Raw genomic sequence first — 56,794 nt, forward strand, 5'->3', positions numbered from 1 at the left:
GCACTGGTGATTTGCGGGATTATTACTTCCCTGCTCGCCCCGTTCCTGTTCCCGGTACTGTTAGCGTTGTTTGGATGAGCTGACCAGAAGCACGACGAGGAAAAAGAGTATGTCACTTCAACCTTAGAAAAAGTGACATACAAAACTGAAAGTACCCGGTTTAAGTACAGTCAGAAAAGAGCCTGCCTGCCCGCGTTAAAACGGGCAGGCAGTCGATAACGAAGAGGAGATATCTTGCGCGAAGCCGCGCAGGAGGGATTACGAATTCATCTGAAACAGTGACATGCCCTGCATGGTGCTGTACGTCTTATAAGACGCCTGAAGCGCAACCTGCTGCAGCGTATAAGTCGAAATTGCTGACGTCCAGTCAGTGTCCACCAAATCACTCAGCTTGCTGGCGTTGGTCACTTCACGGTTATCACCGAGCGTATCCAGCGTGTCCAGCTCACTCATCTGCGTACCCAGCTCTGAACGCACAGACAACACGTTGTTCAGCGAGTTGCTCAGGCCACGGTTGGCTTTACCAATCGCGTCCGTGTACTCGGTGTCGGTGGTGTAATCCGCAGACGGCGTTTTCAGGGCTTTCAGCGCACCATCAATGGTTTTGAAGATATCGGGTTCGCTGGGGTCGCCGTTAGGTTCCGCTTTCGCATCACCGGTCAGGGTCTGGAAAACTTCATTACCGGTGTGGTTGATGGTCATGGTACGGCTGGCATCCACCTGCTGGGTGATGGCCGTTGTGCCGCCCGAATAAGACACTGCACCCGTGGTCGCATCTTGCGTAAACGGCGGTGTATCACTCTTATAACCGGCAAAAATATAGCGGCCATTACCGTCGGTGCTGTTCGACATGTTGAGCAGCTGAGACTTCAGGCTTTCGAGTTTGGTCGCCAGAGAAGAACGGTCATCATCGCTTAACGAGCCGTCACCGGCCTGAACGATCAGCGTCTGTGCGTCCTGAATCGTGCTGGTCACGCTGGAGAGAATCGATTCTTCCTGACTCATGCTCTGATTAGCGAAAGTGCGCGCCACTGAAAACTGTTTGTTTTCAGCAGATGCCTGACGAACCAATACGGCCTGCGATGCCGCCAGCGGATCGTCCGAAGGCTTGCTCACTTTAGAACCGGTAGACAGCTGTAAACCGGTGGCCTGAAAACGGTTCTGACCATCCAGAACCGCATCCATGTTTTGTTGATAAATCATATTGGTACTAAGGCGCATGGCATCAGTTCCTTATCAGTTCAAATAATACGTTCTAAACACCAGCGGCCTGAAGGCGGCGGTATCAGCGAAGGTTGATGATCGCGTCGAAAATCGTCGAAGCCGTCTGCACGACCTGCGCGTTCGCCAGATAATATTGCTGGTAACGTTGCAGATCGCCGTATTCCTCATCGAGGTTAACCCCGGAGATAGACTGCTGCTGTGCGGTCAGCTGGGTCACAATGTTGGCCTGCGCGGTGTTGGTGGTAGTCAGTGTGCTGACCTGGTTACCCACGTTGCTGACCAGGCTGGCATACGCGCCGGACAAAGTTGATTTACCTTCCACCAGTTTGGCGGTTTGCAGATTCAGCATTTTCTGCGCGTTGGTGTTATCGCTGACGCCGGTGTCTGCTGAGCCCGCAGCGGCGATCAGTGAAGAATCGCTGATCGCGACATTCACACTGCCCGCCACATTACTCACCGTTTTGATGGTGAAACTGTCTTTGGTTGACGGGGTGCCGCTGACAGAAACGGACAGGCCGTCGAATTCCATCGTCGGGTTACCGTTGCTGTCATTCGGGCCAGTGGTCGGCGTGATTTTTGCCCCGTCGGAAACGCGGGTCACATCCCAGCTGCTGCCGTTATAAGCCATGGTGTAATCGCTGGCTTTAACCGCTGACGTGTCGGTGTAGGCCACGCTCACATCCGCCGTACCCTGGTTTTTGGTGTTGCCTACCGTGGTCGCGCCGGTGAAGGTGAAGAAATCCGTGCCCTGGGTGCCATTGAGGTCGAAACCGGCTTTGTTGGTGGTGTTGAAGCTGTCAGCCATCGTCAGCGCTAACTGACCTAACTGGTTGATGGCCGGTTCCAGGTTATCTTTGCGGAAAGACAACGCGCCACCGAGAGAACCGGTGGTCATGCGGCTTTCCTGGATCTGTGACACGGAGCCATCCGGCTGCGTCATGCCCACGGTCATTTTGGTCGGATCTGCACTGGAAGCGACGGCCACCACAGTTTTAGCATTTCCACCGCTCACCAGTGGCACGCCGTTGGCAAAGGAGACGTTGTAGGTATCGCCATCCTGCTGCGTGACGGTGACACCGGTAATGTCATTAAGCTTGCTGACCAGTTGATCGCGTTGATCGAGCAGCGCATTAGGCTCCTGCCCGGTGCTGCCGCGCGTGGTGGTGATCTGCGTGTTCAATTTGGCAATCTGCGAGGCGAACGTGTTGATCTGGTCAACGTTCTGCGAGATCTGCTGGTTAACGGCGGTGTTCATATCATTCAGGTATTTTGCTGAACTGTTGAACTGCGCGGTCAGCCCTTGCGCTTCGCCCAACACGGCCTGACGCGCGGAGCTGTCGCTGGCGTTGCTGGTCAGGGTTTGCAGGCCCTTGAAGAAGGTCGCCATGGTGGCATCAATGCCCGTTGAGCTGTCACCCAGCAAGTCATCGATGGAGCTTGCCTGGCCCAGTTGGGTCGATAACGCGCTGCTGGTGGCGCTGGAACCCAGTAACTGCGTCACCACAAAGGCGTTGTACTCGCGGTTGATGCCGGTGACTGTGACGCCGTTACCGATATAGCCTGCGCCCGTCGCGGTGCCGTTGCTTTGATTGATGATCGTTGTCTGGCGGTTATAACCGGCCACACTGACGTTAGCGATGTTATTACCGGTGGTGCTGAGCGCAGCCTGCGCTGCGTTCAGTCCGCTCATTGCGGTATTGATTAAGCTACTGGACATGAGTGACCTTTTGGCTGCCGGTGTAAAATTTTACCGCCGGATAATTAAAGGGTTCGGGTCGGGGGCTGGCCCTTTTCCCATATTGATCTGGTTATCGGCTTCGACTGCGAAAACTTGAGAAAAAAATGGCAACCGCTTTCAAACTTTTTCCAGGTCTGAGAGGAGGTTGCCATTTAGAACGTGCATATCAGAAAATATCTTTGAGATCATGGCTGTAGGCTTTGACTGCCTGCTCGCCCGCGCCTTTGATTTTCTGGATAACACTCACCAGTTTGTCGGCGTAATTCGGGTCTGTGGCATAGCCCGCTTTTTGCAGCGCATGTGCCGCCTGTTCAGGCGTGCTGGCCGAGGCGACCTGCGCATAGCGCGGGTTATTGGTCAGCAATTTAATGTAATCGCTGATGGCTTCCACATAAGAGCCGTAAACGCGGAAACTGGCCTGGACTTTTTTCGCCACACCGTTGGAATATTCGGTGGTGGTGATGTGGGTGGTCGGGCCGTCCCAGCTGCTGCCGGCTTTGATGCCGAACAGGTTAAAGCTGCGTTTGCCGTCGCTGGTGGGAATTTCACGTTGCCCCCAGCCGGACTCCAGCGCGGCCTGCGCCATGATCAGCTGATGCGGGATGCCGCTGTCTTTACTGGCCACCTGCGCCGGAATGCTCAGGTTTGAGACGAACTGGCCGCTGCCCTGAGACAGCGGCGCGCCGCTGGTGGTGCGGTCAGGTGCCGTCGGGATGGCTTTACGCAGGTACTGTTCCATCGCCTGAATCGGCAGGGTTTTCAGCACTTCGTTGTCCAGCGCCATCGGCACGGTGCCCGCCAGCTCTGAGGGTTGCTTGGTGCCGCCGCTCAGCTGTTCCACCATCATGTCTGCCATGCCCAACCCTTTGTTGGACATGTCCTGCGCAATTTGCTGATCGTACATCGATGTATAAAGCTTGGTTTGCTCACTGCTGAGCAATCCGCCTTCGGGCAGGGCCTGACGCATACTTTTCAGCATCATCTGCACGAACACCCCTTCAAACTGTTTCGCCACTTCCCGGATGTGCGCCTGAGGATCCTGCGCCACATCCCGCTTCAGTTTGTTCAGGGACTGCGCGTCATACGCGGCCCCGGACATCGACATCAGATCGCTCATCAGATAATTTCCAAATCAGCGCGCAGGCAACCGGCTGTTTTCATGGCCTGCAAAATAGACATCAGATCGATAGGCGTCGCGCCTAACGCGTTCAGGGTACGCACCACATTATTCAGGCTGGCGCTCGAACGCACCTGCTGGATTGAGCCGCCGGACTGACGCACCGAAATATTGGTGTTTGGCGTCACCACCGTCTGACCGCCACCGAATGGCGTATTCGGCTGGCTGACGTCGTTCTGGCGATCCACCACCACGGAAAGGTTGCCCTGCGCGACGGCACAGCTGTCCAGCGTCACGTCGCGGTTCATCACCACCGAGCCGGTACGGGAGTTGATGATCACTTTCGCATCCATCGGCCCGACGTTGACTTCAATGTTCTGAATCTGCGCCAGAATGCGTACCTGCGAGACATTGCCGCGCGGCACCACAATCTGAATATTGCGGGAATCCAGCGCAGAGGCCACGCCCATTCCCTGACGGTTGATGGCATCGCTGACTTGCTGCGCCAGATTAAAATCTTCGTCATTAAGTTGCAGACTGATCACGCCTTCGGTGCCGAAGGTGCTTGGCAGTTCGCGTTCAATGGTGGCGCCGCCGGTGATACGTCCGCCGGATACCTGGTTAACCGTCACGCTGCTGCCCCCGGCAGAAGCCCCGGCACCGCCGACCAGCACGTTACCCTGCGCCAGCGCGTAAACCTGATTATCCACCCCTTTCATCGGGGTCATCAGCAGGGTGCCGCCGCGAATGCTTTTGGCGTTACCCATGGAGGACACCACCACGTCGATGGCCTGACCGGCGCGGGAGAACGGTGGCATCTTGGCGGTTACCATCACCGCGGCAACGTTTTTCAGCTGCATGTTGGTGCCAGCGGGAACGGTTATCCCCAGCTGCGAGAGCATGTTGGTCAGCGTTTGGGTAGTGAAAGGCGTCTGCGTGGTCTGGTCACCGGTACCGTCGAGGCCGACAACTAAGCCGTAGCCGATCAGGGCGTTATCACGCACGCCCTGTACCGTGGTCAAATCACGAATACGATCGGCTGATGCGGGCAGTATCACCAGGGCGGACATCGCCAGACAGAAGATACCGGAAAGAATTTTTCGCATGATTGCCTCGTTATAACGGCGATAAGTTTAGGAAGAACCGCTGCAACCAGCCCATGTTCTGCGCTTCGTTGATGTAGCCATTGCCCACGTACTCGATACGCGCATCCGCCACCTGTGTGGAGATCACCGCATTCGCGCCGCTGATGGTGCGTGGGTTGACGACACCGGAGAACCGGATGAACTCGGTTCCCTGATTAATTTCGATTTGTTTCTCACCGACCACTTTCAGGTTGCCGTTTGCCAGCACTTCGCTGACGGTCACGGTCAATGTGCCGGTGAAGCTGTTATTGGCCGCTGCACCGCCTTTGCCTGCAAAGGTGTTATCGCCGGAGGTATCCACCGCCGCACGTGCGTTGCCGAACAGGCCTTCCAGATAACGCGGTGTGGTATCAAAGCCAAACTTGGTGGAGCCGTTGCGGCTGGCGTTGGCCGAGGAGCTTTTGCTCGCACTGACGTTTTCCTGCAACACAATGGTCAGGGTATCGCCGATATTGCGCGGACGACGGTCTTCGAACAAAGGCTGATAACCGTAGTTCATCGGCTGAACTGACTGGAAAATCGAACCGTTAGGAACCGGCGGTGCGGCTGGCGCAGGCTGAGCTGTGGTTGTGCCAGGGACCAGCGGGGTATGCGGAAAATACGCGCAACCGTTCGCCAGTAACGTCACTAACAGCGGCAGCGCCAGCTTGCCTGGTCGGTTTACAAGAGAAGTCTTTACCGACGTTATTTTTTTGGTCACCACAGTTATCGCCTTAAAAAAATCGACCTGACAGGAATCAGAAACCGTACAGGACAGGCACGTTTCCGCCCCTGTCCTCTTGTTTTTCCCGCCCTGACCGCAGAGTGCCGGTAAGGGCGGCAAAGATTACAGCTGCGAAAGTTTCTGCAGCATTTCGTCCGATGTGGACACCGCTTTACTGTTGATTTCGTACGCACGTTGCGTCTGGATCATGTTGACCAGTTCTTCCGCCACGTTAACGTTCGAGGTTTCAACATAGCCCTGATACAACAGGCCAGCGCCGTTCAGACCCGGCGTGCTTTCTGTCGGCGCGCCGGAGCTTTGGGTTTCCTGGTACAGGTTTTCACCCATAGATTCCAGGCCGCTGTTGTTGATAAAGGTGCTCAGCGTCAGCTGACCGACCTGCTGGGCCGCCGTCTGCCCCTGCTGGGTGACGCTGACGATCCCGTCACGGCCAACGGTCATGCTGAGCGCGTTGGTCGGGATGGTGATCGCAGGAATGACCTGATAGCCGCTGGATGTCACCAGCTGACCGTTCTGATCCACCTGGAAAGAGCCGTCACGGGTATAGGCGGTGGTGCCGTCAGGCAGCTGGACCTGGAAGAAGCCCTCACCTTTTACGGCGATATCTTTACTGTTGCTGGTCTGCGACAGGTTGCCCTGCGAGAACAGACGTTCAGTAGAGACAGGGCGAACACCGGTACCGATCTGCAAACCGGAAGGCAGGTTCGTCTGTTCAGACGACTGCGCGCCTGGCTGGCGGATTGTCTGGTACAGCAAATCTTCAAAAACCGCACGCTGGCGTTTAAAGCCGTTGGTGCTGACGTTCGCCAGGTTGTTGGCGATGACGTCCATATTGGTCTGCTGTGCATCCAGACCGGTTTTCGCGATATAAAGCGATGGGATCATGTCGTTACTCCTCTGCCATCATCAGGTCAGTGACAGCAGATTATTGGCGCGTTGTTCATTTTCATCGACGCTGTGGATGACTTTCATCTGCATCTCAAAGCGACGGGCGTTGGCGATCATGTCAACCATGGTTTCGACCGGTTTCACGTTGCTGCCTTCAAGGGTTCCCGGCATCACGTGAATGGTCGGGTCGGCGGCAAGCGCATTCCCACGGGCCTGTGCCGTTTCCGGCGTCAGACGGAACATGCCGTCATCGCCTCGCGTCACTTCGCTCCCGGTGGCTTTTACCAGTTTCAGTTTACCGAGCTGCCCCATGGTGTTGGGATCAGCGCCGGCTTCCAGCACGGCAATGGTGCCGTCCGCAGAGATGGTCAGCTGCGAGTTGGGCGGCACTTCAATCGGCCCGTTGTCGCCCATCACCGGATGACCCTGAACGGTCAGCTGGTTAGTGGGAGACACCTGCATGTCACCGTTACGGGTATAGGCTTCAGAGCCGTCAGGCATCTGCACCGCGAGGAAACCGTCCTGCTGTAAGGCAACATCCAGCGGACGGCCCGTGTAGTTAAGTTTCCCCTGCGACATGTCTGCGCCCGGCGTGGACGCGGTGACCAGTGTGCGGGTGTCCAGACTTTGGCCGTCCACCGGAACCGCGCGCATCGCTAAAAGCTGCGCACGAAATCCCGGCGTCGAGGCGTTTGCCAGGTTACTTGACGTGACCGACTGCTGAACCAGCGTCTGGCTGGCTGCGCCCATCGCGGTGTAGATAGCGTGATCCATAGTGCTGCCCTATCGAGTTTTATCGCGCGTTAGCGCAGGTTAACCAGCGTGTTCAGGATGGAGTCCTGAGTTTTGATGGTTTGCGCATTCGACTGATAGTTACGCTGAGCAACGATCATGTTCACCAGTTCGGCACTCAGATCGACGTTGGAAGATTCCAGCGCGCCACTGGTGATGCTGGCGAAACCGCCTTCGCTGGCGATGCCGTTTACGGGCTGACCGGAAGAGGAGGTGGCAGTCCAGACGTTATCGCCTTCAGATTTCAGACCTTCCGGGTTAGAGAAGGAGCTCAGCACGATCTGGCCGAGTAACTGCGTTTTCTGGTTGGAGTAAGTGCCGGTGATGGTGCCGTCGTTATTGATGGTGTAACCGGTCATCTGGCCTGCGGCATAACCATCCTGCGTCAGGGAACCGATGCTGTTGCTGCCGGTGCTCTGCTGGATACTGCCGGTGAAGTCCAGTGCAACGGTCTGCCCGGGGACCGCGCCGTTGGTGGCGGTATTCATCGGTAAGGTCAGGGTCAGACCGGTTTGCGCAGCGCCAGTGGCGGAGCTGGTGCTGGTCAGTGCGCCGCTGGTGGTGAAGTTCAGAGAGCCGATTTTGGCGGCGGTTGAACCGGCCACGCTGCCGTCCTGCGAGTAGACATCCCAGCTGTTCGCCAGGGTGGCCGACTTCACGAAGTAGACGTTATTATCGTGCGCGTTACCCAGTGAGTCATACGTCGTGATGCTGTTGACGTAGTTGTAGCTGGTGTCATCGCTGCTGTTGAATGTGGCGGTTTTCGGCGCGGTATCCGTTGAGTTCAGGTTGGCGACCATCGTGCCACCCACAGTCGATTTGGCGCTCATCATGGTGGTTGGCACGCTCAGGGCAACAGGTTGCGCACCGGCCGCGATAGTCGGCGGTGTGCCGGTGGCCGGATAACCGGTCACGCTCAGACCCTGCATGTTCACCAGATTACGGTTAGCGTCGAGAGACAGCTGGCCGTTACGCGAGTAATACACGGTGCCGCTGCTGTCGGCCAGACGGAAGAACCCGTTTCCGCTCAGTGCAACGTCCAGACCACGGGACGTTGTGGTGGTGGTACCGTCATTGAAATTCTGTGTGACTGCGGCGACTTTAACGCCCATCCCCGTTTGTGAACCGGCGAACATATCGGCAAAAGAAGCGGTCGCGGTTTTGAAACCCACGGTCGCGGAGTTGGCGATGTTGTTACCGATCACGTCCAGGTTGGACGATGCTGCGCTCAGGCCGCTGACTGCTTGTGAAAAGCTCATGTTAGCTCCAGTTTACTGTGTAGTGTTTATGCATCTTTAGCTCCTCCCCTGCGAAGAGGCGTCTTTGGCTCCCTCTCCGGCAACGGTGAGGGTTGGGGGGCGATATCACGGCTGCGCAGGCGCGACCCGTAATACACACTCCCCGCCTCCCCCTTTGCAGAGGGAGGAGCAAAACGATTACAAAATCTGTCTTACCTGATCGACTGTCGTCGTTCCGCGTACACCGAGATCCAGCGAGGTGCCGGTCTTGCTGTTGATCACGCCGTTGACCAGTGCATAGTTCAGCGGTGTTGCCACCATTTGCTGATTGTTATTCAGCGCATTGATGCTGAAGGAATAGCTGCCGTTCGGGGCTTTGGTGCCGTCGTCCTGCGTGCCATCCCAGGTGTAGCTGTGGACACCGGCAGTCTGGGAACCCAGGCTGATGGTCTTCACGGCTTTGCCCGTAGAATCGGTGATGGTAGCGGTCACGTTGTCTGATGCGCTTTCCAGCTCCAGGCCAAATGGCGTGGTGCTGACGGTGCCGTCTGTGTCGCTGCCGACCAAAATAGTGCTGCCGGAAACCATCACTCCGTGGCCGATCAGCGAACTTGCCTGAACTGAGGTGCCGTTGGTGATTTGCCCGGAAATGCTGCCCAGCGTCGTGTTCAGTTTTTCAATGCCGCTCACGGTGCTGATTTGCGCTAACTGGGTGGTCAGCTGGCTGTTATCCATCGGATTGGTAGGATCCTGGTTTTTCAGCTGAGCCACTAACAGGGTCAGAAAACTGCTGGAGAGGTCGTCAGCCGAGCTTCCCGTGGTGGACGTCGCAGCGGTAGCCGCGATGGTGTTATCCGTGGTGTCGTTAATCGACGTGGTAATTGCCATGGTGCGCTCCGCTATTGACCCAGAGTCAGAGTTTTCATCATCAACGACTTGGTGGTATTGAGCACCTCGACGTTGGCCTGATAACTGCGGGAAGCGGAGATGGTGTTGACCATTTCGCTGACCACATCTACGTTTGGCATCTGCACGTAACCCTTGGCATCCGCCATCGGATTACCCGGCTCGTACACCATGCGCATCGGCGCAGGATCATCAACGATCTGCGCCACTTTCACCCCACCGGTTTCCTGTCCAGGTGCAGCATCCACCTGAAAGACCACCTGTTTTGCCTTGTAAGGCTGACCATCAGGGCCGGTGACACTGTCGGCGTTGGCCATGTTACTGGCGCTGACGTTCAGACGCTGAGACTGCGCAGCCAGCGCAGAACCGGCGATATCAAAAATACCAAGCATCGACATGAGCAATTATCCTTGCAGCACCGACATCATTCCTTTGACCTGTCCGCCGAGGACGGTCAAATCGGTCTGATAGCGCACGCTGTTATCGGCGAAGTTGGTACGTTCACGGTCCATATCGACTGTGTTACCGTCCGCTGAAGGTTGATCCGGGATCCGGTACATCAAATCCATATCGGCTGCCTGGACGTTCGATGCCGGAATGTGGCGGTCAGAGGTCAGTGACAAAGACATACCGCTGCCACTGGCGCGGCCCTGCTCCATCACTTTCTGTAACTGACTGGCGAAATCGATATCGCGCGCCTGATAACCTGGGGTATCGGCGTTGGCGATATTGGCTGAAAGTATTTCTTGCCGCTGGGCGCGCAGGTTGAGCGCTTCCTGTTGGAACTGTAGTGCGGCGTTCAATTTGTCGAGCATGCGCCCTCCGCAAATGAGATTTTGGAGCGGACAGCATAATTGCGGGTGTCAATAACCTATCGTCTGAATAAGCATAAAATCGGGCGCTATTTGTCCCTTTAGGAATTGAAAAGTGCGGGTAGACTTGTCGCCAGTAGACTTTTTGCCATCAGGATGAATCGCGAATGAACAGGCTGACATTGCGTCATACGGGTATCACGCTGGGTTGCATCCTTCTCGGGGCACTGTCCGGTGAAATGAGCATTGCCCAGACGGCACCGGTGAGAAGCGCGCCTGTTTCAGCCAACAGCGACACCTTGCTGACGTCGCAAATCCAGCAGTTTTTCCGCCAGCAATACAGTGAAAGCGGAATGCAGGTGACGGTGGTGGTGACAACGCCCGCCGCGCGGCAGCCGCAGTGCCTCGCGCCGCAGTTTATGCTTTCGCCGAACAGCCGCACCTGGGGCAATGTGTCGGTGGCGGTGAACTGCAACGGCAAAAAAAGCTACGTACAGACCAAAGTGCAGGTGAGCGGAACCTATTGGGTGGCGGCCAAAAACGTGCCTGCCGGCGCGCACCTGGCAGAAGCAGATATGCAGCAAAAGACCGGACGACTGGATCTTCTGCCGCCGAAAGCAGTTTTAGACAGCAAACTGGCGCTGAACGGCGTAACCCTGCGTAACATCAACATCGGCCAGCCGCTGACGCTCTCGATGCTGCGCCGTCCGTGGATGGTGCACGCCGGGCAGGAGGTACAGGTTCAGGCAACGGGCAGCGGGTTTAACGTATCCAGCGCCGGTAAAGCGATGAACAATGCCGCAGCGAATGAATCAGTCCGGATCAGAATGCCGTCAGGCGTGATCGTCAATGGTACTGTGGGTTCAGACGGGTCTGTCACCGTGGAGATTTAGTGATAAATTGTCACTTTTTCGGCAATAAGGTTAAAGTTATTGCGCCACATGTCGATAACACACGTATCAGAGTCGTCACACGACGGCATTTTTAGGGTGAGACCCTACTGTTGCCCTGACCGCCTCGTGTTACACACAAGCCTGCCTCATCGGCCTGTGAAGTGAATAAACGTGGCAGAACAGGCAATTACCGGAGAAAAAATTATGGCTATTGATCGTACTCAAGGCGTTTCGCCTCTCAGCCCGATCCAGCAACGCGACCCTTCTGAAAACGCCGTGCAGAATACGCGTAAAGAAGAAACCGTTTCAGGCACCAAAACCAGCGGTACCGCAGTGACCCTCAGCGAAGCACAAACCTCGCTGACGCAGTCAAGCGCGCAAGATATCAATTCAGCCCGTGTAGACGAGCTTAAGCAGGCGATCCGTGATGGTAAACTGACAATGGACACAGGCAAAATTGCCGATGCGCTGTTGCAAGATACACAGGATTATCTCAAAGATTTTTAAGTTGAAAGGTAATTAGGCCCGATGAAGAACTTTATCAAGACCATGACTACCCTGGTTGAAACGTTGCAGGCGCTGGATCAAGTGATTAATCACGAACAAACGATACTGTGCTCAGGCCGCGTTAACGGAGCGGCCCTGCAACACATTACCGAGCAGAAAAGCTCATTACTGGCCACGGTAGACTATCTTGATAAACAACGTCGTCAGCACGACGAACGCCTGAAACAATCCGCCCCCTACTCACGTCAGCCAGAAATCGCTGCAATGTGGAAGCAGGTGGTGCAGATGACCACCAATCTGAGTCAGATCAACCGGCACAATGGATTATTGCTGGGTAAACAGATCGACTACAACACCGAAGCTCTGGCGATCCTCAACGCCAGCCAGTCGCAGAAATTCTACGGTGCAAACGGTTTGGAAACGGTGACAGGACAAAGTGTCCGTAAGATCTCCGTGTAGACCGAAACAGAGTCGGGGGGAACACTTTCCCCTCAACACTCACCCCGCCTTTCACTTCACCACACTCCCTGCCAGACATTGATAGCACGCGAAAAGCGCAACGCAACAACACCGCCCCCTGATGACGTTTAAACCGGCCCTCTGGCTGCGGCATTCTGCCGGTAACACATTTCCCCTAACGATTGACCTGATTTCATCGACGAATGACCTGTGGGCATGTCACAGCCAGCCCCTCCCTCCTCTTATAGTAAATCCCTCCGAAGCCCCGCAACGACGGTGGCTCAGCCTCAACGTCAGATGAATCACAGGAGCAATCAATGAAATTAACGCAAATCCGCAACGCCACTCTGGTACTGGAATATGCCGGTAAAAAATTCCTTATCGACCCGATGCTGGCAGAAAAAGAAGCCTGGGAGGGTTTTGCGGGGAATGCGCGCCCTCACCTGCGTAATCCTATGGTGTCTTTGCCCGTGGCCGTGGAGGATTTGCTGGCCGTTGATGCCGTTATCCTGACCCATACCCATACCGACCATTGGGATGAAGCGGCCCAGCAAGCGGTTCCAAATGACATGCTTATTTACACGCAGGATGAGCGCGACGCGGCGCTGGTCCGTTCTCAGGGCTTTCTTAACATCCGTGTTCTGAATGATGAAAATCATTTCGTTGATGGCCTGACGATTTATAAAACTGACGGTCAGCACGGCAGGAATGAACTGTACGCTGATGCTCAATGGGGTGAGTTTCTGGGGGATGCGTGCGGGTTGGTCTTCACCCACCACAAAGAGAAAACGCTTTATATCGCAGGGGATACCGTCTGGGTAAAACCTTATGCCAAAAGCCTGCAACGCTTCAGGCCGGAGATTGTGGTGCTCAACATCGGCTATGCGGTTAACGATCTATACGGCCCGATTATCATGGGCAAAGAGGATGCGCTGCGCACGCTTAACATGCTGCCGACGGCGACCATCGTCGCGTCTCACATGGAATCGATTAACCATTGTCTTCTGACCCGTGCAGAGCTGAGAGCGTTCTCCCTGGAGCACAATATTGGGGACAAGGTTCTTATTCCTGCTGACGGTGACACACTGGTTTTCTGACAGATCATTGCGCCTGACTGAGGGGAAAAACGCCATGGCGACCGTTCAGCTGTTATCCTTTGGTCAGCCAATATCAGCATTTTCGCCACCGGTCATCCGGTGGTTTTCATTTACGCAAAGGTTAACGCTATGTCTGCACTGACAGTTGCCGTGATTGCCACGGCCGGATTCAGCCCGTTTCACTTTTCAGTGCCCTGCATTATCTTCGGGCAGTCTATGCCGCAGCCGGATCTTTTCTGCCTCGAAATTTGTGCTGAACAACCGGGCATTGTCCTGTCTGATATTGGCCTGTCCATGAATGTAAAACATGGCCTTGAGCTATTGGACGTGGCAGACATTGTTATCGTGCCTTTCTGGCGTCACCCGGAAGAACGTCCTTCTCAGGCATTGCTCGATGCCCTGATAAAGGCATGGCAGCGCGGCGCTGAAGTGGTCGGGCTGTGTCTTGGCGCTTACGTACTGGCTTATTCCGGCCTGCTTGATAAACACCGTGCCGCCACGCACTGGGAGTATGAACAGGATTTCATCGGGCGTTTCCCTGCCGTTCATCTGGACTGCAACTCGCTGTACACCACGGATGATCGTCTTATTACCTCCGCCGGAACCGCCGCCGGTATTGACTGCTGCCTGAACATTATCCGTGAACATTATGGTTCCGCGGTGGCTAACCGGGTGGCACGAAGAATGGTTGTTCCTCCCTATCGCGAAGGCGGTCAGGCGCAGTTTATTGAACGTCCGGTCCCGGTTTCTACGCGGGACGGCAAAATGAACGAGCTGATAGAGTACCTGCGGCGCAATCTGAACAAGCCTCATGATCTCGATTCACTGGCAAGCTTTGTCAGCATGAGCAGGCGGACGCTGACCCGTCATTTTCTCAAAGCAACCGGCACCACGCTGGGAGAATGGCTGAACGCCGAGCGCCTTCAGAGAAGCCAGGAGCTGCTCGAAACCACGAACAGCAGTATTGAAAGCGTGGCCGACATGACCGGTTTTCAGTCGCCTGTCTCCTTCCGCCAGAGTTTCAAGGCCAGATTCGGCATCAGCCCAAGTGAATGGCGCCGGGCATTCCGAGGCCCGGCCCCCGTTGAACAGGAAAAAGCCTGAAAGACGGGCGGTTGAAACGCCGTCTTGCTCAGCACCTTTTCTGAATCGAACCCTCGTCCTCCCCTCAGCCCCCACAGAACCAGACCAGGGATATGTCGGTTTGTGCCGTCAGCCGCATTTCCTTTAACTGTAACGGCTCGGCCAGATGATTTCGGCTTTGACGCCGATGGCTTCCGCAATCAATCTTTCGCCTTTGGGCCACCTGCGCGTCAAAGCATTCGACAGCGTGGTGGAACTCAGCCCGGCGTGGCGGGAAACGGCGGACATGGTTGTGCCCGTCTTTTTAATCGCAGCGATGATGTCTGCCTGATGCCAGTCCTTTTTCATACAGCTCTCTCCTGAAAGTGGTAAAGCGAACCACACTGCACGTCGAAACTCCGTTTGCGGCACACGTTGCCCTTTTAGTTCCTACACTATTAAGAGGAACTCAGGCGGGAGCAGGACGCTTTACGTCTCCTCCGGCAAGCCCGACAGTGGCAACGGTGGCGGGTTTTACCGCCGCGACCAGACGTTAACGGGATATCCCTGCAGAATAAACAGGCAATTAACGAGAATGGGATACTGCTTCCAGAGAGTTTTTAGGGTTTGCAGTCCGTTGCAGCGAGAAGCGTTGACTGACTTGCGGCCCTTAAATCGTGTGTGCTTATGTACCCCAAAAGGGGCAAAACAGGTAATATATCCGCCACATCCTTCCGGGGTTATTTGCACTCACCACCGGCTAAAAATAATCGAAAATACATAAGGATATATGTGGATTCTTTAAGGAATTTACCTGCAGCGCCATCGCTGGTGCCGCTTAAAATCATTTCCTCGGGTGCGGCACTCCCGGCGCATAAAGTGACATCGGCTGAACTGGATGTCCGGCTCGGGAAATCCGCAGGGTATGTGCAACAGCGTTCAGGCGTGGAATACCGTTTCCACGGCGATGACCGCGCCTCGCAGGTTCAGCTTGCGGTGGCCGCCATCACTGATGCGCTTGAGCGCGGAAATATTGCGGCACACTCCGTCGATTTGCTGATTTTCGCTTCCGCGATCCCGGTGCAGGCGCTGCCTTACAGCGCGGCGCACGTCTTGAAAGCCTCGCCGTTGCGTGAAGGCATCAGCACCTTTGATGTCAACGCCAGCTGCGTCAGCTTCATTTCAGCGTTGCAGGTCGCCGCCGGTTTGCTCAATACCGGTGCTTACCAGCGGATAGCGATTGTCAGTGCGGAACTGGCGTCGCGGGGCATCAACTGGGCACATGAAGAATCGTCGATTATTCTGGGCGACGGCGCAGCCTGCGCCATTGTCGAACGGGGCGATGGTCGCAGCGGCATTCTCTCCTGCCTGATGGAAACCTATCCGGCCGGTGTGGATCTGTGCCATATCCGCGCAGGCGGTACCCGACGCAATCCCCGTGCGGGGATCGCCGACAGTGACTTTTTATTTCATATGGACGGCAAGCGCCTGTTCCGCCTCGCCGCTGCACTGATCGAAGAGTATTGGGCGCGGTTATTGTCTGCCGCGCAGTGCGCGCAGGGCGATCTGGCGGCCGTGGTGCCGCATCAGGCCAGCCATGTTTCACTCGAACACATGCGCCGCCGGCTGAACATTCCGGCAGACGTGCTGATTGATATCTACCGTCACCACGGCAATCAGGTGTCGGCGTCTATCCCGACCGCGCTGCATTATGCCCTCACCCACGATCGCTTTTCGCCGGGAAAACCGGTGGCGCTGGTGGGCACCGCGGCCGGTCTGACGCTCGGCGGCATGGTGCTGATCCCATGAAAATTTTAGTGACAGGCTCCACCAGCGGGCTCGGGCGCAATGCCACGGAGTGGTTACTGGCTGCCGGGCATCAGGCGGTGGCGGCGGGCCGTGATCTTGTGGTCGGGAAAATGCTCACCGACGCAGGGGCGGATTTCCGCTTTGTCGATCTCGACTCTGTGACTCCGGCGCAGCTGACCTCGCTGGTGCAGGGCTGTGACGCCGTCTGGCACTGTGCGGCTAAATCGTCGCCTTGGGGCAAAGCGTCTGACTTTATGCGCACCAACATGGATCTCACCGACAGGCTGGCGCTGGCCGCCGGGCAGGCCGGTGTGCCGCGGTTCGTGCATATTTCCACGCCCGCCATCTATTTTGATTTCCGGCACCACGCCGATATCGATGAAAGTTATCGCGCGAAACGCTTCGCTAACCATTACGCCCGCAGCAAATTTCTGGCGGAGGGTTGCATCACGCAGCGCCAGCAGCAATTTCCGGCAACACGTTTTACCGTGCTTCGCCCGCGCGGATTGTTCGGCGCACATGACCGGGTGATCGTTCCGCGCATTCTTGAGCAAATCCGCCTGAATAAAGGCGTGCTGCGCTTGCCGCGCGGCGGTGAAACGCTGCTGGACCTGACTTTTTCGCTCAACGTCGTCGAAGCCATGTGGCAGGCCACTGCTCAGCCACATCTTCCCCCGGCGGCGGTCTATAACATTACCAATCAGCAACCTGAGCGCCTGGGTGACATGTTGCATCAGTTGTTGAATGAACAGCTCGGGATCCGTTTCACCCTCCGGCCTGTGCCTTACCGGCTGCTTTATGGCGTGGCGAGCGGCATGGAGCTGCTGGCTCAGGCGCGCGGGCGTGAACCGCTGCTGACCCGCTACAGCGTCGGCGCAGTGAATTTTGATATGACGCTGAGCCAGGCCCGTGCGATTAGCGAGCTGCACTACCGGCCGGTGTATTCCATGCAACAGGCCATCGGGCTGACGGCGCAGGCGATGCGGGAAAATAAAGGAGTGCACCTTGGCTAATCTCACCGCTTTTGACGTGGGCTATTGCCTGCACCCCGGATGTATGGCCCTCAAAGGCGCGGGCTGGCGGGTGTGTAAATTCCCCGCGCGGGCATGGCTGTTAGAGGCGCAGGGCAAGCGCTGGCTGTGGGATACCGGCTACGCCGACCATTTTGAACATTACACGTCCAAAGGCATTTACCGCCTGTACCGGGCGACCACGCCGGTGCATTTCGACTCACGGGATGCGCTGTTCCGTCAGCTGGCGGATCGGGGAATTTCTCCCGCCGATATCACGACCCTTATCATTTCGCATTTTCACGGTGACCATATCGCCGGGCTGCGGGATTTCAGCGGCGTGCCTGCCATCAGCAGCATGGACGGCTGGATCCGCACCCGTAAACTTCGTGGCCTGGCCGCCCTGAAAAACGCGTTCGTTCCGGGGCTTATCCCGGACGATTTCGAAACCGGGCTGCAATGGATGGAAGCCATGGAGGAAACGCCCCTGCCCGCCGCACTCGCCCCCTTTGAGGGCGGATACAGCCTGCCTGGCAGCGACAATGAAATTATTCTGGTGCCGCTGCCGGGACATGCTGCCGGACATATCGGCGCATTTGTTCTCACTGATTCCGGCTGGGAGTTGCTCGCCAGCGACGCAGCCTGGTCGCCGAAAAGTTACGAAAGCCTGCGCGGGCCGTCGCGTATGGCGCATCTGGTGATGGACAACAGCGCCGCGTATTACGAAACGCTGCGCCGCCTGAACCGGCTTTATCTGAGCGGCAATGTAAAGATCCACTTGTGCCACGAGGGGGATTTATGATCCCGCTGAAAACCCTGTGGCACTACCTGCGCACCCGCCGCCTGGTATTTGACAACCGCGAAGCGTTGCTGGCGTGGCAACAGAAAAAACTGCGTCAGTTTGCCCGCAAAACGCTGGCAAAGAGCCCGTGGTTTAAGGCCTGCGCGACCCTGCCGCAAAATCAGTGGCCGCTGATGGATAAGGCCCTGATGATGGCGAATTTCGATCAGATGAACACGGCCGGTCTGAAGAAAGAGGCGCTGCTGGCCTGTGCGCAGCGTGCGGAACGCGACCGCCATTTCACGCCGCAAATTGAGGGGTTCAGCGTCGGGCTCTCGTCTGGCACCTCCGGTCAGCGCGGGATTTTCGTCGTCAGCCCGCATGAGCAGCAGGTCTGGGCGGGCGGAATGCTGGCAAAAATGCTGCCGCAAGGGTTACGCCGCGGTGAGCGCGTCGCGATGTTTTTGCGGGCAGACAATAACCTCTACCACAGCGTGAATAACCGCTGGCTGACCCTTGAGTTTTTCGATCTGTTCGCGCCTTTTCACCCGCAATTGCTGCGGCTGGAAAATGTCGCGCCGACCATTATTGTCGCACCGGCACAGGTACTGCGGCAGCTGGCGCTGGCGGTGCAGAACCGCGAACTGACGCTCAACGTCAGCAAAGTCATTTCCGTTGCCGAAGTGCTGACCGCTCAGGATCGTCAACTGCTGGAGCAGGTTTTCCCGCAGGTGGGTGAAGTCTATCAGGCAACCGAAGGTTTTCTCGCCGCCACCTGCGAGCGGGGAACGCTGCACCTTAATGAAGAGTTTATTCACGTGGAACCGGAGTGGATAGACGACCGCCGCTTCGTGCCGGTGATTACCGATTTCACCCGCCATACCCAGCCGATTGTGCGTTACCGGCTGGACGATGTGCTGGTGAAAAGTGAGCAGCCGTGCGGCTGCGGGCGCGTGACCCTGTCCATCGAGCGCATCGAAGGCCGCTGCGACGACTGGCTGGCATTGCCGGGCAAAGACAGGCAGCCGCAGGTGATGTTTGCTGATGCCTGCAACCGGGTGATCGCCAACGCCCTGCCGCTGACGGCAGACTACCGGCTGACGCAGCAAAATGACGTCGCGTTGTTGCTGGAAGCCGAATGCAGCGAAAGCGAACTGACCCTGTGTAAAACCCGGCTGGAGCAGCATTTCGCTGTACAGGGCGTGGACCTTTCTCAGTTACAGTGGACGCTGAGGGCGGGAAACATTCCCGCCAACTTCATGCTTAAAAAACGTCGGATCACCCGCTTAAAGGACACCGTTCATGGTTAATCGTTTATGGCAGATGTTGCTGGGCTGGGGCGCAGTCGGCGTGGTTTATCATCTGACGGATACCTTTCAGACCGCGGGCACCGTGCTGAAGCCCTCGGTGATTGACCGGATGATCCCGTTCAGCCCCGGCGGCATCTGGCTGTATCTGTCGTTTTTCATCATCATCCCGCTGGCTTACCTGACCTGCCCGGCACACCGGCTACGCTGGTTGCGTAATGCGATGATGCTCACGGCGCTGCTCTCGGGGATGGTTTATCTCCTCTGGCCGACCACCATGGTGTACCCCGCATTCCCAGAAGACTCACTCAGTGCGCGGATGCTCTCGGCGTTAGCCGCCGTTGACTCGCGCCAGAACTGCCTGCCCTCGCTGCACATGGCGCTGACCGTGCTCTCTGTCTGGGCGCTGAGCAGCCGCCATCTCTGGAAAACCGGCCTGTATATGCTGTGGTGCCTGGCTATCGGATTCTCAATTTTACAGTTACGTCGCCATCTGTTTGTCGATCTGCTAAGCGGTGCCGGTCTGGCACTTGGCGTCGGCGCGCTGCTGTGGCGGTTCATGTTGATTACGCCGTCTGGTCACAAGGAAAGTGCTCATGGTTGATTTAATTATTCCGATCATCTTTATGCTGGTGGTGGTGTTAGGCGAAGCCTGCCTGTTGCAGTATTTGCGCAAAGAGCCGGTTAACTGGCGCGATGTGATGTTTAACCTCAACTCCGGTCATGTGATGTTATGGCTGTTTCGCGGGCTGGAGATTTTCTGTTACGGGCTGGTTGTCACGCATTTCAGCCTGAACTGGGTCAGCGGCTGGCCTGCGCCGCTGATGTGGCTTTTCGCGTTGCTGGCATGGGATTTCGGTTTCTACTGGCTGCACCGGTTGCATCATAAATTCGGCCCGCTGTGGGCGGTGCACGTGGTGCATCATCAGGGGGAGCACTTCAATCTGTCGCTCGGCGTGCGTAATTCCTGGTATTCGTCGCTGACCTCGATCCCGTTCTTTATGCTGCTGGCGATTGCCGGTGTGCCGCTGTCGGTGTTTATCGCCGTGTCGCTGCTGCACTACAGCGTGCAGCTGTTTAATCACAACGCGCTGACGCCCAATCTCGGGTTCCTCGAGAAAATTTTCGTCACGCCTTCCCATCACCGCGTGCATCACGTCAATGACCGTTTCTACGCGGATAAAAACTGCGGCGGCACGTTCATTTTCTGGGACAAAATGTTCGGCACCTACTGGCCGGGTTTGCCGGAGGGCGAATTTACCTACGGTTCAGGTAAACAGCCGCACCCACAAAATCCGTTCTGGGCGAGCAATCAGCCGTTCTTTCAGTATCTGAAACTGCCCCTGCGCTATCGTCATAAACCGCCGCAGTTCCGCTGTACCACGGCCAGCCTGCTTACCGGTGCGCTGTTGCTGTTCTCACTGGTGATTGGCTATGTCTGGCAATACGGTTACGGCTATCAGGGCACCACGCTGGCGCAGGTCACGCTTTTCCTGTTGCTGATGGCCGGTACGCTGGCGCTGGGCGCAATTGCCGAAGGCCGTAAAGGGGGCGTCATCGCGTGGCTGCTGATCACCGTCGCTCTCCCGCTGATTTTCCTCCTCGGTCTGGGCTGGCATGACAGGTTCTGGATCTGGCTGATGCCGTTAATCAGCCTGCACGGCGTCAGTCTGGCGCTGGGCGTGGGCCGACGTCAGACTGAGGTGGCCGCCTGTGAATAAATTACCGGATCTGCCGCTATTTATGCCCGATGGCGAACAGGCGTTTCACCGCGCCCTGAACCAGCAGGCGCTGGCGTATTTGCAGGCGCGGGGCGACCACCGCTACGCCGATGGCGTCAGTTTGCTGAAAGCCGTGGCGCTGACCTTGCTGTGCGTGGCGGGTTATGCGATTTGCCTGACCCAGTACAACGGCTGGGGATTTTTCGGCGGCTACCTGCTGTTTGTGCTGGCGGGCATGTTGCTGAACGTCAACGTCAATCACGACGCGTCGCACAACGTTTTCTTACGCAGCACGCGCGCCAACCGGATCATCAGCCGTCTGGTGACGCTGCCGCTGGGTGTCGACCCTGATTACTGGCGCATCCGCCACGTCGGGTTTCATCACCGCTATGCCAACGTTGAGCATTACGATCTGGACACCCAGGAAAATGGCATCTTCCGCCAAAGTCCGTATCAGAAACATCGCCCGCACATGCGCTATCAGCATCTTTACTGGCCGCTGATCGCCGCGCTGTCCCTGCCCTATATTGCGTGGATTTTTGACTGGTCAGACAGACTGGGCAAGACACCGCTGAAACTGACCGGCGCGCTGCCCGGCAAACGCGGCTGGGCTATTTTCACCGGTTTTAAGCTGCTGCATTTACTGCTGGTGCTGGTGATCCCGTTGTTCATCGCGCATGCCCACCACATCAACGCGGGCGTGGTGATAGCCAGTTACCTGATAAGCCAGATGATCGCATCGACGTTCGTGGTGTTTCTGCTGCTCGGCACCCACTGGGCGCAGGCGGAATTCTATGACGCGCCCTCGCAGGGCAAAATGCCGCAGGGCTGGTATAAACACAATTTTGCCACCGCCTGCGACTGGCACCCGACGCCGCTGTGGCTGGAGAAATGGTTTGGCATGCTCAATCTGCATCTGACCCACCATCTTTTTCCCGGCTGGCATCACCGGCACTACCCGGCACTGGCGAAAATCATTGCCGGACTGGCCGCAGAACACGGGATGCCGTATCGCTGTCTGAGTTACCGGCAGCTGATGCGCGAACAGCAGACGTTTTTGCGCGCAATGGGCAACGGTGACGATCCGCGCACGGCTGAAGGCGGCAACCCCTGGAGCCAGCCATGACGGCGCCAGGGTATCAGCAGCGTGAGGATCTGGCGCTTCACCGCGACCTGACCAAAGCCGCGAACCAGTATCTGTTGCAGCATCAGGATCATCGCTTTGCCGACGGGCGGATGATCGCCAAATTACTGTGCCTGCTTGCCCTGTGCGCGCTGTTTTACACCACGGCGCTGCTCAGTGATAACCGGCTTATATTTGCCTGTGGTTATTTCGCGTTTATTTTTACGGCAATGTTACTGGCGATCAATGCGGTACACGACGCCTCGCACAATGCGTTTTTCCGCCAGGCATGGGCGAACCGTGCGCTGAACCTGGTGATTTGTATTCCGCTCGGGCTGGATGCCGATTGCTGGCGGGTGCGGCATGTGGAATGCCACCACGCCCACCTGAACGTGCAGGGCTATGATCTGGATATTGAGGAAAACGGCGTGCTGCGTCAGACCCCGTTCCAGCGCATCAAAGGCTTTATGCAGATGCAGCATTATTACTGGCCGTTTGTCGCGGCACTGACCTTCCCCTGCATCATCTGGTTTTTCGACTGGATCGACCGCGCGGGCAAAACCCGCGTGCAGCCTAAAATGCGCCATCAGGGCATCCGCGGCTGGGCCGTGTTCCTCACCGCAAAAATGTTGCATCTGCTGCTGGCGCTGGCGCTGCCGTATTGGGTTTTACATCAGCAGGGCATGGGCGGCGGCATTCTGCTGTGGTGCTATTTAGGCGGGCAGATGCTCTCTTCGCTGATTTTTGTGGTGCTGATATTAGGGTCGCACTGGGCGATGGGCACGTTTTATCAGGTGCCGGAAGACGGGCGTTTTAAGCATGGCCGTTATCGCCACGTGTTTGCCACCACCATCGACTGGGTGCCTTATCCGCGCTGGCTCTCTTACTGGCTGGGTGAGCTGAACCGCCATCTGACGCACCACATTTTTCCTGCCTGGAACCACCGCCATTATCCGGCGCTGTCGGCGATCATTGCGCAGGTGACGCAGCGTCACGGCGTGACGTACCACTGTGTTTCACTGAAAGATATTCTGGTGGCCCAGCAGCGTTTTTTGCGGGCCATGGGGAAAGGAGAAACAGCGCAGGGGCTGATGGACAAACCTACTGATAATTCACAATAACCTGATTACTGAGCACGCGTAACGGCGGATTCATCGCCCCTTTACCGGGTACGAAGTACACCAGCCTCATGGGCGAAATGGCCGCCTGACCGTAAAAAGATCGGGTCTGACCGCTGTCTGCATCGAGCGCCACGCAGCGGTTGGTCGTATTGCATAACGACACCTGAAGCCCCGCCGGACGCGGCCCTGTCAGCCGGTAATTCCAGCTGACCGTGGTGATGGTCGCCGACGCCCGCTGCTGCAAAGGGGAACTCTGCGGTGCCGCGAGCGGTGCAGACGAGGCCATCACGCCCCGGTTTTGCAACGTCACGCCGCGCTGGGTGTCCGACCAGGAGCCGGACGTCGCCAGCACCGGCGCGCTGATCAGCATCAGTGACCCCATCGCCACGCGCAACAGCTTGTGCATGTTCTTATTCACCGCCGATAGTCGCGGTCATGCGGATCTGGCGGCTGTCGCTCATTTCCAGATTCGACATCACCACAATCTGCGGCAGGGAACGGCGCAGGAAGCGCGAAAGCAACGGACGCAGCGCGTGGTTCACCAGCAGAACCGGCGGCGCACCGAGCATATCCTGACGCTGCAACGCCGCTTCAGACTGCGTCAGCAGACGGTCAGCCAGACCCGGCTCCAGCCCGCCGCCGCTCTGCAAGGCCTGCAACAGCAGACGCTCCAGCGCGGTATCCAGCCCGATAACCTGCACTTCACCGGTGCCAGGGAACCACTGCTGGGTGATCGCCCTGCCCAGCGCCACGCGCACCACCGAAGTGAGCTCATTTGGATCGGGCTGGGTCGGTGCGTATTCCGCCAGGGTTTCAATAATGGTGCGCATATCGCGGATCGAGACGCGCTCGGACAGCAGGTTTTGCAGCACTTTGTGCATGTTGGTCAGCGAGATGACGCCCGGAATAAAATCTTCGGTCAGCTTCGGCATCTCTTTGCTGACCCTGTCCATCAGTTCCTGCGTTTCCTGGCGGCCAAACAGCTCTCTGGCATGCAGACTGATCAGGTGATTGAGGTGCGTGGCGACCACGGTGCTGGCTTCCACCACCGTAAAGCCCTGAATCTGCGCCTGTTCACGCATCGCCGGTTCAATCCACACTGCCGAGAGCCCGAAGGCCGGATCAACGGTCGCTTCACCCGGCAATTCGCCAATGGCACTGCCCGGATTGATTGCCATCCAGCGGCCAGGATGGGCAGTGCCGGTGCCAATTTCGACGCCTTTCATTAAAATGCGGTAGCCCGCAGGCGGTAATTCGAGGTTATCGCGGATGTGAACAACCGGCGGCAGATAGCCCATTTCCTGCGCGAATTTCTTACGAATACTGCGGATACGCCCCAGCAGTTCGCCATTTTGCGCGAAGTCCACCATCGGTATCAGACGGTAACCGACTTCCATGCCCAGCGGATCTTCCAGCTGAACGTCCTGCCAGCTCGCTTCCACCAGCTGTTTGTTTTCACCTTCGACCGGCGCGGCTTCTTTTACCACCGGGGCTTTTTGCTCCTGACCACGGATCCACCAGGCCAGCGCTAACAGGCCGGTCGTGAACAGCAGGAAGACCAGATTCGGCATGCCCGGCACCATGCCGAGTAAACCCAGCACGCCGGCACTCAGCATCATAACGCGCGGGTTACGGAACAGCTGGGTCACCATCTGCTCGCCGACGTCCTGATTGGTACCGACGCGGGTCACGATGACACCGGCCGCCGTGGAGATCACAAGTGCTGGGATCTGCGCCACCAGACCATCACCGATGGTCAGCAGGGTGTAGCTTTCCGCCGCGTGGCCGAAATCCATATCATGTTGCAGTACGCCGACCAGCAGGCCGCCGACCACGTTAATGATCATGATCATCAGACCGGCAACGGCGTCACCGCGCACGAATTTACTCGCACCGTCCATAGAACCGTAGAAGTCCGCTTCCTGCGTGACGTCGCTGCGGCGCTGTTTGGCTTCATCTTCACCAATCAGACCGGCGTTGAGATCGGCGTCGATAGCCATCTGTTTGCCGGGCATGCCGTCGAGCACGAAACGCGCGCCGACTTCGGCGATACGCCCGGCACCTTTGGTTATGACCATAAAGTTGATCAGCACCAGAATGATAAACACAACGATACCGATGGCGAAGTTACCGCCCACCAGGAAGTGGCCGAAAGCTTCGATCACCCGCCCTGCCGCCGCGCCGCCGGTGTGACCTTCGAGTAAGATCACACGGGTCGAGGCCACGTTGAGCGATAAACGCAGCAAGGTGGAAAACAGCAGAATGGTCGGGAACGCGGCAAAATCCAGCGTGCGCTGGGTGAACATCGCCACCAGCAGCACCATGATGGAAAGCGCGATGTTAAAGGTAAACAGTAAGTCGAGCAGGAACGGCGGCAGCGGCAGCACCATCATCGACAGGATCATCAGAATCAGGATAGGGCCAGCCAGCACCTGCCATTGTCCGGACTTAAAGTTGGCGGGTAAACGCAGCATCGCGGCCAGATTAGCCATGGGTATCACTCTCTCCTGCAAAATCCAATGCGTCAGGCACCGGTAAATGTTGAGGTTTTTTAGGGATCAGTCCGCCTTCACGCTTCCAGCGTTTGAGCTGATAAACCCAGGCCAGAACTTCCGCGACCGCGGCATACAGCGCGGCCGGGATTTGCTGACCAATATCACTGTGCCGGTAAAGCGCACGTGCCAGAGGCGGCGCTTCCAGCATCGGAATTTTGTGTTCGGCACCCAGTTCTTTGATGCGCAGCGCCACGTTGCCCGCACCTTTCGCCAGAACTTTTGGCGCACTCATTTTGTCTTCGCTGTACTGCAACGCCACGGCGTAGTGCGTCGGGTTGGTGACAATCACGTCGGCCTTCGGCACATCGGCCATCATCCGGCGGCGGGCCATCGCACGTTGCTGCTGGCGGATACGCCCTTTGACGTGCGGGTCACCTTCCTGACTTTTATGTTCGTCGCGGATGTCCTGCTTGCTCATGCGCAGTTTCTTCAGGTTGCTCCAGATTTGCCAGAACACATCGAACGCCACCATCGGCGTCAGCCCGAAGACCACCATCAGCCCGCAAAATGCCACCATGCTCAGCGCTTCACCGAGCGCGGGAATGGTCGGCTGGGCGATCAGTCGCAGCATTTCCGGCCACTTATGCCACAGGTATAAACCGGCGACGCTGCCCACCAGCGACGCTTTCAATATCGCTTTCAGCAGTTCCGCCAGCACCTGACCGGAAAACAGCCGCTTGAATCCGGCAATCGGATCCATACGGCTGAACTTAAATTCAAAGGATTTGGCACTGAACAGCAGGCCGCCCAGCAACAAGGGCGCGGCGAGCGCAATCAGGATCAGCCCGCCAATCACCGGCAACAACGCCATCACCGCTCGACCGAGCAGTGAGGCCATTTGCTGCAACATCTCCCGGTCGTTGCCGATGATGTTGTGATCGAAATTCAGCCCCTGGGCGATCATCACGCCAAGCTGGCGCGCCATGGATTCGCCGGACATCCACAACAGCGTTAATCCGCCGCCGAGCATCAGCATCGAGGTCAGTTCACGCGAGCGCGGGATCTGCCCTTCTTCACGGGCTTTTTCCAGCCTGTGGGCTGTGGGGGCCTCACTTTTTTCGAGATCGCTTTCTTCAGCCACCGGCGGTTCCTGTCAGCATTTACCCGCTGCTCAAAGGACAACGGGCACAATTTCACGCATAGCATGACAAAAGCGGCTAAGTCTTATGGATGGAACAAGGGGGATAAATGCGGGTTATTCCACAGATGGCGGCAGAGGGGGAAAATAATTAAAAATTTTGGATAAGAGAAACACCTCTTTGCATAGCACAAAGAGGTGTTCTTTTGAGGCAGGCAGACGCATCAGAAACCTAATGAATCCAGCAGGTCATCGACCTGTTCCTGCGAGGCCACCACGCCGACACCGTTGGTATCGAGCTGCGGGCCGTTGAGCAGGCTGTCATTTTCACGTTTCGCTCTGACCTGTTGCTCAGGAATGTTTTCCATCAGCACCATCAGCAGCTGATTTTCAATTTCCTGCACCACGGTCATCATGCGTTTGATCACCTGACCGGTCAGATCCTGGAAATCCTGCGCCATCATGATTTCCATCAACTGTGCGTTGGTGAAACCGGTGTGCTCAGGCACTTCTTTCAGGTAGCCGCGGGTATCAGAAACCAGTTCGCGGGCGTCAGACAGTTCGATTGGATTCTCAAACCATTCCTCCCAGCGCTTGTCGAGCTTTTTGGCACCGGATTCCAGTTTGTTCTGACGAGGCTGCGCCGCTTCCACGCAGTTCAGGGCGCGTTCTGCGGCCTGCGCCGTCATGGTGACGACGTAGTCGAGACGGTCACGCGCGTCAGGGATCGCTTCCGCGGCCTGAGCAATGGCCTGATCCAGGCCAAGTTCACGCATACTGTCGCGTAACATACGGGTCAGTTGCCCAATGCGGGCGATAATATCGCCCGCGGTTGCTGCATCATTTGCAGGCATTGGTATCTCTGCCATAACTGCTCCTACATGCCCAGTTTTTCGAAGATTTTGCCCAGCTTTTCTTCCAGCGTGGCGGCGGTAAATGGCTTGACGACGTAACCACTGGCACCGGCTTGCGCGGCGGCCACAATGTTCTCTTTTTTCGCTTCGGCGGTGACCATCAGTACCGGCAGTTTTGCCAGTGCGGCATCCGCGCGGATGGTTTTGAGTAAATCCAGACCGTCCATGTTTGGCATGTTCCAGTCAGATACCACGAAGTCAAAACCCCCGGCGCGCAGTTTGTTCAGCGCATCAACGCCATCTTCCGCTTCTTCCACGTTCTGGAAGCCCAGCTCTTTCAGCAGGTTGCGAACAATACGACGCATGGTAGAGAAATCGTCTACTACCAGGAATCTCAGATTTGGATCGGCCATGTTTTATCTACTCCTAAGGTTTGCTACCCAGCGCAAGGCTGAAAAATTAAATACGTAATGCCTGACCGGCTGATATTTGTGCCAGCATGCGCTGGCTGATTTGGCTGAGATCCACCACTTCATTGACGCCACCGGTGGCGATAGCCTCACGAGGCATACCGAAAACCACACAACTGGCTTCGTTTTGTGCCAGGGTATACGCCCCTGCGCGGTGCATCTCCAGCATGCCGGCGGCGCCGTCATTGCCCATTCCCGTCAGGATCACCCCGACGGCATTGCGTCCGGCGAACTGCGCCACCGAACGAAATAACACGTCAACCGACGGACGATGGCGGTTCACCGCCGGGCCGTCGTTCAACTTAACCTGATAGTTGGCCCCGCTGCGTGCCAGTTCCATATGTCTGTCGCCCGGCGCAATGTACGCATGCCCCGGTAAAACGCGCTCGCCGTCTTCGGCCTCTTTTACGGTGATCTGGCACAGTTTGTTCAGACGTTCGGCAAAAGAGCGCGTGAAGCCTGGCGGCATGTGCTGCGTGATCATCAGCGCCGGACAGGTCGGTGGCAGCGGTTGCAGAACGTGGCGAATTGCTTCGGTTCCGCCGGTGGAAGAGCCAATGGCGATCAGCTTTTCACTGCTGAGCAGCGGCGTATGGCTGAGAATGCGCGGCTGTTCCAGATTTACGCTTTTGTTCAGGCGCGCTTTTGACGCGGTGCGGATCTTGTCAGCAATCATTTCGCTGTAAGCCAGCATGCCTTCGCGGATCCCGAGCTGCGGTTTGGTGACAAAATCAATCGCCCCCAGTTCCAGCGCGCGCAGAGTGATTTCCGAGCCTTTACCGGTCAGCGATGACACCATCACCACCGGCATCGGGCGCAGACGCATCAGTTTTTCCAGAAAATCCAGCCCGTCCATGCGCGGCATTTCCACATCCAGCGTCAGCACGTCCGGGTTGAATTTCTTGATCAGATCCCGTGCGACCAGCGGATCGGGCGCGGTCGCCACCATTTCCATGTCGGGATGGCTGTTAATGATTTCAGTCATCAGCTGACGCATTAACGCCGAGTCATCGACGCTCAATACTCTGATTTTATTCATTACCTCTCCTTGGCGAGGCCATAGACGGTCTGGCCGCGCAAATAAAATTCCCGGCTGATCTGGCTGAAGTTTTCGGAGTGGCCGGCAAACATCAGGCCACCCGGCTTAAGTAACGGAACAAATCGGCGTAAAATTTTCTCCTGCGTTTCTTTATCGAAATAAATCATCACATTACGGCAGAAAATTGCATCAAAGGGTCCGTTCAGCTGCCACTGGTTTGCCAGTAAATTCAGTTGCTGGAAGGCCACCATTTGCGTCAGTTCCGGACGGGCGCGCACCAGACCACTGTGCGGGCCGGTGCCCTTGAGGAAGAACTTCTGCAACTGCTGCGGGCTGAGCGTGCGCAACTCTTCCTGGCGATAGACGCCCGCCGTGGCTTTTTCCAGCACCTGAGTATCGATGTCGCTGGCCTGAATACGGCAGTTCGCCATACGCGGCCCCAGCGCTTCGCTCAGGGTCATGGCGATGGAGTACGGCTCTTCGCCCGTTGAGGCGGCGGTGCTCCAGACGCTGTAATTATTCGGCCTTGAACGCGCATGTTCCGCGAGGATCGGGAAGTGATGCGCTTCGCGGAAAAATGCCGTCAGGTTAGTGGTCAGCGCATTAATAAACGCCTGCCATTCCGCGCTGCTGGTGTCACTTTCCAGCATCGCCAGATAACTGCCGAAATCGTTCAGCCCGAGGAGCCGCAACCGCCGTACCAGGCGGTTGTAGACCATCTCCCGTTTGTGATCCGCCAGCACGATACCTGCGCGCTGATAAATCAGCTCACTGATCCGGCGGAAATGGATATCTGACAGCGGTAACCGCTGGATCATCTGTGCCATGATCGAAGTGTTATCAGCACTCAGTGGCGAGCCTGGTTGATTCATGGTGCAGCTCCAGTAACGAACAGGTGGTATTTCTAAACCTTTTTTGACGCTTCATGGCCGTCCGGTCTGTCAGAAGGTTTCCCAGTTATCCGCCGATCCCGCACGCGCGGTCGCAGGGAGTAACGCGGTTGGCGTCAGCGAACGTGGCGCAAAACCAGACGCCGGTGTGTTGCGCGGTGCATGCCCGCTTTCTGACGTCGAGAGACGGAAGACAGAGACAGCACGGGTCAGGTTCTCAGACTCCACTTCCAGCGCATGGGTGGAAGACGCGGCCTGCTGAACCAGCGTGGCGTTTTGCTGCGTCACCTGATCCATCTGCGTCACGGCAATCGATACCTGCTCGATGCCACGGCTTTGCTCATCCGACGCCGAGGCGATTTCGCCCATGATGTCGGTGACGCGGGTCACGGCACGCACAATGTCATCCATGGTGTTGCCGGCAGATTCCACCAGTTCAGAACCCTGACTGACGCGGCTGACGGATTCGTCGATCAGCGCTTTGATCTCTTTTGCGGCCTGCGCACTGCGTTGTGCCAGACTGCGCACCTCGCCGGCCACCACGGCAAACCCGCGCCCTTGCTCGCCCGCACGGGCGGCTTCGACGGCGGCGTTCAGCGCAAGAATGTTGGTCTGGAAAGCAATGCCGTCAATCACGCTGGTGATGGCACTGATTTTCTTCGAGCTGCCTGCAATGTCATTCATGGTTTTCACCACGTTGCCGGTCAGTGCGCCGCCTTTTTCTGCGGTATTTGAAGCATCGCGCGCCAGCTGTGTCGCCTGACGGGCGTTCTCGGCGTTCTGTTTCACCGTCGCGGTGAGCTGCTCCATGCTGGCAGCCGTTTCTTCCAGAGCGGAAGCCTGCTGTTCAGTACGCGCCGATAAATCAGTGTTTCCCGCAGCAATGCCTTTCAGGCCGGAGAACATGGTGTCTGCGCCGTGACGTACGGTGCGCACGGTATTGGCCAGCGACTGCTGCATCTGTTGCAGGCTGTCGAGCATCACTTTAATTTCGTAACGGCCTTCGACGGTGATCGGTGCCGAGATATCTCCCGCACCGATGCGGTCAAAATGACCCCGCATCACGGTCAGCGGCTGGAACAGAATACGGCGGGTGATCACCAGCGCCAGGGCGGTCAGCAGCACCAGCAGAACCACAATCACCGAGGTGTTGATCATCACGTTCTGGTAAGACGCCACGGTCTGCTCTTTAGCCTGGTTAAAACGGCCACCGACATACGCGGTGTAATTCCCCACGTCTTTCTGGAACTGATCCTGGTATTTCTGTGCCGGGCCGTTAAGGAAGCCCTGCATATCACCGGCGGACAGCATGTCGTTCAGTGACTGCAACATATCGTGCAACTGCTGATAGCTGGCCTTGTTCACCGCCGTCAGTTCAGCCGCTTTTTCGGTTCTGCGGGGCAGCGCCAGAAACGCGGCGTAAGCATTTTCGGCATTTTTCAGGCTGGCTTTGGCATCTGCCATCAGCTGCGTGATGTTTTCCTGCGGCTGTTTCAGCGCCAGACGCGTGGCCGCGCGGTTCAGGGTATTACGGGTTTGCAGCAGATAAGACCAGGTCTGGTTGAGCGCATCCCGCTGCTCAGTGGTATTGGCAATCTGCTCGAAATTAGTTTTATCCGTGTGGGCGGCGTACAGCGATAAACCGCTGTTGACCAGTTGCATCACAAAAAACACTAACAACAGTAAAAACATGCAGGTGGACACACGGATGTGCTTAAACATGGATAACCTCTTTATGTGCCGGCCCTGACCGGCACAGTATTTCTTATAATTATTGCGATGTACGTGGCTTAAAAAGTTTCCCAGTTTTCAGACAACTTGCTCTGTGCCGCTCCACCTGTACCGGCCTGAGAACCTGACAGGTTCGGGGTCAACAAAGGCAGTCTCGTCGAAGACGAAGTCACCGGGCGCACGCTGTTATTGACGGATTGACTCAGTGTGAATACCGCCACAGATTGCGTCAGCAGGCTCGCCTGCTCTTCCAGCGCCGCCGAGGCGGACGCGGATTCTTCAACCAGTGAGGCGTTCTGCTGCGTCACCCGATCCATTTCGGTAATCGCCTGCGCGACCTGCTCAATCCCGCGGCTCTGCTCGTCAGAGGCCGAGGTAATTTCGCCCATGATGTCGGTGACGCGGGTGACCGCATTCACCATGTCATTCATGGTTTCACCGGCACTTTCTGCCAGTACCGAGCCGGTATTAATGCGGCTGACAGAATCATCAATCAGCCCTTTAATCTCTTTGGCAGCCTGCGCGCTGCGCTGTGCCAGGCTGCGAACTTCTCCCGCCACCACCGCAAAACCGCGCCCTTGCTCACCGGCACGCGCTGCTTCAACCGCGGCGTTCAGTGCCAGAATGTTGGTCTGGAAGGCAATCCCGTCGATCACACCGGTAATATCAGTGATTTTCTTCGAGCTGCTGGCGATGTCGTTCATGGTATCGACGACGTTGGCCACCACTTTGCCGCCCTTCAGCGCCGTTTCCGATGCGCTCAGCGCCAGCTGGCTGGCCTGACGGGCGTTTTCGGCGTTCTGTTTCACGGTCGCGGTCAACTGCTCCATGCTGGCTGCGGTTTCTTCCAGTGCTGATGCCTGCTCTTCCGTACGGGAAGAGAGATCGCTGTTACCGGCAGAAATTTCGCTCGCGCCGCTGTAAATCGCATCGGCACCGTGGCGCACGCCGGAGACAGTTCGAATCAGTTCTTCCTGCATGTACTTGAGACTATCGGCAAGCTGGCCGATTTCATTACGGCTTTTCACCACTATTTCGTGCGTCAGATCGCCGGTGGCGATTTTACGGATGGTGACGACGATATTTTTCAGCGGATGGATCAGGATGCGCTGAACGCCGACCCAGGCCAGAATGATGAAAATCGCCAGTACAATCAGTACGGTACCCAGCATCCACATCGCATGCGTGAAGGAACTTTCGCTGACGTGAACCGCCTGGTCATACAAATGGTCGTTCTGATCGATATAGGTCACGAACGCTTTTTCGAAATTGTCCTGATACTGCTGCGTCGGCTGTTCGAAGAAATCGTTGATACGGCCAAGGCCGATAAGCTCGATAAGTTCTGAAAGCGCGTCGTGAAGCACCTGATATTGTTTTTTAGCATCTTCAGCAAACGCCGGGTTCTGGCTGGCATCCGCAGGAATTTTTTGATAATTAGCAAAATGCTGATCAGCAATTTTCAGATCTTTGGTCGCCGTGTCGATCAGTTCTTTGACCGTCGCGCCGCTGCCCATCTGGTTCGCATCGAGCATGAAACGGATCCCGGCACGGTTGAGCGTGTTACGGGTTTGCAGAAGGTAAATCCAGCTGGCGTTGAATTCCGCCTGCTGTAAACGAATCTGCTGAGAGGTGGTGAAATTGTCTTTGTCCGTCTTTAAGGATTTAAAGAACAGGCCGCCGGATACCAACTGTAAAGCACCGAAGACCATCAGTAAGATCACGATGCCCGTGACCACTTTCATACGGTTAAACATGTTGTTCCTTTTTAAATGAGAATTATCTGGAAGGGTTATCGGCAGAAATGAGGGGAACTTTATGTGAAGGGGATCAGATTTTTTGGCTAACGCAGGGCACCCTCCCCGGCAGGCTTCAGAGGCCCGGCATCGCGAGCGATAAGATCAGAAAGGACGTCATGGCACAGAGTGTGATTCGGTGGTCTGAGGAAATTACGCCACCGTGGCGACAAAACTTTTTAACAGGGCAATGCGATGCGCATCAGGGCTGACCATCAGGTCATGGTGGATCATCAGCACCACGGCTTTTAATAACTCAGTGGTGGTGTCGATGTGTGACAGCGATTTTAACTTATCGATGTCATTGCCGATTTCACGCCCTTTCAGGGACAGGCGTTTATTGGCCGGACCGCTCGCCAGTTCTGACGTCAGTAAGGTGACCAGCTGCACTGCGGCTTCCGGGTTGGACGCCAGCTGATGAATGTAATATTTCAGCAGTAACGGCACGAAATCGGGGGTGGCCCCTAATTCCGCACTGGCAAGATTTAACAAATCAATCATGTGCGCCGGAACACGGCTTTCCACGGCTTTGCGCTGCAACTGCAGTTGCTTTTTAATAGCAGGCACCGACTGATAAGGGATCACCGCGACGCTGTCGCAGGTCTTACAGACACCCGCGATAATGTTTTTCACGATGCCGCTGCCGTCATCAAACGGCACATCGCGCAACTGATAGCTGACCAGCCTGAAAGCCTCACACACTCCGCATTCGGCTCTTTCTTCATCCCCTACTTTAACAATAATCATATTTTCCCTTAATGATGAACGCTGATGAAAACACTGTTGGGTTCTGCAAAATACCATTTGATGTACCAGTTAACCCCGGCATACCAGAGGGTAATAATGTGGACATCAAGACTGCTGTCCAGATGGTGGCGGCGACTCTGGTAGTGTTGCCCGGTAGCCAGACCGATCACCCTCTCCAGTTCCTGTGACGTCACCTCCCCCGTGCTTAAAAGATTTTTGAGATGAATTTCACGTCTTACCGCAAACCTGACTTGCCCATTCTTTAAACACGCGATCACCTTCCCTTTGATCTCTTTGAAACTCATGCCGCCTCAATGTACGCCACGTGTCGTACTTAATCAAATTATCATTTTGCCCACGTATATTTGCGTGAAGCCCCGTCCCACCGGGCTATCACGCCATAACTCGCAAAAAGATGCTCAGATAAAATGATGAATTTTCAGGCAACTGGAAGGTGTTACGCAAAAACGTGCTGCACGAGATGCAACACGGATGTTTAGGGTCAGTACGGCTCGCAGGATGCGCTTTTGCGCCGCCCCCTGACGTTAAACAGCAAATAACTCGCCACTGCCAGCACCCAGACCCCGGCTGCGCCATAGAGTAGAATGCCTGCAAACCCTTGCGTCAGGGCCTGTTCAACCTGCCCGCGGTGCAGGGTTTCTACGGCAGAACCTCCTGCGATACGCCCGGCCAGTGAAGAGATATCTGTTGCCGCTGGCATGGATCCTTTCAGGCTCGCCGCAATTCCCGCCACCAGCAGGCTGCCCATCAGGGCAATGTTGACGGAAAGCGTGATAAGCCGTGCGCTGATATCAATGCCCGAGGCCATTCCCGCCCGGTTTGCCGCAACGGAACCGGTGGTGGTGTTGGTTACCGGCGTATTAGTCAACCCGAGAGCGATACCTGCCAGCAGCGCACCTGGCATCAAACTCATGTGATGCACCACGGCGATTTGCATCAGAATAAAACCTGCGCCGATGGCGAATAATCCCAGCGGGATCAGACGTGACGCGCCAAAACGGGTGGTCAGCTTTTCACCCAACGGCGGCATCAGCAACGTGGGCAACGTGTAAGCCAGCAGTGCCAGGCCGGTGGCAACGCTGCCATACCCCAGCCCGGCCTGGTAGTACACCGGCAGGTAAATCATCAGCGGCCAGAAGCTGAAGTTCATCCCCACCGATCCCATCAGCGCACCGGAAAATGCCCGCACGCGGAAGACTGAAAAATCGAACATCGGATGCGCATGGCGTTTTTCAATCCAGATGAACAGGGCAGCGCTGACCGCGGTGATCAGCATCACGGCGCGCGCGATGACGCTGTGCCAGCCCAGGCTGCCGCCCTGCGTGATGAGATACGTCGCGCCCATCACCGTCAGCGATAACGTGACAAGCCCGCCGAGATCCAGTTTTTTAGCCTGCGTGTCGCGGGATTCCACCACGTTTTTCAGCGCCAGAATCAGCGTCAGTAATGCGATAAACCCGTGTACCAGAAACACCCATTGCCAGCTCAGCCACGCCACTAACATGCCGCCGACGATCGGCCCGAAGCCCAGCCCTAAACCGAAGGTGATCCCCCAGGCGGCAAAAGCGCGGCTGCGCGCTTTCCCTTGCGGAAACTGGGATGACAGTATCGCAATCAGGCAGGTCAGCATCGCGCCGCCGCTCAGCCCTTGTAAAAACCGCCCGACGATAAGCCACGGCGCAGTGGACGCCAGCCCGCACATCAGAGACGTGACCCCGAAGGCGAAAATGCTGAGGATGAAAACGCGCTTACGCCCGTATTTGTCCGCCAGTGTACCGGTGGCCATCAGCACCGTGGTGCAGGCCAGCGTGTAGGCATTCATGATCCACTGCAACTCCCTGAAGCTCGCGTGCATCTCCTTTTCGAGCACCGGCAAAATCACCGGCACGCTGGAGATTTCCAGCCCTGACATCAGCGCGGCAAGACAAACCGCCATCAGTGCCAACATGTTTTTCATATCTGGTCCCTGCAAAACGTTAAGAGAGTGCCAGCATGGAAGATTGGCGGCGTGCTGGAAATCCATCCGGATGCCATGTATCGTCAAGATCATGCCAAAATCACCGGTAACCCATCATGCGCATTACTTCCCCTTCTCCGCTCCCTGCCCGCTCGCCCGCGCCCCTGAACCGGCGTCTGGTGTTGCTGGCCTATGAGTGCCTGTGTACGTTCGAGTTCGGTATTGCGGTTGAAGCTTTCGGGCGGGCCGACGATGTTTTTGGCGAGCCTTTGTATGACCTGTGTGTCGCTTCGGTGGAAGAAGGCACTTTCGGCGCGCAGGGCGGCGTCCGGCTGGTGGTCGATGGCGGGCTGGAACTGCTGGAGGATGCAGGTACGATCGTGATCCCCGGCTGGCGAAGTGTTCACGAACCGGCGTCAGAGGCGCTCATCATCGCGTTGCAAAAAGCGCACCGCAACGGCACGCGCATTGTCTCGATCTGCGCAGGCAGCTTTGTGCTCGGCGCAGCGGGACTGCTCGATGGCAAACGCGCTACCGCGCACTGGAACAGTACGGAAATTCTGGCGCAGCGCTTTCCTGAGGTGCAGGTCGAACACGGGATGATTTACGTGGATGAAGGCAGCATTATTACGTCTGCCGGCGGCGCGGCGGGTGTCGATTTGTGTCTGCATCTGATCCGTCGTGATTACGGTATTGAAGTTGCCAACCGCACGGCGCGCCGCATGGTGACGCCGCCGCTGCGTGAAGGCAATCAGGCGCAGCTGATTCAGCAACCCGTTCCACGGCGTCAGACCAAAAATCTCGCCCCGCTGCTGGACGATTTACGCAGTCATCTCAATACGCCGCTGGTGATTGAACAGCTCGCCGCACAAGCCGGTATGAGCCGCCGGACTTTCCTGCGGCGTTTTCACGATGCAACAGGCACTACGCCCGGCGAATGGATGCTGAGCGTCCGGCTGGAAAAGGCCTGTGCGCTGCTGGAAAACGGTACATTAAGCATTGATCGCGTCGCCGAACAAGCCGGTTTTGGATCACCGGAAACCCTGCGCCATCACTTCCGCCAGCGTCTCGACACCACCCCGACGAAGTGGCGCAAAGCCTTCATTGAAAGGCGCATGGCGGGCTAACGTGGCAGGCGGTGCGGGAGTTTTTGAGCTGCTTGTGCGGCAGTGAACTGTTCAATTGTGAGGGTTGGGTATTGAACGGCAAAAGATTAACGCTGTTCGGTGGGAAATACCCTCTTTTTTAGGGGTGTTTGTGACACAAAATTTCAATGGGTTAGCGAAGGCACGGAAAAGAAGGTATCGCTGAGAAGCCCTTAATACCCTACCCCAATCCTTCGCAGGAGAGGCAAAAACGGGTGGGATTTTACAAACGGACTGCCATCAATCATCACCTGCATAAATGCACCGCGGTTATTATAAATTTGGGATCGGAATATTATTGATTCTCATTTATCTGAAAAATGCAACCTGCTAATAACCTTTACGCTCCGTTAATACAACATATAAAAATCTCAGTCCTCACATAGTTCAACGCCGGGTAAACCATCTGCTTTAATAACTAATAATAGTAAGTGGTCGGATTTGTAAAAAAACCGATAAGTCAGAAGATGTGATTTCACTTCCTTATTATCAATATGAGTTATTATGAAAAAATTAATTATTGCGGCTGTCGCTGCAACGGTATTATCAGGGTGTGCTCAACAGACATTTAACTTAAGAGATGATATTGCAGAACAACCTGCTCATGTCACCAAGCAAGCTTTCTTCGTCAATGGTATTGGGCAGGAACAGACCATAGATGCAGCGAAGATTTGTGGTGGCGCAAATAAAGTTGTTCGTACAGAAGTTCAGGAATCAGGTATGGATGTATTCCTGCATGTTGTAAGCTTAGGTATATATACACCTCGCGAAGCACGCGTTTATTGCGCGAAATAGTTATTAAAGATAATTTTCATTAAAGCCTGCTGTCATTCACATTGATTACCAGTAGGCTCTTTTTAACAATGCAACGAGATTATTGTAATAACTCCCTATTCTCCTCAAAAATTTCATTAATTCTCTTTTCATCCATTTTTAATTATCCGTTAATCTTCCACTGTCTATGGAATTCAGCAATCTTGCCCGGCGGGTATTGGATCATTCGGTCATTTCTGTGGAATTGTTTTGATTTTTAAATCGCGACTGGCGTACTCAAAAATCTTGCTTAACGGAGTGGCCTGAAGACCAGAGGTTTCAGGGCCGGGAGAAGGAACCGCGAAGCGGCAAGATTTTGCGCCACACGCGGTAGTTGCAGGACATGGCCCTCGTGCCTGCGACAGCGCGAAGAAGAAAAACGCAGGATTGTTAAGGGGCGCGTTTACGCCCCTTAACCCGGTGTGGGCCAGCGCCCACGACCTTGACGTTAATGAACGAAAATCAAATTTTCGTCACGCTATCCACTAACGCCATCTCTTCACTGCTCAGCAGCTTCTCAATATCCACCAGAATCAACATACGGTCACCCAGAGAACCTAACCCGGTCAGGTATTCGGTTGACATGGTCACTGCAAATTCTGGTGCGGGACGGATCTGATCTTGCGTTAACGACAGCACGTCGGATACGCCGTCAACCACAATACCCACCACGCGGTTTTCGAAGTTGAGGACGATCACTACGGTGTTTTCATTGTAGATCACGTCTTCCTGCGCGAACTTCACCCGCAGGTCGAGAATGGGTACGATGACGCCACGCAGGTTGGTGACACCTTTAATGAACGCCGGGGTGTTCGCAATACGGGTGACCTGATCGTAACCGCGGATTTCCTGCACTTTCAGGATATCGATGCCGTATTCTTCGTCGCCCAGGGTAAAGATCAGGAACTCCTGTCCTACCGTTTCGCCCGCAATTTTTGCCACAGTTGCAAGTCCTGCCATGTTGTTCACCTTAAATCAGCCTGAGTTTTTACGCCCGGTGGCCGTCACCTGACGGGCCAGCCACCGGCGGTTTTGCATGCTTTTATTGTTAATCACATCAGGCGGCAGATGCGCCAGTTGCACGCTTGTCACGGTTCAGTGCCTGCAATGCAGACACATCAACAATCAGCGCCACGCTGCCGTCACCCAAAATAGTGGCGGCGGAAATGCCCGGCACTTTGCGATAGTTGCTTTCCAGATTCTTCACCACCACCTGATGCTGACCGATCAGTTGATCAACCAGTAAAGCGTAGCGGCGGCCTGCACTTTGCAGGATCACGACAATGCCCTGAGTGGCTTCAGTTTTCGCGCCTTCAACGTCAAACACGTTGTAGAGCTCAACCAGCGGCAGATATTCTCCGCGCACCTGCAGAACGCGCTCGCCACCGGCCAGCGGGTGCAAATCTTCCGCCAGCGGTTGCAGCGATTCCATCACCGCATTCAGTGGCAGAATGAAGACTTCTTTGCCCACTTTCACCGACATGCCGTCGAGGATCGCCAGCGTCAGTGGCAGCAGGATACGGATGGTGGTGCCTTTGCCTTGCTGGGAATGGATTTCGACGTGACCGCCCATTTCCTGAATGTTTCGCTTCACCACGTCCATGCCTACGCCACGGCCTGAGACGTCGGTGACTTTTTCCGCCGTCGAGAAGCCTGGTGCGAAGATCAGCATGCCGACATCTTCGTCACTCATGCTTTCGCTGACGTTCATGCCTTGCGACAGGGCTTTCGCCAGAATACGTTCGCGGTTCAGACCAGCACCGTCATCCACCACTTCGATGCAGATGTTGCCGCCCTGATGCTCCGCAGACAGCGTCAGGTTGCCGGTTGGCGGTTTGCCGTTGGCAATACGCGTTTCCGGCGTTTCGACACCGTGATCGAGGCTGTTGCGCACCAGGTGCGTCAGCGGATCGATAATGCGTTCGATCAGACTCTTATCCAGTTCGGTAGAGCTGCCGAGCAGGGTCAGTTCGATTTGCTTATTCAGTTTGCTCGCCAGATCACGCACCAGACGCGGGAAGCGGCTAAAAACGTATTCCATCGGCATCATACGAATCGACATCACCGATTCCTGCAAATCACGGGCGTTACGCTCAAGCTGCCCCATGCTGTTGAGCAGGTCGCTGTGCGCCACCGGATCCAGCAGATCGGAACGCTGCGCCAGCATCGACTGGGTGATCACCAGTTCGCCGACCAGGTTGATCAGCTGATCCACTTTCTCGACTGCCACACGGATGCTGGTCGATTCCGGCGCTTTTGGCGCGCGGGCTTTCGGCGGTTCGCTGCTGGGTACCGCCGTCAGGACCGGGGCAGGACGCGCCACAACAGCGGTTGCGGCCGGTTCTGCTACCGCCACCGCTGCCGATGCCGCAACGGCAACCGGTGTGGCCGGAACAGAAGCCTGGGTGAAGCTGATTTGTTCGGGTTCGAGCACGAAACACAGCACCGCGATGATATCGTCTTCGGTCACCGTGGTGACAAGCGTGGCTTCCACGCTGTCTTCGGTCTGTACCGGATCGACGATGTCGCCCAGATTCCCCAGCTCTTCCAGCATCACCGGCACTTCCTGCGGCTTCAGACCGGACAGGCGAACGCGCATCCCGCCTTTGCCCGCCGCGGAGGTCGCAGGGGCTGCCGTTTGTGCAGGTTCGTCAGTGACGACGTGGAGATCCGCTGCCGGCTCCCGCGCTTGCTGGGCGTCGAGCGCCAGTTGTCTCAGGGCCGCACAGATGTATTCAAAACTGTCTGCATCGGGATCCCGGGAAGATTTATAGGCGTCCAGTTGCTCCTGCATAATGTCTTTCGTTTCCAAAAACAGGTTGATGATGTCGGTGCTCAGGCTCATTTCTGCGCGTCGCGCACCGTCGAGCAGGTTTTCCAGTAAATGGGTGGTTTCCTGCAGAACCGTAAAGCCAAAGGTCGCTGCTCCGCCTTTAATTGAGTGCGCTGCGCGGAAAATCGCGTTGAGCTGCTCAACGTCGGGCGCTTGCGGATCAAGCAACAACAGGTGTTGCTCCATATCCGCCAGCAGCTCGTCGGCTTCATCAAAAAACGTCTGATAAAAATCAGTTATATCCATGCTCACGTGATCACCTCTGCTGTGAATCGCGGCTTGTTGATGTGGTCGCAGGTGCCGGACCTGCGGCAGCAGCCGGAGCTGTCGTCGCAGGTTGAGCGTCTGCCGATGTGGTCACAGGCACCTGCGTCTCAATCCTGGTTGCAGGGACTTCTACTACTGTTGGTGCTGATAATTCTGGTGCGGCAACGGCCGGTGCCGGGCTCTGGGTCGGTGCCACGGAAGCTTGCGGTGCCTGAACTTTCGGTGCCAGCGCAGGTGCGGTACTGCGGCCAGGTACTTGTCTTTGCAGCTCGCCCGCGTCACTGATCGTAATCGCTTCGCCCTCGCTGTTTTCCCGCTCAATGGCTTCCTCAGCATGTCTGTTGAGGACCAAAATGCTGATGCGACGGTTGATCGCATCGCCTGCCGGATGATTTTTGAGTTGCATGGTTGACCCCATGCCCATCACCCGCAGAACTTTTCCTTCGCTCAGGCCGCCGACAATCATTTCACGGCGCGACGCGTTGGCGCGGTCGGTGGACAATTCCCAGTTGCTGTAGCCACGTTCACCCTGGGCATACGGCATATCATCGGTATGGCCCGCCAGGCTTATCTTGTTAGGGAAATCATCCAGTACCGGACCAATCGCCCGCAAAATATCGCGCATGTACGGCTCGACGATGGCGCTGCCGAGCTGAAACATCGGGCGATTTTTGCTGTCGATAATCTGAATGCGCAAACCCTGTTCGGTCAGGTTAATCATCAGATGCGGGCGCAAATCTTTTAAACGCGGATCCGATGCCAGCATCGCTTCCAGTTTGTCCTGCAACTTCATCAGATCGCCGGTTTCACGCAGTTCACGGGCATCGCCCTGTGACTGGATCATCTTATGCACTTCGCCGTCCTGCATGGTCGGGTCTGCCCCTCCGCCCGGGATCGGACTGGTGGCATCGCTGCTGCGCGGTCCGCCGGTAATGGCCACCGCCAGCGGCGTACGGAAGTATTCGGCAATCTGTACCAATTCTTTAGGGCTGGAGATCGAAATCAGCCACATCACCAGGAAGAAGGCCATCATCGCTGTCATAAAGTCAGCGTAAGCAATCTTCCATGAACCGCCGTGATGCCCGCCGCCGTGCTTACTCTTTTTCTTACGTACAACAACGATGGGATGGCTCTGATGCTTCATACTTTTTCTTCTTCAGTTTGTTGCTGGTTAGGCGATTTAACCTGACGAACGTGCTCCTCCAGTTCGATAAACGAAGGGCGTTCTGAGGTGTAGAGCGTCTTACGGCCAAACTCGACAGCAATCTGCGGGGCATAACCGTTGAGGCTCGACAGCAATGTCACTTTGATGCACTGCATCATTTTGGTGTTTTCAGCACTTTTCTGACGTAACACGCTGGCCAGTGGTGAAATAAAACCGTACGCCAGCAAGATGCCGAGGAAGGTACCGACCATCGCATGGGCAATCAGCGCCCCCAGCTCTGCGGCCGGACGGTCGGCGGCGGCGAGGGTATGAACAATCCCCATCACCGCAGCAACGATCCCGAATGCCGGAAGTGAATCCCCGACCAGCGCCAGGCTGTTGGCCGGCACTTCGCTTTCGTGTTCATAGGTTTCGATCTCTTCATCCATCAGCGCTTCGATTTCAAACGCATTCATGTTGCCGCTGACCATCAGACGTAAGTAGTCAGTCAGATATTCCACTAAATGTTTATCGGCAAGGATGCGCGGATAATTAGCAAAAATGTCGCTTTCAGCGGGATTGTCGATGTCATTTTCCAGCGACAGCATCCCCTGTTGGCGCGACTTGGCTAACAAGCGGTAAAGCAAGGCCATCAAATCCATATACAACGCTTTGTTGTATTTAGACGCGCGGAACAGCTGCGGCAGCGCGCGCAAGGTGGATTTAATCGCTTTACCGTTGTTACCGACAAAGAAGGCACCGATACCGGCACCGCCGATGATCAGCAATTCTGCTGGTTGGTATAACGCGCCCAGTTCCCCGCCGACGAGCATGAAACCGCCAAACACTGAGCCCAGCACCACGATGTAACCTATTATCACTAGCACGATGAATCCTTAATTCGATGTGGTTTTAGGGCGAGGAAAAGCGCACCGCCATGAGCCTGCCGTTTTCTATGCAACCCGGATGATTTGCATAAAAAAAGTGCCAGACAAAGGCTGAGAGATGAGGGGGAAAATAGGGAGCGGTGTTACCACCGCCCGGGCATTCTTACTGCGACCCTGAAATCTCAGACTGCGCGCTTGACCTTTTCGTCCAGCTCTTGAGATGTTATATCGGCAACCTGCGGGGAAAGTTTACGTTTTTTTACTGCGCGGGATGGGGGTTGGCAGAGACTGCAAACAAACCCGTGACGGGGCTGGTGTGCATGGGTAATAAATGATCCGTCACAGCAGTTACAGGCAGAAAGCTGCAACATACCGCTGTCCACGAACCGGACCAGCGTCCAGGCGCGGGTCAACGCTAAAATCGGCGCTTCTCCCGGCTGTTCAGGACACTGCTCAAGATATAAACGATAGGCGCTGATCACCGCTTCGACACCATTACAATGCCCGCTCTTCATCAGAAAAGAGTACGCGTTGTAAAACATCGAAGAGTGAATGTTTTGTTCCCAGGTCATGAACCAGTCTGTCGAGAATGGCAGCATGCCTTTCGGTGGCGGGCTGCCACGTAATTCTTTGTACAGTTTAATCAGACGGCCACGGCTTAACTGCGTCTCGCTTTCCAGCATCTGCAATCTTGCGCCCAAAGAAATCAGCTCCATGGCGAGCTGAATATCGCGGGCTTCCTGAACAATACTTTTTTCTGCCGGTTTGGCTGGCGTCTCTTTGATTAGCATGTTGCGCCCTTAATAGACATGGCTACGCCCTTTTCTTCATGGCGCCGCTGTCTCTCGCCGCCAGACCTTTAAGCAGGTGGCTCGACAGCAGGATACCGGTGTGGATTTGCTGCAAATCATCTACACGGGATTCCTGGGTCAGGCGTTCGATGGTCTTACTGTCATCAAAGCGGAACTGACAAAGAAGCTGATTCGTTTCAGCTAATTTAACCATTTGTGGCAACGTAAGTTGGCCTAAGGCGTCTGCCATAACGTCGTCAATCCCCAGCCGGAACATCGCGGAGGCTTTCTCGTCATTAATCAAACGCTGTGCCAAAAGTAAATATGACAGGTTGATATCATATATGTGCTTAAGCAATTCGGACATGCTGTTCTACCCCATTACCGATGCCACATTTTTAATGTGGCTGATTGATAGACATATTCCATGCAGCAAGAGTTTTACCCGGCCTGTCAGGGAGTATTTTTTCACTATCAAAACAATTAGTTCATTGGCTGATTAATAAATCTCACGATGACAAATGGATTTATCCCGCGGTATTTACTTCACCGCCAATACAAGTTTGTTCCTGATGTAAACTAAATTAAGTGTGACAATTGCAATGCTAAGTAATCTTCAAACATATCAGTTTTGTTGTACTGGCAGGGTCCGTTGCTGTGATGGCATCTCATTCAGTGAAACGCTTTTACATACATTATTAGGAATAATCTTACTACGACGCAACTCTACCCCTGTTCCCTTTATACATACAATCTAACTGATCACAAATTTTGAATAAAGTGTGACGCACATCACACTTTAGAAATTTATTTTATCCTAAAAAGCGCACTTTATCGTAAAAATTTGCGCAGTTTTAACGCAAAAGTAAAAAAGCATCTAAAAACCCTTCCCCAGACTGCCTTTTTTCGCCTTTTTGAGATCAATTTGTACAAAGACCAGCTAAAGCCAAATGATAAGAACATTCAGTGATTAAGCATAGCTTGCGTAGTGAAATGTGCTGGTAATTTCCGATAGTGTGATCAATGTGCTATCGCGATAAAACCCAGTCATTACGCGGTTTGCAGAGGAAGTGTGTTGCGGGATTTTGGTTAAATTTGATTCAAAAGGTTTTGAAAACGTGAACAACTACACGATTTGAAAAGTAAAAAGACAATGAGTGTAAGGGAATGTGTTCAGGGACGGGGAGTCATCCGGTCAGCAGACCAGATTGATAAGCAGATATGATGAAAAGAGGACAATGTCCCGTGCTTCTCTATCGGCAACTCTTCACGAAAACTTTAGTGATTGGGCTTAAAAAAGTGGTTTATTCCGGACAATCGCAAATAAAAAGAGAGTGATTAGGAATATTATTACCTAATCAGCAGCCTGCTCCTCGTAAACCTGCTAACAGAGCATAAAGAACATCTTTCATTACTCCATGAGCATGGGGATTTAATTAACCAGCGAAATAAAGGGTTATTTGCGGGGTTTTATAAATAAAGAAAGCACTGCTTTAACAAAAAACAGGGTTTTGGAGGCGGGAGACTTTCATTCAAAAGCAAAAACGAGGATGCGGGAGTTAAGGTTCACAAATTAAAACCTGCCGCAAAATCCGGCAGGTCATCACATATTATTATTACCCTCAGGGTAATGAAGGATTATCGATTAAAAAGGCATCGTCCGTGGATCGGGATACTGATACTCGAACCCCAGTTCCTTGCAGATGCGCTCACCGTCGACGATTTTTCCTTTGGTTGCTGAAGTTTCTTCAGCAAACGTCGGCGCCTCAAGCCCCATCTGGCGGGCCAGCGCCGGGTAAAACTCGGCTTTTGCCGGATGTTTAGGGGCGCACAGATTATAGGTGTGCCCACCTTTTGGCAGACTGAGCAATAAGGTGATGGCGGCGACAACGTCATCCTGATGCACCAGGTTGACGCCATTCTGCCCCCCTTTCACGTCCGTTTTTCCTGCCATGAAGCGCCCCGGATGACGATCGCCCCCCACCAGACCGGCCAGCCGTAACACATCCACCGAAGTATGTGGCAGGCTGTGCAACCAGCTTTCTAATTCTTTCAGAACTTTTCCACTGGAGGTCACCGGCTCAAGGGCGGAACCTTCGCGCACGATGTCGTCCCTTTCGCCGTAAACAGACGTGGAACTGGTGAAGATAATGCGTTTTACGTTGTGTGCCAGCGCGCTGTCTGTCAACTGCTGCACGGCCTGGAAGTAAAGCTCGCTGCCTTCGACGGTTCTGCGTGCCGGTAAGGTGATGATCAGCGCATCAACGTTCAGCAGTTTATCCAAATCTTCCGCTTCGCATTCCATCTCCGGGGTAAACACCAACGGATAGCAGTCAATGCCGACCATTCTGGCGGCATCTACACCGTCAGGCGTGGTTTTGCTGCCCACTACGTCGTAGCCTCTGCCCGCCAGCGCCATCGCCAGAGGCATTCCCAGCCAGCCCAATCCAATAATAGAAACCTTTTTCATCTGTTACTCCCTCTGCTCGGTGGCCGATGGTCACCACTGCGCCATCTGCCGTTCGCGTTCTCGCTTCTCTTTATACTAGCCTTTCTCTCCTTATAGATGCGTAAGCTTTTCCAGGAGACTGTGAACAGATCATTCATTTTTTCGATGAAACAGCCCCTGAAGATAAGAAAAACTCATCATCCGAAAAAAAGGTTGCGCACTTGCCGCCCGATAGTTTAGTTTTATTGGCAACCGAATTTGATTTGTGTGGCGCAGACTTCGTTATGAATAACGCCGCACCGAATGAACACTCAGAGAGACTGACATGACAAACGTTCTGATTAACCACCATCATCACCATCACCCTGACTAGTCTTGCAGGCGATTGGTGCTGGAAGACTGTCTAGATCTTCCAGTGGAGCAGAACGCAGAGAAAGCCCCCGGAAGAACACTTCCGGGGGCTTTTTTTTTGGCCTAACGAATTGAAGTAAAAGCATTTGTACAAAACTCTGCACACAACATTTACCAAAACATTAAAACTGAAAACAAAGAAATTGAGGTCATCATGCTGGATAAAACACGTTTACGGATAGCAATGCAGAAATCGGGTCGCCTGAGCGATGAGTCACGCGAATTGCTGGCACGCTGCGGGATTAAAATTAATCTGCAGGAACAACGCCTGATCGCCTTCGCAGAAAACATGCCGATCGACATTCTGCGTGTCCGTGATGACGACATTCCGGGGCTGGTAATGGACGGTGTGGTTGATCTGGGCATCATCGGTGAGAACGTGCTGGAAGAAGAGTTGCTGGCACGCCGCGCTCAGGGCGAGGATCCGCGTTATTTCACGCTGCGTCGCCTGGACTTCGGCGGTTGCCGTCTGTCGCTCGCGACCCCGCTTGACGCAGAATACACCGGCCCGCAAAGCCTGCAAAACTCCCGCATCGCCACCTCGTATCCGCACCTGCTCAAGCAATATCTCGACAAACAGGGCGTCGATTTCAAATCCTGTCTCCTGAACGGTTCTGTTGAAGTCGCGCCACGCGCCGGTCTTTCTGATGCAATTTGCGATCTGGTTTCCACCGGCGCCACGCTTGAAGCCAACGGCCTGCGCGAAGTGGAAGTGATTTACCGCTCTAAAGCCTGTCTGATCCAGCGCGACGGCGAAATGCCGGAAGCCAAGCAGCAACTCATCGACAAAATGATGACCCGTATTCAGGGCGTCATTCAGGCCCGTGAATCCAAGTACATTATGCTGCACGCGCCAAGTGAGCGTCTGGACGAAATCGTTGCCCTGCTGCCAGGCGCTGAACGCCCGACCATTCTGCCGCTGGCCGGCGATCAGCAACGTGTGGCGATGCACATGGTCAGCAGCGAAACGCTGTTCTGGGAAACCATGGAAAAACTGAAAGCGCTGGGCGCCAGCTCAATTCTGGTTCTGCCAATCGAAAAAATGATGGAGTAATGCCATGCAGCCTAACGCGTTCACTACCCCGATTGACTGGCAGCAATGCGACGAACAACAGCGTCGCGATTTACTGACCCGTCCGGCGATTTCGGCATCCGACCGTATTACCGAATCTGTCAGCGAAATCCTGCGCCGCGTGCGCAGTGAAGGCGACAGTGCGCTGCGCGAGTTTTGCGCCCGCTTTGATAAAACTGAAGTGCAAGAGCTGCGCGTCACTGCGGCACAAATCGAGGCAGCATCCGCGCGTTTAGGCGATGACGTTAAACAGGCAATGGCGCACGCCGTTCGCAATATCGATACGTTCCACCAGGCGCAAAAGCTGTCCATTGTGGATATCGAAACTCAGCCGGGCGTGCGTTGCCAGCAGCTGACCCGCCCGATCCAGTCTGTAGGTTTGTACATTCCGGGCGGATCTGCGCCGCTGGTATCCACGGTATTGATGTTAGCGACGCCCGCACGGATTGCCGGATGTCAGAAAGTGGTGTTGTGCTCGCCGCCACCTGTGGCTGACGAAATTCTGTATGCCGCGAAGCTCTGCGGCGTGGAAGAGGTGTATCAGCTCGGCGGCGCGCAGGCGATTGCCGCTCTGGCATTTGGCACAGAAAGCGTGCCACGCGTGGCGAAAATCTTCGGGCCGGGCAATGCCTATGTGACCGAAGCCAAACGTCAGGTCAGTCAGAGTCTGGACGGCGCGGCAATTGATATGCCAGCCGGGCCTTCCGAAGTGCTGGTGATTGCCGACAGCGGCGCGACACCTGACTTTGTCGCCTCTGATTTACTTTCTCAGGCAGAACACGGCCCGGATTCACAGGTCATTTTGCTGACACCGGACGTTAAGATGGCGCAGGCCGTTGGCGAAGCCGTTGAGCGCCAGCTGCAAACGCTGTCCCGCAGCGAGATTGCCCGTCAGGCACTGGCCAGCAGCCGTCTGATTGTCGCGAAAGACATCGCACAGTGTATTGAAATCAGCAACGCCTACGGCCCGGAACACTTGATTCTGCAAACCCGTGAACCGGAACAGCTGGTTGACAGCATCACCAGCGCAGGTTCGGTGTTCCTCGGCGACTGGTCACCGGAATCGGCGGGCGATTACGCTTCCGGCACCAACCACGTTTTGCCAACTTACGGATACACCGCCACCTGTTCCAGCCTCGGTCTGGCGGATTTCCAGAAACGGATGACCGTTCAGCAGTTAACGCCGGAAGGTTTACTCGGTCTGGCGACCACCATCGAAACCCTGGCGCAGGCGGAGCAACTGACTGCACATAAAAATGCTGTGACACTGCGGGTCAATGCCCTGAAGGAGAAAGGATTATGAGCGATGAAAACACGCTGAGCATTCAGTCTCTGGCACGCCAGAACGTGCGCGAACTGACACCCTATCAGTCCGCCCGACGTCTCGGCGGTAACGGCGATGTCTGGCTTAACGCCAACGAATACGCCATTGCACCGCAGTTCGAACTCACCGCGCAGACCTTCAACCGGTATCCGGAGTGTCAGCCTGCGCTGGTGATCAACCGCTATGCGGCTTACGCCGGTGTTGATCCGGAACAGGTGCTGGTCAGCCGTGGCGCTGACGAAGGCATCGAGCTTTTGATCCGCGCATTCTGTGAGCCGGGCAAAGATGCCATCCTTTATTGTCCGCCAACTTATGGCATGTACAGCGTCAGCGCGGAGACGATTGGCGTGGAAGGCCGTACCGTTGCGGCAAAAGCGGACTGGTCTTTGGATCTTCCGGCAATTGAAGCTGCTCTTGGCGGCGTAAAGCTGGTGTATATCTGTAGCCCGAATAACCCGACCGGCAATGTTATCAGCCCGGATGAACTTCGCGCTGTATTAGACATGACCCGTGGCCGCGCCATTGTGGCCATTGACGAAGCCTATATTGAGTTTTGCCCGCAGGCGACAGTCACCGGCTGGTTGCAGGAATATCCGCACCTCGCGGTTTTGCGCACCCTTTCCAAAGCCTTTGCGCTTGCCGGCCTGCGCTGCGGATTTACGATTGCCAACAGCGAACTGATTGCCTTATTAATGAAAGTGATCGCGCCCTATCCTTTATCTACGCCGGTGGCAGATATCGCGGCACAGGCGCTGAGCCCGGAAGGGCTGGCGATTATGCGTCAGCGCGTGACTGAAGTGACCCAAAATCGCGAATGGTTGCTGGCAGAGCTGAGAAAATGCGATTGCGTTGAACAGGTCTTCACCAGTGAGACGAACTATGTTCTCGCGCGTTTTACCGCATCAAGCGCAGTATTTAAAAACCTCTGGGATCAGGGCATTATCTTACGTGACCAGAACAAGCAACCGGGGCTTTCCGGCTGCTTACGTATCACTATCGGTACACGGCAGGAACTGCAGCGCGTCATTGATGCTTTGCAACCGCTACCGGGCGCCAATGCCCCTCTTATTCAACAGAACAGCCCCCGCAAGGAGCACATGTGAGCCAGAGTCCTTTACTACAAAAAACGCTCTTCATCGACCGTGACGGTACCCTGATTTCAGAGCCGCCAGAAGATTTCCAGGTCGATCGTCTGGACAAACTGGCACTGGAAGCGGGTGTGATCCCTGCCCTGCTGGCACTGCAAACCGCGGGATTTAAACTGGTGATGATCACCAATCAGGACGGGCTGGGTACCGACAGTTTCCCGCAGGAAACCTTCGATCCACCCCATGACCTGATGATGCAAATCCTGACCTCTCAGGGCATCGTTTTTGATGAGGTGCTGATTTGCCCTCACCTTCCGGCCGATCACTGCGATTGCCGTAAACCTAAAACCAAACTGGTGCAGGGCTACCTTGAAAGCGGGCTGCTCGATACGGCCAACAGTTATGTGATCGGCGATCGTGACACCGATATTCAGCTGGCGGCCAATATGGGCATCGCCGGGCTGCGTTATCAGCGCGATACGCTGAACTGGGCGGCCATCGCCGATCAGCTCACCAAACGCGACCGCCACGCCAGGGTGAACCGCGTGACCCGCGAAACGGCAATTGATGTGTATGTCTGGCTGGATCGCGAAGGCGAAAGCAAGATCCGCACCGGCGTGGGCTTCTTTGATCACATGTTGGATCAGATCGCCACGCACGGCGGTTTCCGTATGAACATCGAAGTGAAAGGCGATTTGTATATCGACGATCACCACACCGTGGAAGACACCGCTCTGGCGCTGGGCGAGGCCCTGAACAAAGCCCTCGGCGACAAGCGCGGCATTGGACGTTTCGGATTCGTGCTGCCAATGGATGAATGTCTGGCACGCTGCGCGCTGGATATCTCCGGGCGTCCGCACCTCGAATACAAAGCCGAGTTTAACTATCAGCGCGTCGGCGACCTGAGCACCGAAATGGTCGAGCACTTCTTCCGCTCACTGTCCTACGCTATGGCCTGTACCCTGCATCTGCGTACCAAAGGTAAAAACGATCATCACCGCGTCGAGAGTCTGTTCAAAGCCTTTGGCCGCACACTGCGCCAGGCAATTCGCGTTGATGGCAACACCCTGCCGAGTTCCAAAGGAGTGCTGTGATGAATGTCGTTATCCTCGATACCGGCTGTGCCAACCTCTCTTCGGTGAAATATGCGGTTCAGCGGCTGGGCTACGAGCCAACGGTGAGCCGGGAAGCCGAGATCGTGTTGCAGGCTGATAAGCTTTTTTTACCCGGCGTCGGGACTGCGCAGGCCGCGATGCAACAGCTGGAAGAACGTTCGTTAATCGAACTGATCAAAGCCTGTACCCAGCCTGTTCTCGGTATCTGTCTGGGTATGCAGTTGCTGGCATCCTCGAGTGAGGAAAACGGCGGCATTGATACTCTCGGCATCATTGAAACGCCGGTGCAGCGCATGCCAGATCTCGGGCTGCCTCTTCCGCACATGGGCTGGAACCAGGTTATCGCCAACGCCGACAGCCATTTATTCCGCGGCATTGATGAAAATGCTTACTTCTATTTCGTCCACGGATTTGCCATGCCGGTATGCGAAAACACAGTCGCTCAGACACTTTACGGCGAGCCCTTCAGCGCCGCCGTTCAAAAAGACAACTTCTTCGGCGTGCAGTTTCATCCCGAGCGTTCCGGTGCCGCGGGCGCGAAGTTGCTGAAAAACTTTCTGGAGATGTAAACAGCATGATTATTCCCGCTTTGGATTTGATCGAAGGCAGCGTGGTGCGCTTGCATCAGGGCGATTACGGTCAGCAACGTGACTACGGCAACGATCCGCTGCCGCGATTGCAGGATTATCAGCAGCAGGGTGCGCAGGTTTTACACCTTGTCGATTTAACCGGCGCAAAAGACCCGTCGGCACGACAGATCCCGCTACTGACGACATTACTGGCCGGTGTGTCCGTGCCGGTGCAGGTCGGCGGCGGCATCCGCAATGAGCAGGATGTCGAAGCGTTGCTGAATGCCGGTGCCACACGCGTGGTCGTCGGCTCAACGGCGGTCAAAGATCCGGCCACCGTTCAGGGCTGGTTCAGCCGTTTCGGCGCTGATGCGCTGGTGCTGGCGCTGGATGTTCGCATCGACAGCAACGGCACCAAAAACGTCGCCATCAGCGGCTGGCAGGAAAACTCAAACGCCACCCTGGAGCACATCGTCGAACAGTATTTGCCCTTTGGGCTGAAACATGTGCTGTGCACGGATATCTCCCGCGACGGTACACTGGCCGGTTCCAACGTCGAGCTTTATCGCGAAGTGACTGCACGCTATCCGCAGGTTGCATTTCAGGCCTCCGGCGGTATCGGCTCGCTGGATGATATTGCAGCGTTACGTGACAGCGGCGTTGAAGGCGTGATTGTCGGGCGCGCATTGCTCGACGGTAAATTTAATGTGACGGAGGCAATCTCATGCTGGCAAAACGGATAATCCCCTGCCTCGACGTAAAAGACGGTCAGGTAGTGAAAGGCGTGCAGTTCCGTAATCACGAAATCATTGGTGATATCGTGCCACTGGCGCAGCGTTATGCCCAGGAAGGCGCGGACGAGCTGGTGTTCTACGACATCACCGCATCCAGTGACGGGCGCGTCGTGGATAAAAGCTGGGTGTCACGCGTGGCAGAAGTGATCGATATTCCATTCTGCGTGGCTGGCGGCATTAAAAGCCTCGAAGATGCAGGACGTATTTTGCAGTTCGGGGCGGACAAAATCTCCATCAACTCCCCTGCTCTGGCCGACCCGACGTTGATTAGCCGTCTCGCCGACCGTTATGGTGTACAGTGCATCGTGGTGGGCATCGATACCTGGCACGACGCAGCGACCGGAACCTATCAGGTTCATCAGTTCACCGGTGATGAAGCGCGCACCAAAATCACTACCTGGCAAACCATCGACTGGGTGAAGGAAGTTCAGGAGCGCGGTGCGGGTGAAATTGTGCTGAACATGATGAATCAGGACGGCGTGCGTAACGGCTACGATCTGGAGCAGTTGAAGATGATCCGCGAAGTGTGTCACGTTCCGCTGATCGCCTCCGGTGGCGCGGGCACCATGCCGCACTTCCTCGATGCCTTTACAGAAGCACGCGTCGATGGCGCACTGGCAGCCTCAGTGTTCCACAAACAAATCATTAATATTGGCGAGCTGAAAAGCTTCTTGGCCGAAAATGGCGTGGAGATCCGCTTGTGAGTAATCAGGATGTAAAAACCGGTCTGCTGACCGGAGAACAAATCAGCCAGCTCGACTGGGAAAAAGTGGATAACCTGATGCCGGCTATCATCCAGCATGCCGTGTCGGGTGAAGTGCTGATGCTTGGCTATATGAATCAGGAAGCGCTGAGCGTTACACAGTCTTCCGGCAAAGTGACTTTTTATTCCCGCACGAAAGAACGTCTGTGGACCAAAGGGGAGACATCAGAAAACTATCTGAATGTTGTCAGCATCACCCCGGATTGCGACAACGACACCCTGCTGGTTCTGGCAAATCCCGTCGGCCCGACCTGCCACAAAGGCAATAACAGCTGCTTCCATCCGGCAGAAACCGACTGGGCATTCCTCTATCAGCTGGAAGAGTTGCTCGCCTCACGCAAAACAGCCGACCCGGACAGCTCTTACACCGCGAAACTTTACGCCAGCGGCACCAAGCGTATTGCACAGAAAGTCGGTGAAGAAGGCGTCGAAGTTGCGCTGGCGGCAACGGTCAACGATCGCTTTGAACTGAAAAATGAAGCATCGGATCTGGTTTATCATCTGCTGGTCTTACTGCAGGACCAGGATCTGAACCTCAGTGCTGTGATTGAGAATTTACGTCAGCGCCATAAGAAGTAACGCTGGATTTCGGACACAAAAAAGCCGCCTTTGCAGATGCATTGGCGGCTTTATTTTTGTATGGCAAACTGTCAGTTACGGGGGTTGTAACTCTTCACCATGTTTCGCCCCAGCACAATCACAGAACCCAGAATAATACCCAGAACGGCACCAAGCAGTAAAATTAACACTTTCTTAGGGCTGTCTCTATGTATTGGCAGATCAGGTTTCATAACGTAGCGAAGCGAATAAGTTGAATCAGGTTTAGATTTTAACGCAGCGATAGCTAACAATGTTTGACGAGCCTGAAAATAAGAAGCATCTAATGGCAATGGCCGTGTGGCTTCATTTTTAATGGTGGCAGACAATGCATCGCTACCAAGAACAAAAAGAGTGTCTTCGGAGAGTGTTTCAGCCTGCTGAACCAGAGTATCTTTAATATTGGCCTGTTGGGCAACCAGCAATGCCTGATTCAACATTTTCAAACGAAGATCTTTCTTCTCCAGAGCGACCTTTTCCTGAGTTGCTAAATCCTCTTTGAGGTCTTCAACTTTAGAATTGATGCTAATTTGCAAGTCATTATCAAGTTCAGTAACTACCCGCTTGTTAATCTGCTGTATGTAAGTCGTGAGGGTTTTTTGTGCCTCCCCAGCAGTTTTAGCGGTATAACTGATTTTGAGAGGGACAGGTTGATCTTTAACGGCCGGAGTTATTATAAGCTTTTCCGGATCCGCCTGATTATCAAGCTGTTCAGATAAAGCAGAAATTGAAGCATTGAACCGGCTGAAAAAACGTTGTTGAACATCAACTACTGTGGGAGCATTTGAAGGATTCTGGCTGTACAACACACTCATCGCATTGTTGTAGTTAGCTATTTGACCAGAATCTGGATAAGTTATAATTGCATCTGAAGTCCATTTTTGTTTGGCTACCAGCACATAAACTGTCGCTAAAATAATTGCAAGTACCATAACAGAGATTATGACAACTTTCCCACGCCACAACTGCATGAGAACATCGATCAGGTCAATCTCTTCATTTTGCTTCGAAGACAGGTTATTTGTCATTTTATTATCTTGATTCATGATTACCCTACAGAAAACAGTCACATTTGGTCAGTGATATGTGTCCATCGATTATAGACAGATTTATTTCGAAATTTTCCATTAAAAGTAATAATTTTCTTAAGAATCCCCCGAAAAAATAACTTAGGGTATTTATAGAGGGATATGCAAAAAAAACGCCCCTGATCTGGGGCGTAGTAGATTAAACAGCTTATATTAATCCAACCATTCAGTATGGAATACGCCGTCTTTATCAGTACGTTTGTAAGTATGTGCACCGAAGTAATCGCGCTGTGCCTGAATCAGGTTAGCTGGCAGAACCGCTGAACGGTAGCTGTCGTAGTAATTGATCGCAGCAGAGAACGTTGGCGTTGGAATGCCGTTCTGAACAGCATAAGACACCACATCACGCAGCGCTTGCTGGTATTCATCAGCGATATTTTTGAAGTACGGAGCGAGCAGCAGGTTAGCAATGGAAGCATTCTCAGTATACGCATCGGTAATTTTCTGCAGGAACTGGGCGCGGATAATGCAACCGGCACGGAAGATCTTAGCGATTTCGCCGTAGTTCAGATCCCAGTTGTTTTCATCAGAAGAGGCTTTCAACTGTGAGAAGCCCTGAGCGTAGGAAACAATTTTGCCCAGATACAACGCGCGACGCACTTTCTCGATGAACTCAGCTTTGTCACCCTCGAAAGGTTTAACCGCCGGGCCAGACAATACTTTTGACGCAGCTACACGCTGATCTTTCAATGAAGACAGGTAACGGGCAAAGACTGATTCAGTGATCAGAGTCAGTGGCTCGCCGAGATCCAGAGAGCTCTGGCTGGTCCATTTACCAGTGCCTTTGTTGGCCGCTTCATCAAGAATAACGTCAACCAGGTATTTACCTTCTTCATCTTTCTTAGTGAAGATATCTTTGGTGATGTCGATAAGGTAGCTGTTGAGCTCACCTTTATTCCAGTCAGCAAAAGTAGCAGCAAGTTCTTCATTGTTCAGGTTGAGAGACTGTTTCAGCAGAGAATAAGCTTCAGCAATCAGCTGCATGTCACCGTATTCAATCCCGTTGTGAACCATCTTGACGTAGTGGCCTGCACC

At 55.1% G+C, this 56,794-nt stretch carries 57 protein-coding genes and 1 other annotated feature (2 of these 58 only partly in view); of the genes, 24 read left to right on the forward strand and 33 right to left on the reverse strand.

Translation table 11 applies throughout. From position 1 onward, the window contains the following. On the forward strand, window positions 1-78 hold the end of the coding sequence (locus J1779_RS12405; protein ID WP_056769757.1) for a CidB/LrgB family autolysis modulator. It extends 615 nt beyond the left edge of the window; 78 of the gene's 693 nt are visible here — the last part of the coding sequence; its start codon lies beyond the left edge, outside the window; the stop codon is at window positions 76-78. A 180-nt stretch (window positions 79-258) separates the two neighbouring features. On the opposite strand, the gene flgL is transcribed toward J1779_RS12405, so the two are convergent. The 11 genes from flgL to flgB all read right to left on the reverse strand — a co-directional run bounded on the left by flgL (window position 259) and on the right by flgB (window position 10,587). Next, on the reverse strand, window positions 259-1,221 hold the full coding sequence (flgL, locus tag J1779_RS12410; protein ID WP_056769756.1) for a flagellar hook-associated protein FlgL: 963 nt from the start codon (window positions 1,219-1,221) through the stop codon (window positions 259-261). Between the two features lie 64 nt (window positions 1,222-1,285). Next, entirely contained in the window at window positions 1,286-2,941 is a 1,656-nt protein-coding gene (flgK, locus tag J1779_RS12415; RefSeq protein WP_056769754.1) for a flagellar hook-associated protein FlgK, read from the reverse strand. A gap of 187 nt (window positions 2,942-3,128) precedes the next feature. After that, complete coding sequence (flgJ, locus tag J1779_RS12420) at window positions 3,129-4,079, reverse strand: flagellar assembly peptidoglycan hydrolase FlgJ (RefSeq protein WP_056769753.1); 951 nt, start codon at window positions 4,077-4,079, stop codon at window positions 3,129-3,131. Further along, the gene (locus J1779_RS12425) at window positions 4,079-5,185 is read right to left on the reverse strand and encodes a flagellar basal body P-ring protein FlgI (protein WP_056769751.1); all 1,107 of its coding nucleotides are present in this window, start codon (window positions 5,183-5,185) and stop codon (window positions 4,079-4,081) included. Before J1779_RS12425 ends, flgJ begins: the two co-directional genes overlap by 1 nt. Window positions 5,186-5,195: 10 nt before the next feature. Continuing rightward, window positions 5,196-5,912, reverse strand: coding sequence for a flagellar basal body L-ring protein FlgH (locus tag J1779_RS12430; protein ID WP_122095614.1), 717 nt, complete (start codon window positions 5,910-5,912; stop codon window positions 5,196-5,198). Between the two features lie 138 nt (window positions 5,913-6,050). Then, window positions 6,051-6,833, reverse strand: coding sequence for a flagellar basal-body rod protein FlgG (gene flgG, locus J1779_RS12435; protein ID WP_056769747.1), 783 nt, complete (start codon window positions 6,831-6,833; stop codon window positions 6,051-6,053). A gap of 21 nt (window positions 6,834-6,854) precedes the next feature. Further along, the gene (locus J1779_RS12440) at window positions 6,855-7,610 is read right to left on the reverse strand and encodes a flagellar basal body rod protein FlgF (RefSeq protein ID WP_056769745.1); all 756 of its coding nucleotides are present in this window, start codon (window positions 7,608-7,610) and stop codon (window positions 6,855-6,857) included. A gap of 29 nt (window positions 7,611-7,639) precedes the next feature. Next, window positions 7,640-8,887: a flagellar hook protein FlgE gene (flgE, locus tag J1779_RS12445; protein WP_122094997.1), complete on the reverse strand. Its 1,248-nt coding sequence runs from the start codon at window positions 8,885-8,887 to the stop codon at window positions 7,640-7,642. Window positions 8,888-9,064: 177 nt separating this feature from the next. Next, on the reverse strand, window positions 9,065-9,754 hold the full coding sequence (flgD, locus tag J1779_RS12450) for a flagellar hook assembly protein FlgD (protein WP_056769742.1): 690 nt from the start codon (window positions 9,752-9,754) through the stop codon (window positions 9,065-9,067). An 11-nt stretch (window positions 9,755-9,765) separates the two neighbouring features. Then, window positions 9,766-10,170 (reverse strand): flagellar basal body rod protein FlgC, encoded by a 405-nt coding sequence (gene flgC / locus J1779_RS12455; RefSeq protein WP_056769739.1) that lies wholly within the window; start codon window positions 10,168-10,170, stop codon window positions 9,766-9,768. A 6-nt stretch (window positions 10,171-10,176) separates the two neighbouring features. Then, the gene (flgB, locus tag J1779_RS12460; RefSeq protein ID WP_056769737.1) at window positions 10,177-10,587 is read right to left on the reverse strand and encodes a flagellar basal body rod protein FlgB; all 411 of its coding nucleotides are present in this window, start codon (window positions 10,585-10,587) and stop codon (window positions 10,177-10,179) included. A gap of 164 nt (window positions 10,588-10,751) precedes the next feature. Here flgB and flgA point away from each other — a divergent pair, with 164 nt between their 5' ends. From flgA to J1779_RS12485, 5 genes are all read left to right on the forward strand, one after another. Next, on the forward strand, window positions 10,752-11,477 hold the full coding sequence (gene flgA / locus J1779_RS12465) for a flagellar basal body P-ring formation chaperone FlgA (protein WP_217203899.1): 726 nt from the start codon (window positions 10,752-10,754) through the stop codon (window positions 11,475-11,477). 204 nt (window positions 11,478-11,681) lie between these two features. Further along, window positions 11,682-11,984, forward strand: coding sequence for a flagellar biosynthesis anti-sigma factor FlgM (gene flgM / locus J1779_RS12470; protein ID WP_056769736.1), 303 nt, complete (start codon window positions 11,682-11,684; stop codon window positions 11,982-11,984). Between the two features lie 21 nt (window positions 11,985-12,005). Then, the gene (locus J1779_RS12475) at window positions 12,006-12,443 is read left to right on the forward strand and encodes a flagella synthesis protein FlgN (protein ID WP_056769734.1); all 438 of its coding nucleotides are present in this window, start codon (window positions 12,006-12,008) and stop codon (window positions 12,441-12,443) included. A gap of 317 nt (window positions 12,444-12,760) precedes the next feature. Continuing rightward, window positions 12,761-13,540, forward strand: a complete 780-nt coding sequence (locus J1779_RS12480) for an MBL fold metallo-hydrolase (RefSeq protein WP_217203900.1) — start codon at window positions 12,761-12,763, stop codon at window positions 13,538-13,540. 129 nt (window positions 13,541-13,669) lie between these two features. Next, window positions 13,670-14,644 (forward strand): GlxA family transcriptional regulator, encoded by a 975-nt coding sequence (locus J1779_RS12485; RefSeq protein ID WP_217203901.1) that lies wholly within the window; start codon window positions 13,670-13,672, stop codon window positions 14,642-14,644. A gap of 123 nt (window positions 14,645-14,767) precedes the next feature. Here the strand turns inward: J1779_RS12485 and J1779_RS12490 are convergent, their stop codons facing one another. Further along, the gene (locus J1779_RS12490) at window positions 14,768-14,971 is read right to left on the reverse strand and encodes a helix-turn-helix domain-containing protein (RefSeq protein ID WP_056769729.1); all 204 of its coding nucleotides are present in this window, start codon (window positions 14,969-14,971) and stop codon (window positions 14,768-14,770) included. A 423-nt stretch (window positions 14,972-15,394) separates the two neighbouring features. On the opposite strand from J1779_RS12490, the gene J1779_RS12495 reads away from it, so the two are divergent. From J1779_RS12495 to J1779_RS12530, 8 genes are read left to right on the forward strand one after another with little or no spacing between them, the layout of a single operon-like run. Further along, entirely contained in the window at window positions 15,395-16,411 is a 1,017-nt protein-coding gene (locus J1779_RS12495) for a 3-oxoacyl-[acyl-carrier-protein] synthase III C-terminal domain-containing protein (RefSeq protein WP_338019862.1), read from the forward strand. Beyond that, window positions 16,408-17,424 (forward strand): NAD-dependent epimerase/dehydratase family protein, encoded by a 1,017-nt coding sequence (locus tag J1779_RS12500; RefSeq protein WP_217203903.1) that lies wholly within the window; start codon window positions 16,408-16,410, stop codon window positions 17,422-17,424. Before J1779_RS12495 ends, J1779_RS12500 begins: the two co-directional genes overlap by 4 nt. Then, complete coding sequence (locus tag J1779_RS12505; protein WP_217203904.1) at window positions 17,417-18,223, forward strand: MBL fold metallo-hydrolase; 807 nt, start codon at window positions 17,417-17,419, stop codon at window positions 18,221-18,223. Before J1779_RS12500 ends, J1779_RS12505 begins: the two co-directional genes overlap by 8 nt. After that, entirely contained in the window at window positions 18,220-19,512 is a 1,293-nt protein-coding gene (locus tag J1779_RS12510; RefSeq protein ID WP_217203905.1) for a F390 synthetase-related protein, read from the forward strand. Before J1779_RS12505 ends, J1779_RS12510 begins: the two co-directional genes overlap by 4 nt. Beyond that, on the forward strand, window positions 19,505-20,113 hold the full coding sequence (locus tag J1779_RS12515) for a phosphatase PAP2 family protein (RefSeq protein WP_217203906.1): 609 nt from the start codon (window positions 19,505-19,507) through the stop codon (window positions 20,111-20,113). The genes J1779_RS12510 and J1779_RS12515 overlap by 8 nt, the downstream gene beginning before the upstream one ends. After that, window positions 20,106-21,230, forward strand: a complete 1,125-nt coding sequence (locus J1779_RS12520; RefSeq protein WP_056769719.1) for a sterol desaturase family protein — start codon at window positions 20,106-20,108, stop codon at window positions 21,228-21,230. The genes J1779_RS12515 and J1779_RS12520 overlap by 8 nt, the downstream gene beginning before the upstream one ends. Before the next feature lie 22 nt (window positions 21,231-21,252). Beyond that, the gene (locus J1779_RS12525) at window positions 21,253-22,356 is read left to right on the forward strand and encodes a fatty acid desaturase family protein (protein WP_217203961.1); all 1,104 of its coding nucleotides are present in this window, start codon (window positions 21,253-21,255) and stop codon (window positions 22,354-22,356) included. After that, complete coding sequence (locus J1779_RS12530; RefSeq protein ID WP_217203907.1) at window positions 22,353-23,474, forward strand: fatty acid desaturase family protein; 1,122 nt, start codon at window positions 22,353-22,355, stop codon at window positions 23,472-23,474. Before J1779_RS12525 ends, J1779_RS12530 begins: the two co-directional genes overlap by 4 nt. Here J1779_RS12530 and J1779_RS12535 read toward each other — a convergent pair. The 12 genes from J1779_RS12535 to J1779_RS12590 form a co-directional block, all read right to left on the reverse strand. Beyond that, window positions 23,455-23,880, reverse strand: a complete 426-nt coding sequence (locus J1779_RS12535; RefSeq protein WP_217203908.1) for a flagellar protein FlhE — start codon at window positions 23,878-23,880, stop codon at window positions 23,455-23,457. The two genes, J1779_RS12530 and J1779_RS12535, sit on opposite strands and share 20 nt — an antisense overlap. Before the next feature lie 4 nt (window positions 23,881-23,884). Then, the gene (flhA, locus tag J1779_RS12540) at window positions 23,885-25,966 is read right to left on the reverse strand and encodes a flagellar biosynthesis protein FlhA (RefSeq protein ID WP_056769715.1); all 2,082 of its coding nucleotides are present in this window, start codon (window positions 25,964-25,966) and stop codon (window positions 23,885-23,887) included. Then, window positions 25,959-27,110, reverse strand: coding sequence for a flagellar biosynthesis protein FlhB (gene flhB, locus J1779_RS12545; RefSeq protein WP_056769714.1), 1,152 nt, complete (start codon window positions 27,108-27,110; stop codon window positions 25,959-25,961). The genes flhA and flhB overlap by 8 nt, the downstream gene beginning before the upstream one ends. 221 nt (window positions 27,111-27,331) lie before the next feature. After that, window positions 27,332-27,976, reverse strand: coding sequence for a protein phosphatase CheZ (gene cheZ, locus J1779_RS12550; protein WP_056769712.1), 645 nt, complete (start codon window positions 27,974-27,976; stop codon window positions 27,332-27,334). 8 nt (window positions 27,977-27,984) lie between these two features. Then, window positions 27,985-28,374: a chemotaxis response regulator CheY gene (gene cheY, locus J1779_RS12555; RefSeq protein WP_056769710.1), complete on the reverse strand. Its 390-nt coding sequence runs from the start codon at window positions 28,372-28,374 to the stop codon at window positions 27,985-27,987. 46 nt (window positions 28,375-28,420) lie between these two features. Next, window positions 28,421-29,470: a protein-glutamate methylesterase/protein-glutamine glutaminase gene (locus J1779_RS12560; protein WP_056769709.1), complete on the reverse strand. Its 1,050-nt coding sequence runs from the start codon at window positions 29,468-29,470 to the stop codon at window positions 28,421-28,423. Continuing rightward, window positions 29,470-30,342, reverse strand: coding sequence for a protein-glutamate O-methyltransferase CheR (gene cheR, locus J1779_RS12565; protein WP_056769706.1), 873 nt, complete (start codon window positions 30,340-30,342; stop codon window positions 29,470-29,472). The genes J1779_RS12560 and cheR overlap by 1 nt, the downstream gene beginning before the upstream one ends. Before the next feature lie 69 nt (window positions 30,343-30,411). Beyond that, on the reverse strand, window positions 30,412-32,082 hold the full coding sequence (locus J1779_RS12570; RefSeq protein ID WP_217203909.1) for a methyl-accepting chemotaxis protein: 1,671 nt from the start codon (window positions 32,080-32,082) through the stop codon (window positions 30,412-30,414). A gap of 68 nt (window positions 32,083-32,150) precedes the next feature. Beyond that, a complete protein-coding gene (locus J1779_RS12575) occupies window positions 32,151-33,845 on the reverse strand; it encodes a methyl-accepting chemotaxis protein (protein ID WP_056769703.1) in 1,695 nt (564 codons plus the stop codon). A gap of 192 nt (window positions 33,846-34,037) precedes the next feature. After that, the gene (locus tag J1779_RS12580; protein ID WP_217203910.1) at window positions 34,038-34,631 is read right to left on the reverse strand and encodes a hypothetical protein; all 594 of its coding nucleotides are present in this window, start codon (window positions 34,629-34,631) and stop codon (window positions 34,038-34,040) included. 8 nt (window positions 34,632-34,639) lie between these two features. Next, window positions 34,640-34,825 (reverse strand): hypothetical protein, encoded by a 186-nt coding sequence (locus tag J1779_RS25545; RefSeq protein WP_235533366.1) that lies wholly within the window; start codon window positions 34,823-34,825, stop codon window positions 34,640-34,642. Window positions 34,826-35,133: 308 nt separating this feature from the next. Next, complete coding sequence (locus J1779_RS12590; RefSeq protein ID WP_217203911.1) at window positions 35,134-36,609, reverse strand: MFS transporter; 1,476 nt, start codon at window positions 36,607-36,609, stop codon at window positions 35,134-35,136. 116 nt (window positions 36,610-36,725) lie between these two features. Between J1779_RS12590 and ftrA the strand changes: the two genes are divergently transcribed. After that, window positions 36,726-37,736, forward strand: a complete 1,011-nt coding sequence (ftrA, locus tag J1779_RS12595; RefSeq protein ID WP_056769697.1) for a transcriptional regulator FtrA — start codon at window positions 36,726-36,728, stop codon at window positions 37,734-37,736. A 522-nt stretch (window positions 37,737-38,258) separates the two neighbouring features. After that, window positions 38,259-38,549 carry a Bor family protein gene (locus J1779_RS12600; RefSeq protein WP_217203912.1) on the forward strand — a complete coding sequence of 97 codons (291 nt, stop codon included), beginning with the start codon at window positions 38,259-38,261 and terminating at the stop codon, window positions 38,547-38,549. 480 nt (window positions 38,550-39,029) lie between these two features. On the opposite strand, the gene cheW is transcribed toward J1779_RS12600, so the two are convergent. The 7 genes from cheW to J1779_RS12635 form a co-directional block, all read right to left on the reverse strand. Further along, entirely contained in the window at window positions 39,030-39,527 is a 498-nt protein-coding gene (gene cheW, locus J1779_RS12605; RefSeq protein WP_056769601.1) for a chemotaxis protein CheW, read from the reverse strand. A 97-nt stretch (window positions 39,528-39,624) separates the two neighbouring features. Next, a complete protein-coding gene (gene cheA / locus J1779_RS12610) occupies window positions 39,625-41,652 on the reverse strand; it encodes a chemotaxis protein CheA (RefSeq protein WP_217203913.1) in 2,028 nt (675 codons plus the stop codon). Window positions 41,653-41,656: 4 nt separating this feature from the next. Continuing rightward, entirely contained in the window at window positions 41,657-42,811 is a 1,155-nt protein-coding gene (motB, locus tag J1779_RS12615; protein ID WP_122094965.1) for a flagellar motor protein MotB, read from the reverse strand. Then, window positions 42,808-43,698 (reverse strand): flagellar motor stator protein MotA, encoded by an 891-nt coding sequence (gene motA, locus J1779_RS12620; RefSeq protein ID WP_056769595.1) that lies wholly within the window; start codon window positions 43,696-43,698, stop codon window positions 42,808-42,810. Before motA ends, motB begins: the two co-directional genes overlap by 4 nt. A 182-nt stretch (window positions 43,699-43,880) precedes the next feature. Next, window positions 43,881-44,489 (reverse strand): flagellar transcriptional regulator FlhC, encoded by a 609-nt coding sequence (gene flhC / locus J1779_RS12625; protein ID WP_056769593.1) that lies wholly within the window; start codon window positions 44,487-44,489, stop codon window positions 43,881-43,883. 22 nt (window positions 44,490-44,511) lie between these two features. Beyond that, window positions 44,512-44,856, reverse strand: coding sequence for a flagellar transcriptional regulator FlhD (flhD, locus tag J1779_RS12630; RefSeq protein ID WP_056769592.1), 345 nt, complete (start codon window positions 44,854-44,856; stop codon window positions 44,512-44,514). A gap of 1,278 nt (window positions 44,857-46,134) precedes the next feature. Beyond that, window positions 46,135-46,959, reverse strand: coding sequence for an SDR family oxidoreductase (locus J1779_RS12635; RefSeq protein ID WP_136377239.1), 825 nt, complete (start codon window positions 46,957-46,959; stop codon window positions 46,135-46,137). A 327-nt stretch (window positions 46,960-47,286) separates the two neighbouring features. Beyond that, window positions 47,287-47,408 (forward strand) — a sequence feature (His leader region). Window positions 47,409-47,503: 95 nt separating this feature from the next. On the opposite strand from J1779_RS12635, the gene hisG reads away from it, so the two are divergent. The 8 genes from hisG to hisIE are packed head-to-tail and all read left to right on the forward strand — an operon-like array spanning window position 47,504 to window position 54,653. Continuing rightward, a complete protein-coding gene (hisG, locus tag J1779_RS12640) occupies window positions 47,504-48,403 on the forward strand; it encodes an ATP phosphoribosyltransferase (protein WP_056769589.1) in 900 nt (299 codons plus the stop codon). 4 nt (window positions 48,404-48,407) lie between these two features. After that, window positions 48,408-49,724 (forward strand): histidinol dehydrogenase, encoded by a 1,317-nt coding sequence (gene hisD / locus J1779_RS12645; RefSeq protein ID WP_217203914.1) that lies wholly within the window; start codon window positions 48,408-48,410, stop codon window positions 49,722-49,724. Beyond that, window positions 49,721-50,848, forward strand: coding sequence for a histidinol-phosphate transaminase (gene hisC, locus J1779_RS12650; protein ID WP_217203915.1), 1,128 nt, complete (start codon window positions 49,721-49,723; stop codon window positions 50,846-50,848). Before hisD ends, hisC begins: the two co-directional genes overlap by 4 nt. Then, window positions 50,845-51,927 (forward strand): bifunctional histidinol-phosphatase/imidazoleglycerol-phosphate dehydratase HisB, encoded by a 1,083-nt coding sequence (gene hisB / locus J1779_RS12655; protein ID WP_217203916.1) that lies wholly within the window; start codon window positions 50,845-50,847, stop codon window positions 51,925-51,927. Before hisC ends, hisB begins: the two co-directional genes overlap by 4 nt. Next, window positions 51,927-52,517, forward strand: coding sequence for an imidazole glycerol phosphate synthase subunit HisH (gene hisH, locus J1779_RS12660; RefSeq protein ID WP_056769583.1), 591 nt, complete (start codon window positions 51,927-51,929; stop codon window positions 52,515-52,517). Before hisB ends, hisH begins: the two co-directional genes overlap by 1 nt. A gap of 5 nt (window positions 52,518-52,522) precedes the next feature. After that, window positions 52,523-53,260, forward strand: a complete 738-nt coding sequence (gene hisA, locus J1779_RS12665; RefSeq protein WP_122094958.1) for a 1-(5-phosphoribosyl)-5-[(5-phosphoribosylamino)methylideneamino]imidazole-4-carboxamide isomerase — start codon at window positions 52,523-52,525, stop codon at window positions 53,258-53,260. After that, window positions 53,242-54,015, forward strand: coding sequence for an imidazole glycerol phosphate synthase subunit HisF (gene hisF, locus J1779_RS12670; protein WP_056769579.1), 774 nt, complete (start codon window positions 53,242-53,244; stop codon window positions 54,013-54,015). Before hisA ends, hisF begins: the two co-directional genes overlap by 19 nt. A gap of 23 nt (window positions 54,016-54,038) precedes the next feature. Then, the gene (gene hisIE, locus J1779_RS12675) at window positions 54,039-54,653 is read left to right on the forward strand and encodes a bifunctional phosphoribosyl-AMP cyclohydrolase/phosphoribosyl-ATP diphosphatase HisIE (protein WP_122095611.1); all 615 of its coding nucleotides are present in this window, start codon (window positions 54,039-54,041) and stop codon (window positions 54,651-54,653) included. 71 nt (window positions 54,654-54,724) lie between these two features. Here hisIE and wzzB read toward each other — a convergent pair whose 3' ends face one another. Both wzzB and gndA read right to left on the reverse strand, forming a co-directional pair. Then, window positions 54,725-55,717 carry an LPS O-antigen chain length determinant protein WzzB gene (wzzB, locus tag J1779_RS12680; RefSeq protein ID WP_217203917.1) on the reverse strand — a complete coding sequence of 331 codons (993 nt, stop codon included), beginning with the start codon at window positions 55,715-55,717 and terminating at the stop codon, window positions 54,725-54,727. 195 nt (window positions 55,718-55,912) lie between these two features. Continuing rightward, window positions 55,913-56,794, reverse strand: partial view of an NADP-dependent phosphogluconate dehydrogenase gene (gene gndA, locus J1779_RS12685; RefSeq protein ID WP_217203918.1) — the 3' portion only. Its footprint extends 528 nt past the window's final position; only the last 882 of its 1,410 coding nucleotides appear in the window; the start codon falls outside the window, past its right edge — the gene reads right to left on this strand; it ends in the stop codon at window positions 55,913-55,915.

It is taken from the genome of Rahnella rivi, assembly GCF_019049655.1.
GTDB lineage: Bacteria > Pseudomonadota > Gammaproteobacteria > Enterobacterales > Enterobacteriaceae > Rahnella > Rahnella rivi.

What these genes read in the sequence shown, in the direction of transcription:
- J1779_RS12580 (WP_217203910.1), bottom strand. Translation starts at nt 34,631, where the DNA reads ATGATTATTGTTAAAGTAGGGGATGAAGAAAGAGCCGAATGCGGAGTG.
- cheW (WP_056769601.1), bottom strand. Translation starts at nt 39,527, where the DNA reads ATGGCAGGACTTGCAACTGTGGCAAAAATTGCGGGCGAAACGGTAGGA.
- J1779_RS12575 (WP_056769703.1), bottom strand. Translation starts at nt 33,845, where the DNA reads ATGTTTAACCGTATGAAAGTGGTCACGGGCATCGTGATCTTACTGATG.
- flgD (WP_056769742.1), bottom strand. Translation starts at nt 9,754, where the DNA reads ATGGCAATTACCACGTCGATTAACGACACCACGGATAACACCATCGCG.
- J1779_RS12530 (WP_217203907.1), top strand. Translation starts at nt 22,353, where the DNA reads ATGACGGCGCCAGGGTATCAGCAGCGTGAGGATCTGGCGCTTCACCGC.
- hisH (WP_056769583.1), top strand. Translation starts at nt 51,927, where the DNA reads ATGAATGTCGTTATCCTCGATACCGGCTGTGCCAACCTCTCTTCGGTG.
- J1779_RS12515 (WP_217203906.1), top strand. Translation starts at nt 19,505, where the DNA reads ATGGTTAATCGTTTATGGCAGATGTTGCTGGGCTGGGGCGCAGTCGGC.
- flgG (WP_056769747.1), bottom strand. Translation starts at nt 6,833, where the DNA reads ATGATCCCATCGCTTTATATCGCGAAAACCGGTCTGGATGCACAGCAG.
- cheR (WP_056769706.1), bottom strand. Translation starts at nt 30,342, where the DNA reads ATGAATCAACCAGGCTCGCCACTGAGTGCTGATAACACTTCGATCATG.
- ftrA (WP_056769697.1), top strand. Translation starts at nt 36,726, where the DNA reads ATGCGCATTACTTCCCCTTCTCCGCTCCCTGCCCGCTCGCCCGCGCCC.
- hisG (WP_056769589.1), top strand. Translation starts at nt 47,504, where the DNA reads ATGCTGGATAAAACACGTTTACGGATAGCAATGCAGAAATCGGGTCGC.
- J1779_RS12600 (WP_217203912.1), top strand. Translation starts at nt 38,259, where the DNA reads ATGAAAAAATTAATTATTGCGGCTGTCGCTGCAACGGTATTATCAGGG.
- flhA (WP_056769715.1), bottom strand. Translation starts at nt 25,966, where the DNA reads ATGGCTAATCTGGCCGCGATGCTGCGTTTACCCGCCAACTTTAAGTCC.
- flgJ (WP_056769753.1), bottom strand. Translation starts at nt 4,079, where the DNA reads ATGAGCGATCTGATGTCGATGTCCGGGGCCGCGTATGACGCGCAGTCC.
- wzzB (WP_217203917.1), bottom strand. Translation starts at nt 55,717, where the DNA reads ATGAATCAAGATAATAAAATGACAAATAACCTGTCTTCGAAGCAAAAT.
- flgM (WP_056769736.1), top strand. Translation starts at nt 11,682, where the DNA reads ATGGCTATTGATCGTACTCAAGGCGTTTCGCCTCTCAGCCCGATCCAG.
- J1779_RS12590 (WP_217203911.1), bottom strand. Translation starts at nt 36,609, where the DNA reads ATGAAAAACATGTTGGCACTGATGGCGGTTTGTCTTGCCGCGCTGATG.
- flgK (WP_056769754.1), bottom strand. Translation starts at nt 2,941, where the DNA reads ATGTCCAGTAGCTTAATCAATACCGCAATGAGCGGACTGAACGCAGCG.
- J1779_RS12425 (WP_056769751.1), bottom strand. Translation starts at nt 5,185, where the DNA reads ATGCGAAAAATTCTTTCCGGTATCTTCTGTCTGGCGATGTCCGCCCTG.
- J1779_RS12520 (WP_056769719.1), top strand. Translation starts at nt 20,106, where the DNA reads ATGGTTGATTTAATTATTCCGATCATCTTTATGCTGGTGGTGGTGTTA.
- hisF (WP_056769579.1), top strand. Translation starts at nt 53,242, where the DNA reads ATGCTGGCAAAACGGATAATCCCCTGCCTCGACGTAAAAGACGGTCAG.
- J1779_RS12485 (WP_217203901.1), top strand. Translation starts at nt 13,670, where the DNA reads ATGTCTGCACTGACAGTTGCCGTGATTGCCACGGCCGGATTCAGCCCG.
- hisC (WP_217203915.1), top strand. Translation starts at nt 49,721, where the DNA reads ATGAGCGATGAAAACACGCTGAGCATTCAGTCTCTGGCACGCCAGAAC.
- J1779_RS12510 (WP_217203905.1), top strand. Translation starts at nt 18,220, where the DNA reads ATGATCCCGCTGAAAACCCTGTGGCACTACCTGCGCACCCGCCGCCTG.
- J1779_RS12440 (WP_056769745.1), bottom strand. Translation starts at nt 7,610, where the DNA reads ATGGATCACGCTATCTACACCGCGATGGGCGCAGCCAGCCAGACGCTG.
- flhC (WP_056769593.1), bottom strand. Translation starts at nt 44,489, where the DNA reads ATGCTAATCAAAGAGACGCCAGCCAAACCGGCAGAAAAAAGTATTGTT.
- J1779_RS12475 (WP_056769734.1), top strand. Translation starts at nt 12,006, where the DNA reads ATGAAGAACTTTATCAAGACCATGACTACCCTGGTTGAAACGTTGCAG.
- J1779_RS12480 (WP_217203900.1), top strand. Translation starts at nt 12,761, where the DNA reads ATGAAATTAACGCAAATCCGCAACGCCACTCTGGTACTGGAATATGCC.
- J1779_RS12490 (WP_056769729.1), bottom strand. Translation starts at nt 14,971, where the DNA reads ATGAAAAAGGACTGGCATCAGGCAGACATCATCGCTGCGATTAAAAAG.
- hisD (WP_217203914.1), top strand. Translation starts at nt 48,408, where the DNA reads ATGCAGCCTAACGCGTTCACTACCCCGATTGACTGGCAGCAATGCGAC.
- J1779_RS12635 (WP_136377239.1), bottom strand. Translation starts at nt 46,959, where the DNA reads ATGAAAAAGGTTTCTATTATTGGATTGGGCTGGCTGGGAATGCCTCTG.
- cheY (WP_056769710.1), bottom strand. Translation starts at nt 28,374, where the DNA reads ATGGCCGATCCAAATCTGAGATTCCTGGTAGTAGACGATTTCTCTACC.
- motB (WP_122094965.1), bottom strand. Translation starts at nt 42,811, where the DNA reads ATGAAGCATCAGAGCCATCCCATCGTTGTTGTACGTAAGAAAAAGAGT.
- flgC (WP_056769739.1), bottom strand. Translation starts at nt 10,170, where the DNA reads ATGTCGATGCTTGGTATTTTTGATATCGCCGGTTCTGCGCTGGCTGCG.
- hisA (WP_122094958.1), top strand. Translation starts at nt 52,523, where the DNA reads ATGATTATTCCCGCTTTGGATTTGATCGAAGGCAGCGTGGTGCGCTTG.
- flgL (WP_056769756.1), bottom strand. Translation starts at nt 1,221, where the DNA reads ATGCGCCTTAGTACCAATATGATTTATCAACAAAACATGGATGCGGTT.
- flgB (WP_056769737.1), bottom strand. Translation starts at nt 10,587, where the DNA reads ATGCTCGACAAATTGAACGCCGCACTACAGTTCCAACAGGAAGCGCTC.
- cheZ (WP_056769712.1), bottom strand. Translation starts at nt 27,976, where the DNA reads ATGGCAGAGATACCAATGCCTGCAAATGATGCAGCAACCGCGGGCGAT.
- J1779_RS12500 (WP_217203903.1), top strand. Translation starts at nt 16,408, where the DNA reads ATGAAAATTTTAGTGACAGGCTCCACCAGCGGGCTCGGGCGCAATGCC.
- J1779_RS12560 (WP_056769709.1), bottom strand. Translation starts at nt 29,470, where the DNA reads ATGAATAAAATCAGAGTATTGAGCGTCGATGACTCGGCGTTAATGCGT.
- J1779_RS12535 (WP_217203908.1), bottom strand. Translation starts at nt 23,880, where the DNA reads ATGCACAAGCTGTTGCGCGTGGCGATGGGGTCACTGATGCTGATCAGC.
- flhD (WP_056769592.1), bottom strand. Translation starts at nt 44,856, where the DNA reads ATGTCCGAATTGCTTAAGCACATATATGATATCAACCTGTCATATTTA.
- J1779_RS12525 (WP_217203961.1), top strand. Translation starts at nt 21,253, where the DNA reads ATGCCCGATGGCGAACAGGCGTTTCACCGCGCCCTGAACCAGCAGGCG.
- flgA (WP_217203899.1), top strand. Translation starts at nt 10,752, where the DNA reads ATGAACAGGCTGACATTGCGTCATACGGGTATCACGCTGGGTTGCATC.
- flgE (WP_122094997.1), bottom strand. Translation starts at nt 8,887, where the DNA reads ATGAGCTTTTCACAAGCAGTCAGCGGCCTGAGCGCAGCATCGTCCAAC.
- J1779_RS12570 (WP_217203909.1), bottom strand. Translation starts at nt 32,082, where the DNA reads ATGTTTAAGCACATCCGTGTGTCCACCTGCATGTTTTTACTGTTGTTA.